57 protein-coding genes and 2 pseudogenes (1 of these 59 running past the window's edge) are annotated in these 54,795 nt (G+C 63.8%); 27 read left to right on the forward strand and 32 right to left on the reverse strand.

Annotation, left to right across the window (positions count from 1 at the left end):
- Nucleotides 1–135: 135 nt before the first annotated feature.
- The 7 genes from CIT26_RS27995 to CIT26_RS28025 all read left to right on the forward strand — a co-directional run bounded on the left by CIT26_RS27995 (nucleotide 136) and on the right by CIT26_RS28025 (nucleotide 6,615).
- Nucleotides 136–978, forward strand: coding sequence for an ABC transporter permease (locus tag CIT26_RS27995; protein WP_095495545.1), 843 nt, complete (start codon nucleotides 136–138; stop codon nucleotides 976–978).
- A complete protein-coding gene (locus tag CIT26_RS28000; RefSeq protein ID WP_095495546.1) occupies nucleotides 971–1,765 on the forward strand; it encodes an ABC transporter permease in 795 nt (264 codons plus the stop codon). Before CIT26_RS27995 ends, CIT26_RS28000 begins: the two co-directional genes overlap by 8 nt.
- A complete protein-coding gene (locus CIT26_RS28005; RefSeq protein WP_095495547.1) occupies nucleotides 1,762–2,835 on the forward strand; it encodes an ABC transporter ATP-binding protein in 1,074 nt (357 codons plus the stop codon). Before CIT26_RS28000 ends, CIT26_RS28005 begins: the two co-directional genes overlap by 4 nt.
- A 17-nt stretch (nucleotides 2,836–2,852) precedes the next feature.
- Complete coding sequence (locus CIT26_RS28010) at nucleotides 2,853–4,127, forward strand: glycosyltransferase (protein ID WP_095495548.1); 1,275 nt, start codon at nucleotides 2,853–2,855, stop codon at nucleotides 4,125–4,127.
- 97 nt (nucleotides 4,128–4,224) lie between these two features.
- Complete coding sequence (locus CIT26_RS28015) at nucleotides 4,225–4,575, forward strand: cupin domain-containing protein (protein ID WP_095495549.1); 351 nt, start codon at nucleotides 4,225–4,227, stop codon at nucleotides 4,573–4,575.
- A 24-nt stretch (nucleotides 4,576–4,599) separates the two neighbouring features.
- Nucleotides 4,600–4,944, forward strand: a complete 345-nt coding sequence (locus tag CIT26_RS28020; protein WP_095495550.1) for a cupin domain-containing protein — start codon at nucleotides 4,600–4,602, stop codon at nucleotides 4,942–4,944.
- 162 nt (nucleotides 4,945–5,106) lie between these two features.
- Nucleotides 5,107–6,615: an aldehyde dehydrogenase family protein gene (locus tag CIT26_RS28025; protein WP_095495551.1), complete on the forward strand. Its 1,509-nt coding sequence runs from the start codon at nucleotides 5,107–5,109 to the stop codon at nucleotides 6,613–6,615.
- Nucleotides 6,616–6,651: 36 nt separating this feature from the next.
- Here the strand turns inward: CIT26_RS28025 and CIT26_RS28030 are convergent, their stop codons facing one another.
- From CIT26_RS28030 to CIT26_RS28045, 4 genes are read right to left on the reverse strand one after another with little or no spacing between them, the layout of a single operon-like run.
- On the reverse strand, nucleotides 6,652–7,599 hold the full coding sequence (locus CIT26_RS28030; protein WP_095495552.1) for an ABC transporter permease: 948 nt from the start codon (nucleotides 7,597–7,599) through the stop codon (nucleotides 6,652–6,654).
- 3 nt (nucleotides 7,600–7,602) lie between these two features.
- On the reverse strand, nucleotides 7,603–8,583 hold the full coding sequence (locus CIT26_RS28035) for an ABC transporter permease (RefSeq protein ID WP_167391551.1): 981 nt from the start codon (nucleotides 8,581–8,583) through the stop codon (nucleotides 7,603–7,605).
- Nucleotide 8,584: 1 nt separating this feature from the next.
- A complete protein-coding gene (locus CIT26_RS28040; RefSeq protein WP_095495554.1) occupies nucleotides 8,585–10,054 on the reverse strand; it encodes an ATP-binding cassette domain-containing protein in 1,470 nt (489 codons plus the stop codon).
- Nucleotides 10,055–10,103: 49 nt separating this feature from the next.
- Entirely contained in the window at nucleotides 10,104–11,117 is a 1,014-nt protein-coding gene (locus CIT26_RS28045) for a substrate-binding domain-containing protein (protein ID WP_095495555.1), read from the reverse strand.
- A gap of 200 nt (nucleotides 11,118–11,317) precedes the next feature.
- Between CIT26_RS28045 and CIT26_RS28050 the strand changes: the two genes are divergently transcribed.
- The 6 genes from CIT26_RS28050 (at nucleotide 11,318) to CIT26_RS28075 (ending at nucleotide 19,092) form a co-directional block, all read left to right on the forward strand.
- On the forward strand, nucleotides 11,318–13,720 hold the full coding sequence (locus tag CIT26_RS28050) for a glucan 1,4-alpha-glucosidase (RefSeq protein ID WP_095495788.1): 2,403 nt from the start codon (nucleotides 11,318–11,320) through the stop codon (nucleotides 13,718–13,720).
- Between the two features lie 120 nt (nucleotides 13,721–13,840).
- On the forward strand, nucleotides 13,841–14,857 hold the full coding sequence (gene gnd / locus CIT26_RS28055; protein WP_095495556.1) for a phosphogluconate dehydrogenase (NAD(+)-dependent, decarboxylating): 1,017 nt from the start codon (nucleotides 13,841–13,843) through the stop codon (nucleotides 14,855–14,857).
- 16 nt (nucleotides 14,858–14,873) lie between these two features.
- A complete protein-coding gene (gene zwf / locus CIT26_RS28060) occupies nucleotides 14,874–16,250 on the forward strand; it encodes a glucose-6-phosphate dehydrogenase (RefSeq protein WP_095495557.1) in 1,377 nt (458 codons plus the stop codon).
- Between the two features lie 17 nt (nucleotides 16,251–16,267).
- Nucleotides 16,268–16,972, forward strand: a complete 705-nt coding sequence (locus CIT26_RS28065; RefSeq protein ID WP_095495789.1) for an ROK family protein — start codon at nucleotides 16,268–16,270, stop codon at nucleotides 16,970–16,972.
- A gap of 147 nt (nucleotides 16,973–17,119) precedes the next feature.
- The gene (locus tag CIT26_RS28070) at nucleotides 17,120–17,581 is read left to right on the forward strand and encodes a Ros/MucR family transcriptional regulator (protein WP_095495558.1); all 462 of its coding nucleotides are present in this window, start codon (nucleotides 17,120–17,122) and stop codon (nucleotides 17,579–17,581) included.
- A 272-nt stretch (nucleotides 17,582–17,853) separates the two neighbouring features.
- Nucleotides 17,854–19,092, forward strand: a complete 1,239-nt coding sequence (locus tag CIT26_RS28075; protein ID WP_095495559.1) for an MFS transporter — start codon at nucleotides 17,854–17,856, stop codon at nucleotides 19,090–19,092.
- Nucleotides 19,093–19,157: 65 nt separating this feature from the next.
- On the opposite strand, the gene CIT26_RS28080 is transcribed toward CIT26_RS28075, so the two are convergent.
- Nucleotides 19,158–19,589 carry a winged helix-turn-helix transcriptional regulator gene (locus CIT26_RS28080; protein ID WP_095495560.1) on the reverse strand — a complete coding sequence of 144 codons (432 nt, stop codon included), beginning with the start codon at nucleotides 19,587–19,589 and terminating at the stop codon, nucleotides 19,158–19,160.
- 206 nt (nucleotides 19,590–19,795) lie between these two features.
- Here CIT26_RS28080 and CIT26_RS28085 point away from each other — a divergent pair, with 206 nt between their 5' ends.
- Nucleotides 19,796–20,152, forward strand: a complete 357-nt coding sequence (locus tag CIT26_RS28085; protein WP_095495561.1) for a hypothetical protein — start codon at nucleotides 19,796–19,798, stop codon at nucleotides 20,150–20,152.
- Between the two features lie 95 nt (nucleotides 20,153–20,247).
- Entirely contained in the window at nucleotides 20,248–21,063 is an 816-nt protein-coding gene (locus tag CIT26_RS28090) for an oxidoreductase (RefSeq protein ID WP_095495790.1), read from the forward strand.
- Between the two features lie 227 nt (nucleotides 21,064–21,290).
- On the opposite strand, the gene CIT26_RS28095 is transcribed toward CIT26_RS28090, so the two are convergent.
- From CIT26_RS28095 to hemC, 6 genes are all read right to left on the reverse strand, one after another.
- Entirely contained in the window at nucleotides 21,291–22,007 is a 717-nt protein-coding gene (locus tag CIT26_RS28095) for a glutamine amidotransferase (RefSeq protein WP_095495562.1), read from the reverse strand.
- Nucleotides 22,008–22,018: 11 nt separating this feature from the next.
- Entirely contained in the window at nucleotides 22,019–22,498 is a 480-nt protein-coding gene (locus CIT26_RS28100; protein WP_095495563.1) for a tellurite resistance TerB family protein, read from the reverse strand.
- A 45-nt stretch (nucleotides 22,499–22,543) separates the two neighbouring features.
- Entirely contained in the window at nucleotides 22,544–24,124 is a 1,581-nt protein-coding gene (locus CIT26_RS28105; protein WP_095495564.1) for a heme biosynthesis protein HemY, read from the reverse strand.
- A gap of 10 nt (nucleotides 24,125–24,134) precedes the next feature.
- The gene (locus CIT26_RS28110) at nucleotides 24,135–25,649 is read right to left on the reverse strand and encodes a COG4223 family protein (protein WP_095495565.1); all 1,515 of its coding nucleotides are present in this window, start codon (nucleotides 25,647–25,649) and stop codon (nucleotides 24,135–24,137) included.
- 92 nt (nucleotides 25,650–25,741) lie between these two features.
- Nucleotides 25,742–26,458, reverse strand: coding sequence for a uroporphyrinogen-III synthase (locus CIT26_RS28115; RefSeq protein ID WP_095495566.1), 717 nt, complete (start codon nucleotides 26,456–26,458; stop codon nucleotides 25,742–25,744).
- 1 nt (nucleotide 26,459) lies between these two features.
- Nucleotides 26,460–27,386, reverse strand: coding sequence for a hydroxymethylbilane synthase (gene hemC, locus CIT26_RS28120; RefSeq protein WP_095495567.1), 927 nt, complete (start codon nucleotides 27,384–27,386; stop codon nucleotides 26,460–26,462).
- Nucleotides 27,387–27,491: 105 nt separating this feature from the next.
- On the opposite strand from hemC, the gene tsaD reads away from it, so the two are divergent.
- From tsaD to CIT26_RS28150, 6 genes are all read left to right on the forward strand, one after another.
- The gene (gene tsaD, locus CIT26_RS28125) at nucleotides 27,492–28,577 is read left to right on the forward strand and encodes a tRNA (adenosine(37)-N6)-threonylcarbamoyltransferase complex transferase subunit TsaD (RefSeq protein ID WP_206072826.1); all 1,086 of its coding nucleotides are present in this window, start codon (nucleotides 27,492–27,494) and stop codon (nucleotides 28,575–28,577) included.
- Nucleotides 28,574–29,584: an NAD(P)H-dependent glycerol-3-phosphate dehydrogenase gene (locus CIT26_RS28130; protein ID WP_095495569.1), complete on the forward strand. Its 1,011-nt coding sequence runs from the start codon at nucleotides 28,574–28,576 to the stop codon at nucleotides 29,582–29,584. The genes tsaD and CIT26_RS28130 overlap by 4 nt, the downstream gene beginning before the upstream one ends.
- 25 nt (nucleotides 29,585–29,609) lie before the next feature.
- Complete coding sequence (locus CIT26_RS28135; protein WP_095495570.1) at nucleotides 29,610–29,906, forward strand: YciI-like protein; 297 nt, start codon at nucleotides 29,610–29,612, stop codon at nucleotides 29,904–29,906.
- A gap of 28 nt (nucleotides 29,907–29,934) precedes the next feature.
- Nucleotides 29,935–30,360, forward strand: coding sequence for an EVE domain-containing protein (locus CIT26_RS28140; RefSeq protein ID WP_095495571.1), 426 nt, complete (start codon nucleotides 29,935–29,937; stop codon nucleotides 30,358–30,360).
- The gene (locus CIT26_RS28145) at nucleotides 30,315–31,013 is read left to right on the forward strand and encodes a class I SAM-dependent methyltransferase (RefSeq protein WP_206072822.1); all 699 of its coding nucleotides are present in this window, start codon (nucleotides 30,315–30,317) and stop codon (nucleotides 31,011–31,013) included. The genes CIT26_RS28140 and CIT26_RS28145 overlap by 46 nt, the downstream gene beginning before the upstream one ends.
- 133 nt (nucleotides 31,014–31,146) lie before the next feature.
- Complete coding sequence (locus tag CIT26_RS28150; protein ID WP_095495573.1) at nucleotides 31,147–31,569, forward strand: DUF1761 domain-containing protein; 423 nt, start codon at nucleotides 31,147–31,149, stop codon at nucleotides 31,567–31,569.
- A gap of 52 nt (nucleotides 31,570–31,621) precedes the next feature.
- Here CIT26_RS28150 and gcvA read toward each other — a convergent pair whose 3' ends face one another.
- Nucleotides 31,622–32,563, reverse strand: coding sequence for a transcriptional regulator GcvA (gene gcvA / locus CIT26_RS28155; RefSeq protein WP_095495574.1), 942 nt, complete (start codon nucleotides 32,561–32,563; stop codon nucleotides 31,622–31,624).
- A 163-nt stretch (nucleotides 32,564–32,726) separates the two neighbouring features.
- On the opposite strand from gcvA, the gene CIT26_RS28160 reads away from it, so the two are divergent.
- Nucleotides 32,727–32,975: a hypothetical protein gene (locus tag CIT26_RS28160; RefSeq protein WP_095495575.1), complete on the forward strand. Its 249-nt coding sequence runs from the start codon at nucleotides 32,727–32,729 to the stop codon at nucleotides 32,973–32,975.
- Nucleotides 32,976–33,099: 124 nt separating this feature from the next.
- On the opposite strand, the gene CIT26_RS28165 is transcribed toward CIT26_RS28160, so the two are convergent.
- Nucleotides 33,100–33,696: a L,D-transpeptidase family protein gene (locus CIT26_RS28165; RefSeq protein WP_095495576.1), complete on the reverse strand. Its 597-nt coding sequence runs from the start codon at nucleotides 33,694–33,696 to the stop codon at nucleotides 33,100–33,102.
- 84 nt (nucleotides 33,697–33,780) lie between these two features.
- Between CIT26_RS28165 and CIT26_RS28170 the strand changes: the two genes are divergently transcribed.
- On the forward strand, nucleotides 33,781–34,464 hold the full coding sequence (locus CIT26_RS28170; protein ID WP_029349304.1) for a response regulator transcription factor: 684 nt from the start codon (nucleotides 33,781–33,783) through the stop codon (nucleotides 34,462–34,464).
- A gap of 231 nt (nucleotides 34,465–34,695) precedes the next feature.
- A complete protein-coding gene (locus CIT26_RS28175) occupies nucleotides 34,696–35,151 on the forward strand; it encodes a cyclic nucleotide-binding domain-containing protein (RefSeq protein ID WP_095495577.1) in 456 nt (151 codons plus the stop codon).
- 210 nt (nucleotides 35,152–35,361) lie between these two features.
- Here the strand turns inward: CIT26_RS28175 and CIT26_RS28180 are convergent, their stop codons facing one another.
- The 6 genes from CIT26_RS28180 to tesB all read right to left on the reverse strand — a co-directional run bounded on the left by CIT26_RS28180 (nucleotide 35,362) and on the right by tesB (nucleotide 43,126).
- On the reverse strand, nucleotides 35,362–36,168 hold the full coding sequence (locus CIT26_RS28180; protein WP_095495578.1) for an exodeoxyribonuclease III: 807 nt from the start codon (nucleotides 36,166–36,168) through the stop codon (nucleotides 35,362–35,364).
- A 299-nt stretch (nucleotides 36,169–36,467) separates the two neighbouring features.
- Nucleotides 36,468–37,151: an outer membrane lipoprotein carrier protein LolA gene (locus CIT26_RS28185; RefSeq protein ID WP_095495579.1), complete on the reverse strand. Its 684-nt coding sequence runs from the start codon at nucleotides 37,149–37,151 to the stop codon at nucleotides 36,468–36,470.
- A gap of 167 nt (nucleotides 37,152–37,318) precedes the next feature.
- On the reverse strand, nucleotides 37,319–39,973 hold the full coding sequence (locus tag CIT26_RS28190) for an FtsK/SpoIIIE family DNA translocase (protein ID WP_095495580.1): 2,655 nt from the start codon (nucleotides 39,971–39,973) through the stop codon (nucleotides 37,319–37,321).
- A gap of 260 nt (nucleotides 39,974–40,233) precedes the next feature.
- On the reverse strand, nucleotides 40,234–41,661 hold the full coding sequence (locus CIT26_RS28195) for an ammonium transporter (RefSeq protein WP_095495581.1): 1,428 nt from the start codon (nucleotides 41,659–41,661) through the stop codon (nucleotides 40,234–40,236).
- Between the two features lie 31 nt (nucleotides 41,662–41,692).
- Nucleotides 41,693–42,031: a P-II family nitrogen regulator gene (locus tag CIT26_RS28200; RefSeq protein WP_023800571.1), complete on the reverse strand. Its 339-nt coding sequence runs from the start codon at nucleotides 42,029–42,031 to the stop codon at nucleotides 41,693–41,695.
- Nucleotides 42,032–42,250: 219 nt separating this feature from the next.
- Nucleotides 42,251–43,126, reverse strand: coding sequence for an acyl-CoA thioesterase II (tesB, locus tag CIT26_RS28205; RefSeq protein ID WP_095495582.1), 876 nt, complete (start codon nucleotides 43,124–43,126; stop codon nucleotides 42,251–42,253).
- 97 nt (nucleotides 43,127–43,223) lie between these two features.
- On the opposite strand from tesB, the gene CIT26_RS28210 reads away from it, so the two are divergent.
- On the forward strand, nucleotides 43,224–44,486 hold the full coding sequence (locus CIT26_RS28210) for a ubiquinone biosynthesis hydroxylase (protein ID WP_095495791.1): 1,263 nt from the start codon (nucleotides 43,224–43,226) through the stop codon (nucleotides 44,484–44,486).
- Between the two features lie 219 nt (nucleotides 44,487–44,705).
- Here the strand turns inward: CIT26_RS28210 and CIT26_RS28215 are convergent, their stop codons facing one another.
- The 3 genes from CIT26_RS28215 to CIT26_RS28225 form a co-directional block, all read right to left on the reverse strand.
- Nucleotides 44,706–45,233: a hypothetical protein gene (locus CIT26_RS28215; RefSeq protein WP_095495583.1), complete on the reverse strand. Its 528-nt coding sequence runs from the start codon at nucleotides 45,231–45,233 to the stop codon at nucleotides 44,706–44,708.
- 114 nt (nucleotides 45,234–45,347) lie between these two features.
- Complete coding sequence (locus tag CIT26_RS28220) at nucleotides 45,348–45,704, reverse strand: YciI family protein (RefSeq protein ID WP_095495584.1); 357 nt, start codon at nucleotides 45,702–45,704, stop codon at nucleotides 45,348–45,350.
- Between the two features lie 3 nt (nucleotides 45,705–45,707).
- Nucleotides 45,708–45,920: a hypothetical protein gene (locus CIT26_RS28225; RefSeq protein ID WP_095495585.1), complete on the reverse strand. Its 213-nt coding sequence runs from the start codon at nucleotides 45,918–45,920 to the stop codon at nucleotides 45,708–45,710.
- Between the two features lie 194 nt (nucleotides 45,921–46,114).
- Between CIT26_RS28225 and CIT26_RS28230 the strand changes: the two genes are divergently transcribed.
- Complete coding sequence (locus CIT26_RS28230; protein ID WP_095495586.1) at nucleotides 46,115–46,540, forward strand: OsmC family protein; 426 nt, start codon at nucleotides 46,115–46,117, stop codon at nucleotides 46,538–46,540.
- Nucleotides 46,541–46,668: 128 nt separating this feature from the next.
- On the opposite strand, the pseudogene CIT26_RS38560 reads toward CIT26_RS28230, so the two are convergent.
- From CIT26_RS38560 to CIT26_RS28270, 7 genes and pseudogenes are all read right to left on the reverse strand, one after another.
- Nucleotides 46,669–47,308, reverse strand: a pseudogene (locus tag CIT26_RS38560) (YceH family protein).
- A 310-nt stretch (nucleotides 47,309–47,618) separates the two neighbouring features.
- The gene (locus CIT26_RS28245; RefSeq protein ID WP_095495587.1) at nucleotides 47,619–48,398 is read right to left on the reverse strand and encodes a succinate dehydrogenase iron-sulfur subunit; all 780 of its coding nucleotides are present in this window, start codon (nucleotides 48,396–48,398) and stop codon (nucleotides 47,619–47,621) included.
- On the reverse strand, nucleotides 48,398–48,835 hold the full coding sequence (locus tag CIT26_RS28250; protein ID WP_095495588.1) for a DUF3052 family protein: 438 nt from the start codon (nucleotides 48,833–48,835) through the stop codon (nucleotides 48,398–48,400). Before CIT26_RS28250 ends, CIT26_RS28245 begins: the two co-directional genes overlap by 1 nt.
- A 2-nt stretch (nucleotides 48,836–48,837) precedes the next feature.
- Entirely contained in the window at nucleotides 48,838–50,676 is a 1,839-nt protein-coding gene (gene sdhA, locus CIT26_RS28255) for a succinate dehydrogenase flavoprotein subunit (protein WP_095495589.1), read from the reverse strand.
- Between the two features lie 3 nt (nucleotides 50,677–50,679).
- Complete coding sequence (gene sdhD / locus CIT26_RS28260) at nucleotides 50,680–51,054, reverse strand: succinate dehydrogenase, hydrophobic membrane anchor protein (RefSeq protein ID WP_210335001.1); 375 nt, start codon at nucleotides 51,052–51,054, stop codon at nucleotides 50,680–50,682.
- Between the two features lie 23 nt (nucleotides 51,055–51,077).
- On the reverse strand, nucleotides 51,078–51,497 hold the full coding sequence (gene sdhC, locus CIT26_RS28265) for a succinate dehydrogenase, cytochrome b556 subunit (RefSeq protein ID WP_095495591.1): 420 nt from the start codon (nucleotides 51,495–51,497) through the stop codon (nucleotides 51,078–51,080).
- 464 nt (nucleotides 51,498–51,961) lie between these two features.
- Nucleotides 51,962–52,324, reverse strand: a complete 363-nt coding sequence (locus tag CIT26_RS28270; RefSeq protein ID WP_095495592.1) for a hypothetical protein — start codon at nucleotides 52,322–52,324, stop codon at nucleotides 51,962–51,964.
- A gap of 239 nt (nucleotides 52,325–52,563) precedes the next feature.
- Here CIT26_RS28270 and CIT26_RS28275 point away from each other — a divergent pair, with 239 nt between their 5' ends.
- Nucleotides 52,564–52,914 (forward strand): hypothetical protein, encoded by a 351-nt coding sequence (locus tag CIT26_RS28275; RefSeq protein WP_095495792.1) that lies wholly within the window; start codon nucleotides 52,564–52,566, stop codon nucleotides 52,912–52,914.
- Here CIT26_RS28275 and CIT26_RS28280 read toward each other — a convergent pair.
- From CIT26_RS28280 to CIT26_RS28295, 3 genes and pseudogenes are all read right to left on the reverse strand, one after another.
- Entirely contained in the window at nucleotides 52,898–54,121 is a 1,224-nt protein-coding gene (locus CIT26_RS28280) for a GGDEF domain-containing protein (protein ID WP_095495593.1), read from the reverse strand. The two genes, CIT26_RS28275 and CIT26_RS28280, sit on opposite strands and share 17 nt — an antisense overlap.
- A 78-nt stretch (nucleotides 54,122–54,199) precedes the next feature.
- Nucleotides 54,200–54,427, reverse strand: a pseudogene (locus CIT26_RS28285) (diguanylate cyclase domain-containing protein); the annotation flags it as partial.
- 364 nt (nucleotides 54,428–54,791) lie between these two features.
- Nucleotides 54,792–54,795, reverse strand: partial view of a hypothetical protein gene (locus CIT26_RS28295; protein WP_095495595.1) — the 3' portion only. Its footprint extends 521 nt past the window's final position; 4 of the gene's 525 nt are visible here — the last part of the coding sequence; its start codon lies off the right edge, out of view; the stop codon is at nucleotides 54,792–54,794.

Raw genomic sequence — 54,795 nt, forward strand, 5'->3', positions numbered from 1 at the left:
GCCCTTCGCAATTCGGTTGGCAATCCGGGTGAGGGGGCGCCTGTCCAAACACAAATTCGATGCCTTTGAGATGGCCGGCAGGCCAGAGGGGGGTGCTACGTGAAATCTTACGCCCCCTCCCGCTCCTCCTTGCTGATGGCGCCGGCGCTGGCCTGGCTCACCGCCTTGATGGTGGTGCCATGCGCGTTGGTGCTGGCGCTCGCCTTCTTCCGGCGCGGCATCTATGGTGGCATCGAATACACCTTCACACTGGAGAATTTCGGGCTGGTCTTCGACCCGCTCTATGCCGGCATCTTCCTCAATTCGGCGCGCATTGCCGGCACGGCAACCCTGATCGCCGTGGTGATCGGCTATGCCGCCGCCTATGCGATCGCGGCAGCACCGCGCCGGCTGCAGCCGGTGTTCCTGTTCTTCGCCGTGCTGCCGTTCTGGTCCAACTACCTGATCCGCACCTATGCCTGGATCGTGCTGCTCAACCGTGAAGGCCTGATCACGCAGCTCTTGCGCTGGTTCGGCTACACCGGCGAGCCGCCATCGATGCTCTATACCGAAGGCGCCGTCATCGCCGGTCTGGTCTACAATTACCTGCCCTTCGTCATCCTGGCCTGCTACGCGCCGCTGTCGCGGCTCAATCCGGAGCTCGCCGAGGCATCGCGCGATCTTGGCGCTTCGGCCATGACCACATTTCGCCGGGTCATCCTGCCACTGACGGTGCCGGGTATCGCCGCCGGGGCGGTCTTCGTGTTCGTGCTGTCGATCGGCAATTTCGTAACGCCCGCACTGCTCGGCGGCGGTCGTTTCCAGATGATCGGCAATCTCGTCTACGACCAGTTCCTAACCGCCAATGACTGGCCGTTCGGCGCAGCACTCGCGATGGCGCTGATCGCCATCATGCTGCTGGTGCTGACTGCGCAGGCCTTGGCAGCCGATCGCGCCGCCGGCCGTATCGCCGAAGCGAAAGGAGGCGCCGATGGCTGAGCGCTCCCCCGCCACGCGCCGCACGCTCTGGCTCGTTCTCTCGCTGGTCTTCGCCTTCCTCTACATTCCGATCGCCGTGCTGGTGGCGCTGTCCTTCAACCAAGGCGGGCTGCCGACCGTGTGGTCGGGCTTTTCGCTGAAATGGTATGCCTCGCTTGCCGGAAACGCCGCGATCCTTTCCGCCGCCCTCAACACGCTGATCGTGGCGCTGGTCTCGACCGCCATCGCCACGCTGTTCGGCACGCTGCTGGCGATCGGCGTCGAAATACGCCGGCAATATGGGAGCGGCCTCGAGGCGCTGATCTTTGCGCCGATGATCATTCCCGACATCGTGCTGGCGATCGCGCTGCTCAGCTTCTTCTCCTTGCTCGACTTCACCCTGGGCCTGCACACCATCATCCTCGCCCATGTCGTCTTCAACCTCGCCTTCGTCTGTTCGGTGGTGCGCGCGCGGTTGAAGAGCTTCGACTGGTCGATTGTCGAAGCCTCCGCTGATCTCGGCGCTTCCGCAATCACCACCTTCAGGCGGGTGACATTGCCGGTCATCCTGCCGGCGGTGGTTGCCGGCGCGCTGCTCGCCTTCACCCTTTCGGTCGACGAGTTCATCATCGCCTTCTTCACATCAGGCGCCGGCCGCGCCTCGACCACGCTGCCGATGCAGATCTATTCGATGATCCGCTTCGGCATCACCCCGGAGATCAACGCATTGGCGACCATCGTCATGGCGGTCAGCATAACCGCGCTGACTCTATCGCAGCGGCTCAACCGCGGGGTGATCGGCCAATGAGCGCACCCCGCACACTGCTGGCGATCGACAAGGTGTCGAAGAATTTCGGCCGGGTGACGGCCGTCGACGGAATCTCGCTTGATATCCGCGAGAACGAGTTCTTCGCCCTGCTCGGACCTTCGGGCTGCGGCAAGACCACGCTGCTGCGCATGCTGGCCGGCTTCGAGACGCCCAATGACGGGCGCATCCTGCTCGACGGGCGCGACATCGCCAGGACCCCGCCCAACAAGCGGCCGGTCAATCTGATGTTCCAGTCCTATGCGCTGTTTCCGCATATGAGCGTCAGGGCCAATGTTTCCTACGGCCTCGAAATGGAACGCTTGCCGGCAAAGGAAATCCGCTCCCGTGTCGACGCCATCCTGGCGACGACCGAGCTCGTCGCCCTCGCCGACCGAAAGCCGGAACAATTGTCGGGCGGTCAGAAACAACGGGTCGCGCTTGCCCGGGCGCTGGTCAAGCGGCCGCGGCTGCTGCTGCTCGACGAGCCTCTCGGCGCGCTCGACAAGAAATTGCGCGGCGCCATGCAGCTGGAGCTGAAGCGCCTGCAGCACGAGGTCGGCATCACCTTCGTCATCGTCACCCATGACCAGGAGGAATCGCTTGTCATGGCCGACCGCATGGCGGTGCTCAGGGACGGCAAGCTGCTGCAATGCGACACGCCGCACGCGGTCTATGAGCATCCGGTCGACCGCTTCGTCGCCGACTTCATCGGCGTGATGAATTTCGTGCCGGGCAGGGCGACCGACGACGGCGTGCTGGCAGCGGACGGCGCACGGATCGTCGGCACGGTTCCCTCGACTCTGGCTCCCGGCGCTGCGGCCGTCGCTTCGGTGCGGCCCGAACGCATCCGGCTGTTTCCGTCGGCGCAGACGGCCAATCGTGTCGCTGGCACAGTCGAGGCGCTGGCCTATCAGGGGCTCGACCTGCAGCTGCATGTCCGCACCGCTCTGTCGCAAAAGCCGTTCCTGGTGCGCGTCACAGCCGACGCCGCCGACCGACGTCCGGTCGCGTCAGGCGATGCGGTCGAGCTCGGCTGGGATGCCGTCGACGTCAGAATTTTCGCAGACTGATCGGAGGAGAATCTTTCATGGCGCAGAAGACGATCGCGTTTTTTCCGGAAGCGGCCTACGGCCCGGCGCTCAATTCCGTCGGCATCGCCCAGGCGGTCGAGGCGCGCGGCCACAGAGCGGTGTTCCTGTCGGACCCCGGCTTCGTCGACGTCTACAAGGGCTACGGCTTCGAGGCACATCCGGTGAACCTGTCCAAGCCGATGCCGCCGGAGCAGATGGCCAAGTTCTGGGAAGACTTCATCAACGGCCACATCCCGAATTTCCGCAAATCGCCCTACGACCAGGTCGACAACTACGTGAGGGATTGCTGGACGGCGATCGTCGACAGCGCCAAATGGGCTGAGAAGGATCTGCCCGGAGTGCTTGCGGCGATCAAGCCCGATGTCATCTGCGTCGACAATGTCATCCTGTTTCCGGCGATCAAGCAGTATGGCAAGCCGTGGGTGCGCGTCATCTCCTGCTCGGAAAACGAGATCGAGGACGAGGATATCCCGCCGCATCTGTCCGGCTGCGGCGAGAACGACCACGCCTGTCATGAGCGCTACCGCAACCATTTCAACGCCGTCATCAAGCCGATCCATGACGACTTCAACGCATTTTTGAAAGCGAACAACGAAGCGCCTTATCCGATCGGCCAGTTCTTCGAGGCCTCGCCCTACCTCAACCTGCTACTCTATCCCGAGGCGGCAAAGTTCAAGCGCCGCCATCCGCTCGACCCGGCAAAGTTCCAGTATCTGGAAGGCTGCGTACGGCAGGAGAAGCCCTACACCGTGCCGACCTTCGCAAAAAACAATGACGGGCCGCTGCTCTATGTTTCCTTCGGCAGCCTTGGCGCCGGCGATGTCGACCTGCTGAAGCGCATCATCGCGACGCTGGGCAAGACGCGCTACCGGGCGCTGGTCAATGTCGGCGGCTACAAGGACCAGTACGCGCAAGTGCCCGGCAACGTCATCGTCGAGAGCTGGTTCCCGCAGCCTTCGGTCATCCCGCAGGTCGATGCGGTGATCCACCATGGCGGCAACAACTCGTTCACCGAGTGTCTCTACTTCGGCAAGCCGGCGATCATCATGCCCTACGTCTGGGACGGCCACGACAACGCGACCCGGGTCGAGGAGACCGGCCACGGCTTCGGCATGCCGCGCTACGACTGGAGCGACGCCGAGTTGATCGCCAGGATTGAAACCTGCCTGACGGACCTGGCAATCAAGGCCAAGCTGGCGAAGACGTCGGCGCAGATGCAATCGCAGAACGGCCCGGAGAAAGCGGCGGGGCTGCTGGAGAAGCTGCTGTGACCGGGCTGATGGGTATGGCGTTCCTTCGCGCCCCCCTCTGTCCTGCCGTAGAGCGTAGCCACCTCGAAAATGAGCATCGCGCCGGCGGAGCACCCGCATGACCTCCTCCGCGCCGCATCTCCACCAAGCCTCGACCCGCACCGACCTCGTCGACTGGGGCGCACAGCCGGATGCGCTGGAAGGCGCTTCGTACTCCACCGGCAGGCTGGTGCACAAGGGGCCGAACAACCAGCCGGAATCCGGCATCTGGGTCTGCACGCCCGGCCGCTGGCGGCTGGCGATCCCGCGCGACGAATTGTGCCATTTCGTTGCCGGCCGCGCGACCTACCGATCGGACGACGGCGAGGTGATAGACGTCTCCGCCGCCACGGTGGTCATGTTCCCGGCCGGCTGGGCGGGCGAATGCACCGTCCACGAGACCATCCGCAACATTTACATGCTGGCCTGAAGCCAGCCACTGGAGCTTTACGACATGCCGGCACCGATCATGAAATCGCCGCTCGCCCTCACCGACCTCGTCGACTGGGGCGTCATCCCCACCATGATCGAGGGAGGATCCCGCACCTCCGGCAAGCTGCTGCACAAGGGACCTGAGGGCCGCTCCGAATGCGGGCTGTGGGTCTGCACGCCGGGCAAATGGCACTGCCACGTCACCCGCGACGAGTTCTGCCATTTCCTCGAAGGCAGCTGCACCTATGTCCACGAATCCGGCGAGGTGATCGAGATCGAACCGGACACCGCAGCGTTCTTTCCGCAGGACTGGAAAGGCGTCTGCACCGTCCACGAGACCGTCAAGAAGGTCTACATGATCCGCTGAGCCTTCTCGATAATTCTACCCCTGCCGGACACCTGACGCGGTTTTCTCCGCTTCCGATGCTCACGGACTCCGACGTCCGCTCCGCTTCGGTTCTCGAAAACCACGTCATCTGTCTCGGCAGGGCGAATTCTCAAAAAGGCTCTGCACACACGAGAGGACAGAATGGACTTTTCACCTGACCGGCCGACCTTCTTCGTCAATCCGGACTATCGGCCGATGACCGGTGCGGCAAAACCGGTGATCGATCCGGCGACGCTGGAAACCGTCGGCGCGATTACCGCAGCCAGCGATGGCGAGGTCGACGCCATGCTGACCGCGGCGACCAAGGCGCAGGCGGCGTGGAAAAAACTCGACGCCAAGAGCCGTGCCAGGCATCTGCACGCAGTCGCCAACGCCATCGAGGCGGCCGACTTCACGCGCTGCGCCGAGCTGATGGTGCGCGAGATGGGCAAGCCCTATCCGGAAGCCATCGGCGAGATCGCCAACTGTGCACCGATCTTCCGCTACTACGCCGAAATGGCGCGTGACGACGCCGGCAAGATTGCCGGCACGACGCAGACCGGCTCGTTCCAATATGCGCGCTACGAGCCTTACGGCACGTCCGTGCACATCATGCCCTACAATTTCCCGATCCTGTTGATGTGCTGGACCGTCGCCGCCTCGCTCGCCGCCGGCAATGCCTGCGTGATCAAGCCGGCCGAGGCGACGACACTGTCGACGCTGGATTACATGACCGTGTTTCGTCCTCTGCCTGAAGGCCTGGTCTCCTGCCTGCCCGGCGGGGCGGCCACCGCCCAGGCGCTGATCGCTTCCGACCGCACCCATGCGGTCGCCTTCACCGGCTCGGTCGCCGCCGGCAAGGCTGTAGCCGTCGCTTGCGCCGAACGCATGAAGCCTTGCGTTATCGAGGCCGGCGGCAGCGATCCGCTGATCATCAGCCAACACGCCCCGCTGGAGGTGGCGGCGGCCGGCAGCGTCACCGCCGCGTTCCACCTCACCGGCCAGGTCTGCACCTCGGCCGAACGGTTCTTTGTCGTCGATGCCGTTCACGACCGTTTTGTCGAGCTGTTTGCCGAGAAGACACGTGCGCTGCGCATTGGCAACGGGCTGGACAAGACCGAGATCGGACCGCTGGTCAGCGAGGCGGCGCGGGCGAAAGTCATGCGGCTGGTCGATGATGCGATCCGCAGCGGCGCCAAGGCGGTCACCGGCGGGCGCATTCCACCGGCGCATAATGTCGGCTGGTTCTACGAGCCGACGATCTTGGCCGGCGTCACGCCTGATATGGCGATCGTGCGCGAAGAGTGTTTCGGGCCGGTCGCCGCGATCTGCCGGGTCAAGGATTTCGATGAGGCGATAGCGCTTGCCAATGATAGCCCGTTCGGGCTCGGCGCCTCGGTCTTCACCACCGATCTCGCCGAAGCGCATGAGGCTGCGGAGCGGCTCGAGGCCGGCATGGTCTGGATCAACAATCCGCTGATCGACAATGACGCGCTGCCGTTCGGTGGCTGGAAGGCGTCGGGCCTCGGCCGCGAGCTTGGGCGCCAGGGGCTGGATGCCTTCCGCCGCTCGAAGATGGTGATCATCGACCACAAGCCAGCGATCCAGGGCTGGTGGTACCCCTACCCCGACAGCTGGTTCCGCGAATCTGGCGGACGCAAGCACGTATGAGATGACACAGGGTCAGCGCCGCCAAGGGCCGCCACTTCAGCGCAACGCCTTCTGGCCGCCCGCGGCGGTGATGACGCCGACGATGATCAATCCGGTCAGCAGCAGCCGGACGCCGGCGCTGACGCCGAACGTGTTGAGCATGGTCAGCAGCAGCACCAGGAACAGGGCCGCGCCCCAGACACCCGGCACGTTGGCCTTGCCACCCGCCACCGACGTGCCGCCGATGACGACGACGGCGATCGAGGCCAGCAGGTACTCATTGCCGATATCGACATTGGCGCCGCGGAAATAGCCGGCGAGCAGCGCTCCGTCGAGGCCGCCGAGCGCGCCCGACAGCGTGTAGGTAAGAAAGCGGATGCGGCCGACATTGACGCCGGCCAGCCACGCCGCGCGGATGTTCTGGCCGATCGCCAGCACCGAACGGCCATAGATCATGCGCTGCAGCGCGATCGCAGCGCCGATGGTGAACAGCACGGTGAGGATCGCCAGCACCGGAATACCAAGAATCTGCCGGTTGGTGAAATCGGCGAAGCCTGGCGGCGGCTTGATCTGCAAGCCGCGTCCGTAGCTGATGTCGATCGACTGGATGATGAAGCTGGCCGACAGAGTGGCGATGATCGGCGGAATGCGCAGCGCCCAGATCAAGAGATAATTGGCGGCGCCGATCGCCATGCCGCAGGCCAGCGCCGCCAGCAGCCCGACGGCGATCATCGAATCGTTGCCGTCCATCACCTTCATGGCGACGGCGCTGGCGAGGCCGATATTGGCCGGCAGCGACAGGTCGACGTTGCCCGGCCCGAGCGTGATGACGAACATCTGGCCGACACCGACGATGACGGTGAAGACGGCGAGCGAAAGTGCCGCCGTGATCATGCCGCCGCCGCCATAGCCGCCGGTGAAGGCGACCGTCGCCAGCCACACCAGCAGCGCGCCGATGAAGGACCAGATCCAGGGTTTGGCGAGCAGCAACCGCAACGAGGCCATCGCTCACCTCTCCCTGCGGCTGATCAGCACCCGGGCCGCCAGCACGATGATCAGGATCGCGCCATTGGCGGCCACCTGCCAGTCGGGCGGAATGTGCATGAAGGTCAGCAGCGGCGACGCCGACAGCGCCAACGTCAGCGCGCCGATCACCGCGCCGATCGGCGACACCCGGCCGCCGACGAATTCGCCGCCGCCGAGGATGACTCCGGCGATCGAAAGCAGCGTATAGCCATTGCCGATATTGGCATCGCCCGAGGTGGTGATGCCGATCAGGGCCATGCCGGACAAAACGCCGAACAGGCCGGTCAATGCGAACAGCACGACCTTGGTCTTGAGCAGCGACCAGCCGGCACGGCTGAGGGCCGCGGCATTGCCGCCCGATCCGCGCAGGATGACGCCATAGGAGGTTCGCATCAGCCCGAAATGAACGACCGCCGCGATCAGCAGCGCCGCGATGATCGGAAAGGGAACAAAAGGCGGCTTGAAGGCCATCAGCGACAGCAGCCAGTCCGGCGCCTTGCCGCCGGGCTTCGGCAGGATGAGGATGGCGAGGCCCTGCCAGACAAAACTCATGCCGAGCGTCACCACGATCGAAGGCAGATTGCGCAAGTGGATCAGCGCGCCGAGCAGCGCATAGACGCCGATCGATCCGAGCAGGATCGCGACGCCGACCAGCGGCGCGTCCTTCAGCCACGTCGCCGTGACGCAGCCGACGAAACCGACGAACGTGCCGATCGACAGGTCCAGCTCGTTGCCGGCGATGACGAACATCTGCGCGATCGTCGCCAACGCGATCGGGATCGCCAGGTTAAGCATCAGGCTGAAGCCGAAATAGCTGATGGCGCGCGGGTTGAGCCAGGCGATCGCCAGCAGCACCAGCACCAGCGACAATGCCGGCAGCAGCCCGCGCAGCAGGCGCGCCCGCGCCAGCGCGCTGCGCTCGGAAGAACTCTTGGGGCCGGTCTCGACGGGTGCTGCCGTCATCTCAGGCCGCATCGCCGAACGAGGACTGGATGATCTTTTCCTCCGTCAGCTCGTCGCGACCAAGGTTGGCGACGATCCGGCCGTTCTTGAAGACATAGACTTGGTGGCAATTGTCGAGCTCTTCGGTTTCCGTGGTGTACCAGAGGAAGGTACGGCCGCGGCCAGCCTCTTCGCGCACAAGGTCGTAGACCTCGAGCTTGGTGCCGATATCGACGCCGCGCATCGGGTCGTCCATCAGCACGATCTTCGCGTCGGAACCGAGCGCCCGGGCAAACAGGGCCTTCTGCTGGCTGCCGCCGGACAGCGAATAGATGTTGTTGTTCATGTCGGGCGTGCGGATGCCGATCTTTTTTTGCCAAAAAGTTGCGAGCTCGGCTTCGCGCTGCGGCGAGATCAGCAGGCCGTTGCGCAATCGTGCCAGCGAACGGATGCCGATGTTTTGCGCAATCGACCATTGCGGGAAAATCCCGTCCGACTGGCGGTCGCCAGCCACCAGCGCCACCGGCGCGGTGACCTCGATGCCGGTTTTAGAGCGCGCCGCGGCGGCGAAGATCGCCAGCAGCAGGTCGGTCTGTCCATGGCCGGCCAGCCCGGCAAGGCCGATGATCTCGCCGGCATGCGCCACAAGTTCGTTGCCGTCCTCTTGCCGCGCCGGCCGGGCCCGGACCCGTAACGGGCCGGTCTCCGGCTTTTGGGTCGCGATTTCGGCCGCGATCTTCTCACGCGCTTCCGCTCCACCCATGGTCGTCACCAGCCTGTCGCGGTCGAAAGCCTTCGCCGCGTCTGACGCAACGACCTTGCCGTCGCGCATCACCACGATGCGGTCGGCATTTCCGAGCACCTCGCCCAGAACATGCGAGATCAGGATGCAGCTCTTGCCCCCGGCGACAAAGCGCCTGACGAAGGCCAGCAACTGGCCGGCCGTATGCGCGTCGAGCGAGGATGTCGGCTCGTCGAGGATGACCAGTTCGAGCGGATCCTGCGTCACCGTGAAGGCACGCGCCACCTCGACCATCTGCCGCCTGCCGATGGAAAGGTCGCTGGCGACATCGGAGGCGGAGATGCTGTGGCCAGGGAATATCTCGTCGAGCTTGGCCGCGATGAGATCGGCCGCCTTGCGCCGCCAGCCGAGGCCGCGCAGCGCCGGGTGGTTGATGCGCGCGTTCTCGGCGATGCTGAGATTCGGGCACAGCGAGAGTTCCTGGAACACGCAGCGTATGCCGAGCTGTTGGGCGCGCGGCACCGAATAATTGCCCTCGATGCCGCCACGCACCGTGATCCGACCGCTGTCGGGGACAAGTGTGCCCGACAGCATGTGCATCAGTGTCGACTTGCCAGCGCCATTGTGGCCGACGAGACCGACGCATTCACCGGCTCGGACGTGGAAATCGACGCCGGCGAGCGCCCGGACCGCGCCGAAATGTTTTTCGGCGCCGTCCAGCCTGATGATGTCTGCGCCGGCCTCGGGCATCCCTAGCGATATCCGGTCGGCGACGCGTGCGGCATTGGATGTGCCATGCTCACTTGATGTTGGCTTTGATGGCCGCGATGGCGTCTTCCTGCGTGTATTCGTGGCTGGCGACGCCGCCCTTGGGGATGTTCGGCAACTCGGCCTCGAAGGTATCCTGGGTGAAGGCGAGGTATGGCACCAACAGGTCATGTGGCACATCCGTGCGGCCGTCGAGCACCTGCTGCGCCACCCAGAAGGCCAGCGAAGACACGCCCGGCGCGATGGATGCCGACCAGGTCTGGTAGCCGTCCTTGTCCTTCTGTTCCTTCCACCACTGCAACTCATCCTGACGGTTGCCCATGATGATGGTCGGGCGCGGTTTGCCGGCGGCGGCGAACGCTTGTGCCGCGCCATAGCCGTCGCCGCCCTGATCGACGACGCCGACGATTTCCGGCAGCGACGGCAGGATCGTCGCGACCGCCTTCTGTGCCGTGGTCTGATCCCAGTCGCCGGTCACCGAACCGACGATCTTGAACTCGGGATGGGCGGCGACGCCCTCCAGGATTCCGGCATGGATGGCGTCGTCGATCGACGTGCCGGCAAGGCCGCGGATTTCCAGCAGATTGCCGCCCTCGGGATGGAACTTGGCCATCTGCTCGACCTCCTGCCTGCCCATGTCCTTGAAGTCGACGACCACGCGATAAGCGCAGGGCTCGGTGACGATGCCGTCGAAGGAGACAACGACGATGCCGGCATCGCAGGCCTGCTTGACAGCGCCGTTGAGCGCGTCCGGCGAGGCGGCGTTGATGACGATGGCGTCATAGCCTTGCAGGATCAGGTTCTGGACCTGGGCTGCCTGGGTCGGCACCTCCTTGTCGGCCGTCGTGAAAATGTCTGCGGCGGCGACCACCCCGTCGGCGACCGCTTTTTTGGTGACGATGGCATAGCTGTTGAGCATCGCCTGCCGCCATGAATTGCCGGCATAGTTGTTGGAAAATGCGATCTTCTTGTCGCTGGTGTCGGCAAGCGCGGCGCCTGACGCGAGCATCGCCGCCAGGGCACTCAAGACGAGTATCTTCTTCATGTGTTATCCTCCCATGATTGCTGGTCGTTGTTGGCTGCTGGTGGCTGTTATGACGACCCTCGTTTCAATATTGTCAGACAAATTTAGATGGGCGCACTTGTCAACAGCGATCGGTGACGGTTTGACGATCAACTTGCGGTGCGATGATTGAAAAGCGTTCGGCTCCTGGTCTAGGGGTGGGGCAGGAGACCGAAATCGAGATGGCACCGACGCCGACTGATGCGCTGGGCGCACCCGGAATTCCGGCGCGCTGGACGTCAAGCGCCAAGAGCGGGGTCGGAACCGCGCTGTCTCCGGCCTGCCCTATCTGGTTCACGATCAGCCACGGCATTCTCAACGAGGTCTATTATCCCGGCCTCGACAGCGCCTGCACCCGCGACATGGGGCTGGTCGTCACCGGCCCCGGCGGCTATTTCTCGGAAGAAAAGCGCGATGCCGTGCACAGCGTCGAGCCGTTCGAGGATGGGGTGCCCGCCTACAGGCTGGTCAACACCGCCGCCGATGGCACCTACCGGATCGAAAAGCGTATCGTTACGGATCCGGAACGTCCCGCTTTGCTGCAGGAAATCAGCTTCACGCTGCTGACAGGCGCGGTTGCCGACCACCGCGTCTACGCACTGCTGGCGCCGCATCTGGTCAACGCCGGCATGGCCAACACCGCCTGGGTCGCCGACTACGAGGGAAAGACTGTCCTGTTTGCATCGGGACGTGGCGTCTGCCTGGCGCTCGCCTCGTCGCTGCCCTGGGGAGCATGCTCCGCCGGCTATGTCGGTGTCTCCGACGGCTGGCAGCAGCTCCGTCGCGGCGGCCGGCTCGACCCGGCCTGCCGCAGGGCCGAAGACGGCAATGTCGCGCTGACCGGCGAGATCGGCTTTTCGCCCTCAACCACCAAGGCGCTGCTGGCGCTGGGTTTCGGAACGACGCCGCAAGAGGCGGCGGAAAATGCTTCCGCCAGCCTGAAGCGAGGCTTTGCGCCAGCAGCCAAATCTTATGCCGAGAAATGGCGGGATTGGCAGGCTAGCTTGCTGCCGTTGGACCGGCATATAGCAGGGATCAACACCTATCGCGTCAGCACTGCGGTTCTGGCGACACACCGCTCATCCGACGGAGCGGCCGTCGCCAGCCTGTCGATCCCATGGGGCTTCAGCATGGGCGACGACGATCTCGGCGGCTATCATCTGGTCTGGCCGCGCGATCTGGTCGAAACCGCGGGCGGCTTCCTGGCCGCCGGCGATCCGGCGCAAGCGCTTGAGATCCTCGCTTATCTCCGCTCCATCCAGCAGCCTGACGGCCATTGGCCGCAGAACGCTTGGCTCGACGGGTCTGCCTATTGGCGCGGCATCCAGATGGACGAATGCGCCTTCCCACTGCTGCTCGCAGACGCGCTGCGCCGGGCTGGGCACCTGCCTTGCGCCAGGTTGCTCGCCTTCATGCCGATGGTCGAACGCGCCGCTTCTTACGTCGTGCGCAATGGCCCGGTTACCGGCGAGGACCGCTGGGAGGAGGATGCCGGCTACAGCCCGTTCACGCTTGCCGTCGAAATCGCTGCCCTGCTCGCCGCGGCGGACATGTTCGAAATTTGTGACAAACGAGAGCCGGCAAACTATCTGCGTGAAACCGCCGATGTCTGGAACGACCAGATCGAGCGCTGGACCTATGTCGCCGGCACTTCCCTCTGCGAAGAGGTCGGCATCGAAGGCTACTACGTCCGCATCGCACCGCCCGACACCGCCGGTGCGGCCTCGCCGAAGGACGGCTATGTGCCGATCAAAAACCGGCCGCCCGGCGACGCGGACCGGCCGGCCGAGGCGATCGTCAGCCCGGATGCGCTGGCGCTCGTCCGCTTCGGCCTCAGGGCCGCCGACGATCCGCGTATCGTCGACACAGTCAAGGTCATCGACGCGCGGCTGCGCTGCGACCTGCCGCAGGGGCCCGTCTGGTATCGCTATACCGGCGACGGCTATGGCGAACATGCCGACGGCGCGCCCTTCGACGGGACCGGCCAGGGCCGGCCCTGGCCGCTGTTGGTCGGCGAGCGCGCCCATTACGAACTGGCGGCGGGGCGCAAGGACAAAGCAGCGAGCCTGCTCAAGACGTTCGAAGGCTCGGCCGGGCCTAGCGGCCTGATGCCCGAGCAGGTCTGGGATGGTCTCGACATGCCGGAACGCGAACTGCGGCACGGTGGACCGTCGGGCAGCGCCATGCCGCTGGTCTGGGCACATTCGGAGCACATCAAGCTGCTGCGTTCGCTCAGTGACGGCGCCGTCTTCGACATGCCGCCGCAAAGCGTGAAGCGCTACATCGAGGACGGGACCGTGGCGCCGCGCCGGACATGGCGCTTCAACCACAAGGTCCGCACCATGCCCGCCGGCAAGATGCTGCGCATCGAACTGCTGGCCCGGGCGGTGGTCCATTGGAGCAGCGACGCTTGGGCGACCATCCATGACGCCGCGACGATCGAGAACGCCTTCGGCATCCATCTCACGGATCTGCCCGTTGCCGATGTTCCGCCGGGCAATATGATCGTCTTTACTTTTTTCTGGCCCGATGCCGGCCGTTGGGAGAATGTCGACTTTTCCGTCGGTATCGACAAGCTGGACTAGAGCATGATCCCGAACCGAAGGTCCGCGTTAGCGAAAAGTGGCAACCGGTTTTCGGAAAAGGTCATGCTCCAACGATAGAGCCAGTAGATCTTCTATCCCTCAAGAACCAGGACGAGAAACATGCAGATCGGAATGATGGGACTGGGCAGGATGGGCGCCAACATGGTGCGGCGCCTGCTGCGCGATGGTCACGAATGTGTGGTCTACGACATCAACCCGGCCAGCGTTGCAGCCCTTGTGACGGCTGGCGCGATCGGAGCGGCTTCGATGGAGGAGTTCGTCGGCAAGCTGACCAAGCCGCGCAGCGCCTGGCTGATGCTGCCGGCGGCGATCACCAGCCGGATCGTCGACCAGGTGGCCGACCTGATGGAGCAGGGCGATATCATCATCGACGGCGGCAATTCCTATTATCACGAGGCTGTCGACCATGCAGCGCGCCTGGCATTGAAAGGCTTGAACTACGTCGATGTCGGCACCAGCGGCGGCGTCTGGGGCCTCGAACGCGGCTATTGCCTGATGATCGGCGGCCCCGACAGCGCGGTCCAGCATCTCGATCCGGTCTTCGCCACCCTGGCGCCGGGCGCCGACGCCGGTGGGTCCGCCCCCGGCAAGGATGCAGGAACGGCCCCCTTCGGCTATCTCCACTGCGGACCGAGCGGCGCCGGCCATTTCGTCAAGATGGTCCACAACGGCATCGAGTACGGCGTCATGGCCGCCTATGCCGAGGGCATGAACATCCTGAGGTCGGCGAATGCGGGCAAGAGACAGCGGACGGCCGACGCCGAAACCAGTCCATTGGAAAACCCGCAATACTACCAGTTCGACATCGATATCGCCCAGGTTGCCGAGGTCTGGCGGCATGGCAGCGTCATCGGCTCCTGGCTGCTCGATCTGACGGCCGGCGTATTGAAGGCCGATTCGGGGCTGACGCAATTCGGCGGACGGGTTTCGGATTCCGGCGAAGGCCGCTGGACGCTGAAGGCGGCGATCGACACCGGCGTGCCGGCGCCGGTTCTGTCCTCGGCCCTGTTCGACCGGTTCTCCTCGCAAGGCGAATCCGAATTCGCCGACAAGCTCCTGTCCGCCATGCGCTATGCCTTTGGCGGCCATGTCGAAAAGCCGAAGACCGACTCGTGACCGGGAAGACACGCTCATGAACCAGGAACGGTCCGACACGCTGGTGCTTTTCGGGGCGACCGGCGATCTCGCCCACAAGAAGATCTTCCCGGCACTTTATGCCATGGTCGCCAAGGGAACGCTGACCGAGCCGGTGATCGGCGTCGCTTTCGACGCCTGGGACCTGAAGCAGTTGCAGGCGCGCGCCCGCGACGGCATCGTCAAGGCCATCGGCAAGGTCGACGAAAAGATCTTCGCGAAACTTGCGTCGCTGCTTCGTTATGTCAGCGGCGACTACCGTAGCGCCGCGACTTTCGAGAAGCTGAAAAGCGCGCTCGGAACCGCGCAGCACCCGCTGCACTATCTGGCGGTGCCGCCGACCATGTTCGAGACGGTCATCCAGGGGCTGGAGCAGTCGGGCGCAGCCCAGGGCGCGCGCCTGATGGTGGAAAAGCCTTTCGGTCACGATCTGCAATCGGCGCGCTGGCTGAACCGGGTCCTGCACCTGGTATTCGACGAGCAGTCGATCTTTCGCATCGACCACTATCTCGGCAAGGAGGCGATCCAGAACCTGCTCTATTTCCGCTTCGCCAATTCCTTCCTCGAGCCGATCTGGAACCGCAATTTCGTCGAGAGCGTGCAGATCACCATGGCCGAGGATTTCGGCGTCGAGGGCCGCGGCCGCTTCTACGACGAGGTCGGCTGCATCCGCGACGTCATCGAGAATCATCTGCTCAACATCCTGCTGCTGCTTGCCATGGAGCCGCCCGTTGGTCGCTCGGCCGACGATCTGATCGACGAGAAGGTACAGGTGCTGCGGGCGATCCGGACACTGACCAAAGACGATGTCGTGCGCGGCCAATTCAAAGGCTATCTCAGCGAGCCGGGCGTCGCGCCATACTCGCCGGTCGAGACCTTCGCGGCGGTGCGGTTTTTCGTCGACACCTGGCGCTGGCAGGACGTCCCCTTCTTCATCCGCGCCGGCAAATCAATGCCGGTGCACGCCACCGAGGTCATTGTCCGGCTGAAGCGGCCGCCGCTCGACGTCTTCGACCCGATCAAACCGGGCGACGCCAACTACGTGCGCTTCCGCATCGACCCGCAGGTGGCGATCTCGATCGGCGCCCAGCGCAAGGCTGCCGGTGACGACATGATCGGCGAGCAGGTCGAACTCACCGCGCTCGACGACAGCAAGGGCGACATGCCGGCCTATGAGCGGCTGATCGGCGACGCCATGAACGGCAACGGCCAGTTGTTCACCCGCCAGGATGCCAGCGAGCTCGCCTGGCGGATCGTCGGCCCGGTGCTCGGCGACACCACGCCGCCTCAGCGCTATGAGCCGGGGACATGGGGGCCCACCGATGCGATGGCCGGGTTCGGACCGCCGAACGGCTGGATCAATCCGGCAAAATGAACTCGAAAGGCGACGCAATGGCTAAAGCGGCGAAAAAGCCGGCACAGGACAGCGAAAAGATCGTGCTTGCGATCGATATTGGCGGCTCCCATGTCAAGATCCTCACCAGTGCCGGCGGCGAGGAGCGCAGAACCGATTCCGGACCCGGCCTGACGCCGCAGCAGATGATCGATTCTGTGCAGACGCTCGCCGATGACTTGCGCTATGACGTCATCTCGATAGGATATCCCGGCCCGGTGCACCACAACAGGCCGCTGACCGAACCCGCCAACCTCGGCAAGGGCTGGGTGGGATGCGACTTCGCAACGCAGTTCGGCAAGCCGGTGAAAATCGTCAACGACGCGCTGATGCAGGCCGTCGGCAGCTACGAGGGCGGGCGCATGCTGTTCCTGGGTCTGGGAACGGGCCTGGGTGCGGCGATGATCGTCGACAACGTCGCCCAGCCGATGGAACTCGCCCATCTTCCCTACAAGAAGGGCGGCAGCTTCGAGGACTATGTAGGCGAACGCGGTTTTGAAAAGCGCGGCAAGAAGAAATGGCGCAAACACGTCTTCGACGTCATCGAGCGGCTGCGCGCCGCCATGCAGCCTGACTATGTGGTCATCGGCGGCGGCAATGTCGACAAACTAGACGAATTGCCTGCCGGTTGCAGGCGCGGCGACAACACACGCGCCTTCGAAGGTGGATTTCGACTGTGGCGCGACAAATCCCTGATTGTGTGATATTATAGCAGCTTGGGGTCAGACCTGTTGATCTGGTCCGGCCGTTAGTATTGTTATTCAAAATAATGTGTGGCGTGGTGCGGCGTCATTGCGTTACGCAGATTTGCCGACTAGGAATTCTGCGACCCCACTAACGGAGAAAATAGATTGACCGACGACAGCAACAAGGCCCGCAAGGACATCGACCTTCTCGAGCTGACCGCTCATATCGTGTCCGCTTACGTCGAGAAGAACCGCTTGCCCGCTTCCGGCCTCGGCGATCTCATCGCCAGCGTCAGCGCGTCGATAAGTGGACTCGGACAACCCGCCGCTCCGGTGGCAGCGCCGCTGATCCCCGCGGTCAATCCTAAGAAATCGGTGACGCCGGACTACATCATCTGCCTCGAAGACGGCAAGAAGTTCAAATCCCTGAAACGCCATATCGGCGTCCATTTCGGGCTGACGCCGGATGCCTACCGCGCCAAATGGGGCTTGCCGGCCGACTATCCGATGGTTGCCCCCACCTATGCGGCCTCGCGCTCGCAACTGGCGAAGGCGATCGGCCTTGGCCGCAAGGCCGCCCCGCCGGCGCCGGTCAAGAAGACCAGGAAGCCCAAGGCCACGGTCTGACACGTCGTTCGAAGCCCAGCGAACGCAAGCTTCGAAGATTGCGGGACAGAGAGGGGGCGCGAAGGAACTCGATCTGCGCGCGCAATAGCCTCTCCACCTCCGCCGAGCGCGTTTGCCCCATGCAATTAGCATGGTAGCCTGGAAATCCTTGATCCAGAGCCGATTTTTTGCGCGCCCCGCAGCGAACTGCGCTAAAAGCGCTGGGGTCGGACCAGCGCCCTTCGTGGAAGAGCCCCGCCGGCCATACACAATCTCGTCGGGGCCATTCACAAATGACAGCCGAACAGACATCGCCCGACCGGCGCTATGCCGCCTTCCGGCACAAACCCTTCCTGAGTTATTGGGCGGCACGCTTCCTCTCCACATTCGCCACCCAGATCGTATCCGTCGCCGTCGGCTGGCAGGTGTACGACCTGACCCGCGATCCATTCGATCTCGGCCTTGTCGGCATTGTCCAGTTCCTGCCTTCGCTGCTGCTGGTGTTGGTCACCGGGGTGGTCGCCGACCGTTTCGGCCGCCGCCTGATCATGGCGCTGACCGCACTGCTGGAGGCGATCTGCGCGTTGGCGCTGCTGCTGCTAACGCTGCGCGGCCTTAGCGGGCCGGGGTTGATCTTCGGAGTGCTCGCCATGTTCGGCATCGCGCGCGCCTTCTTCGGACCAGCGGCAGCGTCGCTGTTCGCCAACCTCGTGCCACCTGAGGATTTCGGCAACGCGATCGCCTGGAATTCGTCAGCCTGGCAGACGGCGACCATCGTCGGACCGGTCGCCGGCGGCCTGCTCTACGGGCTTTCGGCGGAAGCGGCATACGGCACCGCAGCCGTTCTGATGTTTGTCGCCGCGGTGCTGGTCTTCAGCATCCCGAAGCCTGCCCAGCGCAGCGAGACCGACAGGCCGACGATGCAGACCCTGTTTGCCGGCTTCGGCTATATCTGGAGCGAAAAGATCGTGCTCGGCGCCATTTCGCTCGATTTGTTCGCCGTGCTTTTGTCCGGCGCCACGGCACTGCTGCCGGTCTACGCGCGCGACATCCTAGAACTCGGCCCTTGGGGCCTGGGATTGTTGCGTTCGGCACCGGGCATCGGCGCCATCTGCGTTGCCATCTGGCTGGCCGGACATCCGATCCGCAACCACGCCGGCGTGGTCATGCTCGGCTTCGTCGCGCTGTTCGGCGCCTTTACCGTGCTGTTCGGCCTTTCCACTATCACCTGGCTGTCGATCGCAGCGCTCGCCTTGCTCGGCGCCACCGATATGTTCAGCGTCTACATCCGCGAGACCCTGATCCAGCTGTGGACGCCGGATCAGGTGCGCGGCCGCGTCAACGCCGTCAATCAGGTTTTCGTCGGCGCCTCCAACGAGCTCGGCGAATTCCGCGCCGGCACCATGGCGGCATTGATCGGCACCGTGCCCGCGGTGGTGATCGGCGGCGCCGGGGCAGTCGTTGTCGCCGGGCTGTGGGCGATGCTGTTCCCGCAACTGCGCAAGGTGCGCCACCTCAACGGGCGAAACTGATCCAGGGCATACTGATCCAGGCGCAGGCCCTGCGACGTCTCAGCTCTCATCGACGCGGACGGATGCTATTCGGGTGTAGCAACGCGAATCGGGCGGGTGCCGATCTTTGCCCCTGTGACGGCATCCACGGCCACCGGCTCGATTTCTGCGCCTGTCTCAGCGTCGATGTATCGCGCCAACCTGCCTTCGCCACGGTACCGGCGTCCCCACGCCCCCAGTAAGATCAGCACCGGCAAGAAATCGCGGCCGGCGGCGGTCAGCACGTACTCATCGCGCGGAGGCCGCTCCGAGTAGCGTCGCTTTTCCAGAAGTCCCTCCTCCGTCAGCGTCGCCAGCCGCCGGGTCAGGATGGTTGGGGCGATACCCAGACTTTTCCGAAACTCGTCGAAGCGGGTGAGGCCCAGGCTCGCGTCGCGAAGGATCAACATGCTCCACGCATCGCCGACGCAGGTCAGGCCGCGGGCGATCGGGCAAGAGGCATCGGAAAGATTTTTCATGTTAATATCATTTTGATAGTGACTTCATATCGAAATGATAGTAGCGTCCTTTTGAAATGCAATCCAGCACAAAGAAAGGAGTGACTTCCATGAACAGGACCAACCTTGGCGTCCCCCATCCGGAACGCAACCGTCAGCGCGTGCAATCTGCACATCATGTCGCCGCGGGCCAGCCGAGATCGGCATCATCCAAACGGAGCGTCGCAATGATCAACCTCATCGGTGGCGTGGCGGCATTCTTCCTGGCCGCGTCTCCGTTGCATGCCGGCGAGCTGTCGGTCATGGCCGGGGAGAGTATCGATCTCGGCGGTTTTCGCGGCGTCTTACACTACACCGACGAAAATGACGGCTATCGGGTGATCGCAACGATAGCCGATGGTGAGGCCGGGGTCCCGGTGCGCTTCTCGGCCACGCTCGCCGAAGGGCAATCGGCTACGATATCCGTGCCGCGGAAATTGGGCGAACCTGAGCAAAGCCTCGAGATTTCGCGCTCCGGCGACAAGCTTACCGTCACCGAGCTGGGGTCGGTGTCCAACCAGCGAACTGGGGCCATTGCCGAGTAATGCCTCTCATCGGATCGCTGGGGCGTGCGCCACATCTCCATTTGGCGCGCATGCCTGCAGCCGCCAATCCAACCACAAAGAAAGAAGTGACTTCCATGAACAAGACCAATCCTGGCGTCGCCCTGGTGACAGGGGCATCCACCGGCATCGGGCGCGCAACGGCCATTGCTTTGCAAACCGCCGGCTTTCGCGTGTTCGGAACCAGCCGTCGCGCGGTCGCCGAACGATCCGACGGCGTTACCATGCTGACCTGCGACGTCACCGACGACGCGTCGGTGGCGAAACTGGTCGATGACGTGTTGGCCGAAGCCGGGCGTATCGACCTGCTCGTCAACAATGCCGGCATCGGCTTGCTCGGCGGCGCCGAGGAGTCCTCGACAGTCCAGGCTCAGGCGCTGTTCGACGTGAACGTCTTCGGCGTGCTCCGCATGACCAACGCGGTTCTGCCGACAATGCGCCGTCAAGGAACGGGCAGGATCGTCAATTTGAGTTCGGTATTGGGGTTAATCCCAGCCCCCTATTCCGCGCTCTATGCGTCGACCAAACATGCCATCGAAGGTTATTCCGAATCGCTCGACCACGAACTGCGCCCTTTCGGAATTCGCGTCGTGTTGGTCGAGCCCGCCTATACCCGGACGTCGTTTGAGGAAAATCTCGCCAGGCCGGACCAGTTGCTTGAAGTCTATGATGCTGCGCGCGCTGGCATGGATGTGATCCTGCGCAAAGCGATAGAAGCAGGCGATGCTCCCGAAATTGTAGCCAGTACGGTGTTGAAAGCAGCGACCGAATCCGTTCCGAAAAGGCGCTACCCGGCGGGAAAAATGGCGCGCCAGGTCAGTTTCCTGCGCCGTTTCGTCCCGGCATCCGCCTTCGACAAGAGCCTGCGAAAGCAGAACGGGCTGCCGGTCTGACGTCGACAATGGCGTCCTGCTTCGGTCGAGCCGGCAGGCCACAGCAGGCTGCTGTCGCTTCGGCAGGCGGCCTTGACGCAACTCGTCGCCCATTGTCGGCTCCGGCGGTGGCAGGACTTGGAATCGGTGGCACGAATCCGGATACCTGAAGCCGCATGGCCTCGTCCGCCAAAAACGGCGATTTACAAAATTAGATCAATAGTTTGCGTTTATAAACGGAAACTAGATCAGGACAGCGCGCGCCTGCCGAAAATCGTCTGCAGGAATTCACCGAGCCAGCGTTTGAGATGCATGTCCCAGATCAGCCGGCCACCGAGATGGTCGCGGCCGGGCTGCGCGCCGGGCAACTCGAAGCGATGTGCGCCGCGAACGACCCAGCGCTGCATCATCGCCCTGGTCAGTTCGCCATGGAACTGGATGCCCCAGGCATTGTCGCCATAACGAAAGGCCTGGTTGGGATAGGTTTCGGCCGTCGCCAGCAGTGTCGCGTCCTTCGGCAGCGAGAAGCCCTCGCGGTGAAACTGGTAGACCATCTCAGGCCAGTGCATCAGCTTCTTGCCGTCCTCCGTCGCCTTCAGCGGATACCAGCCGATCTCAACCAGCCCCTCGCCATGACCCTCGACCTTGCCGCCAAGGTGGTTGACCAGCATCTGCGCGCCGAGGCAGATGCCGAGCAACGGCCGGTTCTCCCTGAGCGGAACTTTCAGCCAGTCGGTCTCGCGGCGGACAAAATCGTCCTCGTCATTGGCGCTCATCGGTCCGCCGAACACCACGGTTCCGGCGTGACCGTCCAGTGTTTCCGGCAAGGTGTCGCCGAGCGGCGGGCAGCGGAGATCGAGGTCGAAGCCTTCTTCGATAAGCATGTGGCCGACGCGCCCGGGGCTCGAACTCTCCTGATGCAGCACGATCAGGATTTTTGGTCTCGGCCTCGGCATGGATGGCATCGGGATCCCGTCTATTCGTCGCTCGACGTTCCAGTGGCGCCCGGCGCTTCGGCGGCCGCCTTGCGGCGTGCCTCGACGCGGTCGTGGCGTTCGACGCCGATCAGCTCGGCGACCCGCCAGACGATATTGTCCTCGAGTTCGTGCAATTCACCATCGGCGTAGACGATTTCCCACATCAGGCCGATGAAGGCTTTTCGCGCGTCTGGATCGAGCTGGCGCTTCAACACGCTGGTGAAGGCGTAGAGGTCGATCGCCTCATTGTCGGCCCGCTCGCCGGCAGCGGCAAGCGCGTCGAGCTCGTCGCCGCTGATCGAATAGCTTTCCGCCAGCACCGCCTTGAACCGCTCCCATTCGGCATCCTGACGCACGCCGTCGGCACTCATCACATGGTAGAGAAGGGCGGATGCGGCAACGCGCGGATCATCGGCGTTGTTGCGGGCGCTGCCAGCTGCCGGCAGGTCCTTCAGAAACGACAGAACGCGTTCGAACATGTGATTCTTACTTCCCATCGGCCAAAACTATCAAGCTCAGCCAAATCAGAACAATCGAAATTTGCGTGGTGATTTTTGGTCTTCGTCATCCGGATCGACGCCGGGGTCGTCGGGCAGCCGGGCCAGTTCCTCCGCCGGTTCGACAGCTTCGGCATCCGGCGCGGTGACCGGCGTAACATCGTCTTCGCCGCTTTCCGATGCCGTCGCGGTGGTCGGTTTTTCGGACGAACCAGCGGGGTTCAGCTCGATCACATTTTCCTTTGCCGGCTTTATGGGCGCCGCAATGGTCGGCACCGCGACGTCCGGCGCGTCCTCGTCACTGTCGATGAGCGGGCCGAGCCGCTCCATCGGCGCCCGCCACTCGAAGGCGTCGAGCCTGCCGGTGATCGGCGACACCGGCGCCCAGCGTTCGGAGACGACGCCATCGGCAACCCAGGCCGGATCGCGCGGTGCACGCACTGCCTTGGACAAAAGCTGCCGCACCTTGCCCTGATCGCCGGTCTCGGCCTCCTCGATGTCGGCCAGAAGCAGATAGGCGCCTTCGCGGCGATCCATGCGAATGGCTGCCTCGGCCTCCTGGCGGGCGGTTGAAAAGTCCTGCGCGTCGAGCGCGGCGCGCGCCACCGCCAGCGAGGATTCGGCGTGGTTCTTCTTCATCTCCTGCAGCTTCTTCGCCCGGTTCAGGCGGTCGAGCACGGCATCGCCCGGCCGGGCGTGTGTGTAAAGCTCGGCGATCTCCGGATGCGGCTCGGCTTTCCACGCCGCTTCGAGTATCTTCGCGCCCTTGCGCACGTCGTTCTGCCTGAACAGCAGTTTAGCTGCGACGACCGCCGCCGGGGCAAAATCCGGCCGCAGCCGGTTGGCCTCGAGAGCAGCGGTTTTGGCGGCATTGGGATCGCTGTCGATCAGCGACTGCGCCTTTGCGGTGAGCAGCACGGCGCGACGCCGGTTGGCGGCGTCGCGCTCGATCTGGCGCGTCGATTTCTGCGCGTCGACCAGTTTCAGCGCGCCGTCCCAGTCGCCGCGCCCGGTCAGGTCTTCCAGCGTCGATTCGGCGGCCCAGGCCAGTTGCGGCGCCATCACCGCGGCACGGCCGGCATAGTGCCGCGCCGCGTTGCGATCACCGAGGCGCTCAGCCTCGAGATAAAGCCCGCGCAGGCCGAGCAGCCGCATTTCCGGATCATCGAGCATGGTCTCGAACTTTTCGCGCGCACCCTCGTGGTCGCCTTCCAGCAACGAAGCTTGCGCCCCCAGCAGATGGATCAGCGGCTCCTGGTCGGAGCGGATCAGCTTTGCCGCTTCCTTGGTCTTCTTGCGGGCGAGCGCTCCGTCACCGGCGCCGGCGGCGATCATGCCGGTCGACAGTGCCTGATAGCCACGATCGCGACGGCGCACGCGGAAATAACGCGAGATGGTGTAGGGACTGTTCCACAGCGCCTTGAGCAGCCACCAGACGATCATCACCGCGGCAACCGCGGCGACAACCGCCACCGCCGCCACCATCAGGCTGACCTGGTACTGATAGCCGCTGAAGGTGACGACCATCTCGCCCGGCCGGTCGGCCAACCAGCCGAAACCCAGGGCGAGCGCGAAAACGACGGCGAGGAAAAGCAGAATGCGAATCATCGGGTTTCCCTCACGCCTTCATCGCACCTGATATCAGCGCGTCGACCTGCTTCTCAACCTCGATTCGCGCCTTCAATCTGCCGGCGAAATCGGCGCCGGCAGCCTTCACCGCCTCGGGCAGCCTATCGTATTCGTTGAGCGCCTTGGCGTAGTCGCCCTGGTTGACCGCCACCTCCATGCGGGCGACGGTTTCCGGTGCCCCGGCGCCTTCGACGGCACCGATCGGCCTGACCTTGACCAGCGATTCGGCGCTCGACAGCAGGCTTTGCAGGAAGCCGGCATTCTGGTCGACGGGCTCGGACGCAGCGACCATGGCATTGGCGGCGGCAGGCATTTCGGCGGCGATCTCCGCACGGGTCGGAACGCCCTTTTCGGCGTAGGCACGTAAGCCTGCGATCTCAGGTGCATCCGGTGAAATCGCCGCAAAGGTTTCGAGTTCAGCAGCGAATGGCGCACCGCGGTCGAGGGCAGCCTTCAGCGCCGAAGCGGCGATGGCGAGCGCAACCTTCGGCTGCCCTGCCTGTGCCTCGACCTTGCCGGAAAGCTGCGCCACCGACTGTTCCAGCGCCGCAAGCCGGCGGTCCTGCGCCGTCGCCGTCTCACCCGCGGATTTCACCGCCGCGTCGAGCCCGGCCAGCTTTTCGTTGAGCGGCCCGAGATCGACCGGCGCCGTATTGCCGGCTTGGCCAAGGGCAGCGACCGCCGTCTCGATCTGCCTGACCTTGTCGCCAAGCGCTGCAAGCCCGGCAGTGTCGCCTGCGCCGCCCTGCTCGACCGCCGATTTCAGCGCCGCGACATCCGTCTTGACCTGATCCAGCGCCGACGACAGCCCGTCCACCTTGGCCGACGCATCATTGTTGCCGGCTGTGTCCTTGAGCCCGGCGATCTCGCTCTTCAGCGAAGCGATTTCGCCATTGATGCTATCGAGCGACACGCCGCCCGAGGAGACATCGCCAGCCCCTGGCGCGCCGAGCAGGCCCGCAAACTGCAGCCCTCCGGCGGCAGCGAGCGCGATGACGCCGCCGATAATGCCGGCAGCGATGCCGTTGATGCCGCCACGCTTCGGCTGCGCTGCCATGCCTTCATACCCTGTCTGGGTTTCTTTCGGCGCTTCATCGGTCCCGCCGCTGGTCCCCGTCCCGCTGGCCCCTCTCCCACTGGCTTTGGCGGATGCGTCGTCGAAGTCGTAGTCGAAGGCCCGGTTCGCTGATGCCTCCGAGCCGGCCGGATAGGTCGGTTTGGGTCCTTCGGCACCTTTGGCGCCGCCCTCTGCCGGCTCTTCCGAGCCGGCCGGCGGGGCCGCGTCGGCATGTTCCCACGGCTCGATGTCGGTCTGATCGGCATGCACGGGTTCTTCAGGCGCTTCCGGCTGCGACGCGTTTGCCGCTTCCTCCGCCTTCGCCTCGTCGGTCCGCCCGTTGGCGGCATCCTCGTCGGCAACGCGCGAGACAGCGCCGGGTTCGAGCTCGATGGTCACCGGCTCGCGACGGCTTTTCGAATGCCGCATCTTCGGCGTCTTGACCATGCTTAGGCTCCGCAAAATTCGCTTCTGGATGGTTCAGAAAGGGTCTAGCACATCACCAAGCGGTGAAAAGGGGGCGGCGTGATGACACGGGGTCAACGCCACGTCCGCAAAAGCTCCAGCAGTGCCTCCTCGCTGGGCTCCGGCGCAACGCGGAGCTTTTCTGAGGCGACAGTTTCCAAGGCTGCGGCAATACGTCCGGACAGCGCGAAAAACCATGTCCCTTCAAAAAGATCGCGCAGCGCCGGCCGTTCGGTCAGGGCCTGCATCGCTGCCGCCGGCTTGGCCGAAAAGAGCAGCACCGCTTCAACCGGCTGGCCGGACAGGCGCGCAAGGATTGCAGCGTCCGAATAGCTTGGCGCAACGGTGTCGTAGGTCTCGATGGCGCGGACGTGGACACAAGCGGCCTTCAGCCGCGCCTCGAACGCCGGAAACCGCACGCGTCCGCACAGATAGATGATCGTCTTTGCCATGAAGCCGCCGGCAAGCGCATCGGCCAGCGCCTCGGCATCGCCGGGGCCTTCGCTGACGGACAGGAATCCCGCCGTGCGGGCCGATTCCGCTGTCCGTCTGCCGACTGCATGGCACGGCAAAGCGGCGAGCGCCGCGATGATTTCCTTCGGCGCATGGCGCACAGCATTGGCGCTGGTGACCGCAACGGCGGCGGCATTGTATGCGACCCCGTCCGCATCGACCGGCAGAGCCACCGTTTCGGTCAATGGCAGCAGGATCGGCTGAAAGCCCTGATCTCGCAGCCGCTGTGCCGTGCGCGAGGCGCCCGGTTCCGGCCTCGTCACCAGGACGCGAACCATGTCAGGCCCAGCCGTCGAAGAATTTTTCGCCGGCCCTGGCCCGCACGGTCCTGGCGGCGTCCTCGCCGATGCGGGCGGCATCCTGCGCAGGGCCTTCCGCTTTGACCTCATGGGATTGCGTGCCGTCCGGCGAGATGATCAGCCCGGCGAAGAAAACCGTTCCGCCCGATATCGTCGCATGGCCGGCGATTGGGGTGCGGCACGACCCGTCGAGCGCCGCAAGGAAGGCGCGCTCGCAGGCCAGCGCCTGTCCGGTCGGCACGTCGTGGATTGCCGTCAGCATCCTTTCCACATCGAGGTCACCGACGCGGCTTTCGATGCAGATCGCGCCTTGCCCCGGCGCCGGCGGAAAGCTGTCGAGCGGCATCAGGTCGGTGATGACATTCTCGAGCCCGAGCCGCTTCAGCCCGGCATAGGCGAGGATGGTGCCGTCGGCGACGCCCTCGTCGAGCTTGCGCAGCCGCGTCTGCACATTGCCGCGAAACATCACCACCTCGAGGTCCGGCCGCATCCGCCGGATCAGAGCCTGGCGCCTGAGCGACGACGAGCCGACCTTCGCGCCGTGCGGCAATCCGGCGATCGTTTTCGCCGCCTTGCCGACGAAAGCGTCGCGCGCATCCTCGCGCGGCAGGAAGGCGGCTAGTTCCAGCCCGTCCGGCAACACCGTCGGCATGTCCTTCGACGAATGCACGGCGATGTCGATGCGGCGCGCCAGCAGCGCTTCCTCGATCTCTTTGGTGAACAGGCCCTTGCCGCCGGCTTCCGCCAGCGGCCGGTCCTGGATGCGGTCGCCGCTGGTCGAGATGACGACCACTTCGAACGCCTCAACCGGCATGCCGTGCGCCGCCATCAGCCGCGCCTGCGTTTCATGCGCCTGCGCCAGCGCCAGCGGGCTGCCGCGTGTTCCGATTTTCAAGGTTGTTTGCATGGCGCGCCGTCCGTGATAACCCCCGGCAGATTGAGGCCGTTTAACCAGCCTTTCTCCTAACGGGGAAAGGCTGGTTGCACAATCTCTAGGGATGGCGACGAATTGATCCGCGTTCTGGGCATTGAGACGAGTTGCGACGAGACCGCCGCCAGCGTGGTAGCGCTGGACGCCGGCGGCGCACCCAAAATCCTGTCAGATATCGTGCTCAGCCAGATCGAGGAGCATGCCGCCTTTGGCGGCGTCGTGCCGGAAATCGCCGCACGCGCCCATGTCGAGGCGCTGGACGGCATCATCGAGGCAGCGCTCGCCGATTCAGGCGTCGATCTCGCCGACATCGACGCGATTGCTGCGACCGCCGGCCCCGGCCTGGTCGGCGGGCTGATCGTCGGGCTGATGACGGCGAAAGCCATTGCCGCGGCCGCAAACAAGCCGCTGATCGCCATCAACCACCTCGAGGGCCATGCGCTGACCGCGCGGCTGACCGACGGGCTCGACTTTCCCTACCTGTTGCTGCTGGTTTCCGGCGGCCACACGCAGATCGTCGCGGTGCGCGACGTCGGCGACTACCAGCGCTGGGCGACAACCATCGACGATGCGCTCGGCGAAGCCTTCGACAAGACGGCCAAGATGCTCGGCCTGCCCTATCCCGGTGGACCGAATGTCGAGAAGGCGGCGGCGACCGGCGACGCCACGCGCTTCGCCTTCCCGCGGCCAATGAAAGGCTCGGCGCAGCCCGATTTCTCCTTTTCCGGACTGAAGACCGCCGTGCGCCAGGAGGCGACGGCCATTGCTCCATTGAGCGACCAGGACGTCGCCGACATCTGCGCCTCGTTTCAGGCGGCGGTGGCGGATGCGCTGGACGATCGTGTTTCGAGGGCTCTGAACCGATTCCGTCAGGAGTTTCCAGGCGAATTGCAGCCAGCGCTCGTTGTCGCCGGCGGCGTCGCCGCCAACCGGACGATCAAGACGACGCTGGAAGGCCGGTGCGAGAAAGCCGGCTTTGCTTTCGTCGCGCCGCCGCTCAAACTCTGCACCGACAATGCCGCGATGATCGCCTGGGCCGGCATCGAACGGCTGCGCGCCGGCATATCAGGTGAGAACGCCGCCGATTTCGTGCCGCGCTCGCGCTGGCCGCTGGACAGCATCTCTGCCCCGATGGTCGGCTCGGGCCGGCGCGGGGCCAAGGCATGACCGGTAGCGGGCAGAAGGCGCCAAGCGGCTGGCGCATTGCTGTGCTCGGCGGCGGTGCCTGGGGCACGGCACTGGCGCTGGCCATGTTGCGAGCCGATCATTTCGTCCGCCTCTATGCGCGCGACCCGGAGACCGTCGCCGCTATCGACCGTGGCGAAAATCCGCGCTATCTGCCTGGCATCGCGCTGCAGGCCGGCATCGTGGCAACGAGCGACATCGAGGCTGCGCTCGACGGCGCCGACTGCGTTCTGGCGGTGGCGCCGGCGCAGTCGCTGCGCGCCATGCTGACCACCGCGAAAGGCGCTATGCCGAACGGCGTCCCGCTGGTCCTCTGCGCCAAGGGCATCGAGCGTGACACCGGCGCATTGCTATCGGCGATCGTCGACGAGATCCTGCCTGAAAATCCGGTTGCCGCCCTGTCGGGCCCGAGCTTCGCCACCGACGTCGCCAGGGGTCTGCCGACGGCCGTGGTGGTCGCCGCCCGCAACGAGGGTCTGGCAGCCGATCTTGCCGCCCGCTTCTCGGCGCAGAACCTGCGCTGCTATTCGAGCGACGATCTCATCGGCGTCGAGATCGGCGGCGCGCTGAAGAACGTTTTCGCCATTGCCGCCGGCGCGGTCACCGGCGCTGGGCTCGGCGCCAGCGCCCAGGCCGCCATGGTGACGCGCGGCTTTGTCGAATTGCGCCGCATCGGCGCTGCCTTCGGCGCCAGGCCGGAAACGCTGATGGGACTTTCCGGCCTCGGTGACCTGTTGCTGACCTGCTCGTCCGCCCAGTCGCGCAATTTCGCCTACGGGCTGGCGCTGGGGCAAGGCAAGCCGCTTGCCGGGCTGCGCTTGGCCGAAGGCGTGCCGACGGCGGCGATCGCCGCCCGCATCGCCACCGAACGCAAGATCGACGCGCCGATCATCACCGCCGTCGCCGCCATACTGGACGGCACGATCACCATCCGCCAGGCTGTGTCGGCGCTGATGACAAGGCCGCTGAAGACCGAAAGCGACGTGTAACCTCGAACGAACCGGAGATGGAAAGATGCTGTTTGCTTTGATTTGCAAGGACAGGGCCGGACGCCTGCAGGTGCGGCTGGATACGCGGCCCGAGCATGTTGCCTTCCTGGAAGGATTGAACGGCGAGAAGAAGCTGGCCTTCGCCGGTCCGTTCCTCGACACCGACGGCAAGCCGAACGGCAGCCTGGTCGTGGTCGAGGCGCCCGATCTGGCCGCGGCAGAGGCGCTATCGGCAGCAGACCCCTACGCCAAGGCCGGGCTGTTCGAAAGCGTCGAAATCCGGCAATGGAATTGGACCTTCAACAAGCCGGCGGCTGCCTGATCTCCAGCCGCCAGGAGGAGCAAAAACGATGAACTACTGGCTGTTCAAATCCGAACCCTCGGTCTTCTCCTTCGAGGACCTCAAGGCGAAGGGCAAGGCCGGCACGCAGTGGGACGGCGTGCGCAACTATGCGGCGCGCAACAACATGAAGGCGATGCAGATCGGCGATCTCGGCTTCTTCTACCACTCCAACGACGGGCTCGATGTGGTCGGCATCGTCGAGGTCTGCGCGCTGGCCCATCAGGACACCACTACTGATGATCCGCGCTGGGAATGCGTCGATATCCGCGCCGTCAAGGATGTGCCGAAGCCGGTGACGCTGGAACAGGTCAAGGCCAACCCCAAGCTTGCCGAGATGGCACTGGTCCGGCTCGGACGGCTTTCCGTGCAGCCGGTGACGCCGGCCGAATGGAAAGAGGTCTGCCGCATGGGCGGCCTGACGCCGGCTCCGTGACGGCGCTGACGCCAAACAGCGCGAAAAGCTTCATCCTCGACAACACGGCGCTGATGGCGCCGCCGCATGTGCCGGAGATCCTGCTGCATCTCGCCGACGAGGCGCATGATCTGTGGCAGCGGACCGAGGACGAACTGGCCGAAATCGGCCTGCCGCCGCCTTTCTGGGCCTTCGCCTGGGCCGGCGGCCAGGGCCTTGCCCGCTACATCCTCGACAATCCGGCTGATGTGCACGGCAAGCGCGTGCTCGACTTTGCCTCCGGTTCCGGCCTTGTCGCCATTGCGGCGGCGAAGGCCGGCGCCGCAGAGGTGATCGCCGCCGACATCGACCCGTTCTGCGCGACCGCGATCCGCCTCAACGCCGAGGCCAATGAGGTCGGGATAAAGTTCCTCGGCTCGGACTGCATCGGAACCGATGCGGGTTGGGATGTGGTTCTGGCCGGCGACGTCTTCTACGACAAATCCTTCGCCGACAGGCTGATGCCATGGTTCGCTACGCTGAAGGCGCGCGGCGCCGACATCCTGGTTGGCGATCCCGGCCGCTCCTATCTGCCGAAGATCGGGCTGGAACCGCTTGCCGTCTACGAAGTGGCGGTAACCCGGGCGCTGGAAGACGCCCTGGTCAAGCGCACGACCGTCTGGCGGTTTGCTTGACGGCACCGCCGAACAGGCGTTCCATCACGCATCGATTTTGAGAATACGCATGTCGTTGTCCCCAAAACCGCTGGGCACCCCGGTTCGGGCCCGGGAGCACGCTTTTGGGCGACATGCTTCCGGGGAGGGAATCATGGATTTTTCAGCGGTGAACTGGCTGGCGGTGATCGTCGCCGCCGTGGTGGCGTGGTTGTTCGGCGCTGCCTGGTACATGGGCTTGAGCAAGCCATGGCTCAAGGCCGCCAAGCTTGATCCGGCGACCATGAGTAAATCGCCGTTGCCCTTCGTCATCAGCTTCATCGCGGAACTTGTCATGGCGCTCGTCATGTCTCTGGTCATTGGAGCGATGACCGGTGGCGAACTGAGCCTCGTTGCCGGGCTCGTCTTCGGCTTCGTTCTCTGGCTCGGATTCGTCGCCACGACGCTTTCCGTCAATCATCGCTACCAAGGTTTCGGCTGGGATCTGACCATCATAGACTGCGGCCACTGGCTTGGCGTGCTGCTTATCATCGGCGCGGTGATCGGCTGGTTCGGCGCGGCGGAAGTCGCCGGCTGACCCTGCCGCCACGAAATAGGTCGACGACCGCCGGCTGGCCACTCAGAGCGACCTAAAGCTCATCCAAGCGTCGGTCCGGCTGCGGGTTGTGAACTTCATTCAGGAGCCAATCCCTGAACGCCACGATCCTGGGGTCGTTGGCCGAGGCGATGGGATAGACCAGATGATAGGCGAAGTCGGGCGGAACCTTGATGCCAAGTTCGAAGGGCCGGATCAGCCGGCCCTCGGAAAGGTCGTTTGCCACCATGGCAAAATCGGCGAGTGCGACGGCATTGCCGTCGAGCGCGGCCTGTACGGCGTCGGTCGAGGTGCTGAACACGATTGTCCGGCTGTCGTCGAAATCGTCGACGCCGGCCGCCGCCATCCACATCCGCCAATTCGGCCAGGTCACGCCTTGTCGCGCCCACTCGATATGGGCGAGCGTGTGATGGAAGAGATCGCGTGGCTCGCGCAGCGGTGGGCCGGACGCCAGCAGGCTGGGGCTGCACACAGGGATGATGACATTTTCGAACAGTCGGTGGGTGTAAAGGCCCGGATATTTTCCCGCGCCGAAACGGATGCCGACATCGACGTCGTCCAGCTCGAAATCGCGCAATTCGGAGGCAATGTCGAAGCGGAGCTCGATGCCCGGCCGCTGCTTGCGGAAATCATCGACGCGCCGCATCAGCCATTTTGTGGCGAACTGGGCGTCGAGGGTCACTTTCAGCAGCGCCGTTCCGCGCGCCATCTTGTGCGCCCGTGAGACGGCCCGGCCAAGCAGGTCGAGCGCGTCGGTCGAGGCCTCGAACAGCACCGCGCCCGCCTCCGTCAGCCGAATTGTGCGGCTGGTGCGCGTGAACAGCACGATGCCGAGCTGATCCTCGATTTCCTTGATCTGGTGGCTGACCGCGGCCGGCGTCAGGCCGAGCTCGTCTGCGGCGCGGGTGAAATTGAGGTGCCGGGCCGCCGCCTCCAGCGTCCTCAGTGCACGGGTTCCGGGCAGCAGGCGAGCCATCAGAGTAGGACGAGAAGAGGCCGGTCGAGCATTTCCAATCCTCAAACAAAACTTGAAGATGGAGAGAAAACTACTCGTTTCTCGTTTTAATTTCAATCCGTCATGATGTGACCATCGAACAAACATCAAGCCGGATTTGATATCCGGAGAAGCGGATTGCACCATGTCTCACATTGCCTTGAGCTCTGAAACCATCCGCCCGGCCTGGCTGCGCGCGGTGTCTGATTGGTTCCGCCATGCAAAAATCGCGATCAACCTCCCGCATGAGAACGTCGAGGATCTTCCGGACCGCCAATTGCGCGACATCGGCGCCGAACGCAAGGATGTCGCGCACGTGATGGACCGGGAACTTGGCCGGTTGGGTCTGCTCGACATCGGCTGGCAGAGGCCGCGGAAGCGGAGTAGTGAGTAGTGAGGTAGTGAATGGTGAATGGTGAAGGTGAGTAAGCGGCGCGTCGACGGATGTCCGTAACGGCCAACTTCCATACTCACTACTACTCACCATTCACCATTCACCATTCACCATTCACCATTCACTACCTCACTACCCTCATCACAGTGCGGTCCGACAGCAGCGGCAGCAGCCGGGCCATCGTGCGTGCTGTCACCGCGACGCAGCCTTGCGTCGGCGTGAAGCCGGGGCGCGCCAGATGAAAGAAGATGGCGCTGCCGCGCCCGCGGCGGCGCGGCGAAATGTTCCAGTCGAGCACCAGGCAGGCATCATAGAGCCGGTCGGCGCGCAGCATCCGCTCGTGGCTGGCGCCATAGGGAATCTTGACCGGACGGTTGTAGTTGCGGTCCTCAGGCACTTCGCACCAGCCGAGATCGGGACGGATCGGCGTCATCGCCAGCCGGGTTTTGCGGCCGCCGGAGAAATGATCGTTACGGAAATATCCCGACAGGATCCGCATCGAACCAAGCGGCGTGGCGCCATCGCCTTCGCGTTTGCCGGCCGATATGCCGCCGCGTCCCAGCGCACAGGAAAACACCAGTTTGCCGGCCTGCAGGAGCCCCTGGCTGGCGTGGCCGGGCCTAGCACGCACCGTGAGAACACAAAGCCCTTTTCGCAAAAATGCGCTCGCCTCATTGCACACGCGTTTTTTCTTGTATGATCGTGCCACGGAACAAATCATTGTGATCGGCTGTTGTGCCGGTCAGCTTCCGCATAAACAGGCAGCGGTCAACTGAATTTTCTTTTCAAAACAACGGATTGATCCATGACTTCACGCACCATTCTGATCGTCGATGACGATGACGACCTGCGCGGCACGCTCGTCGAGCAATTGTCTCTCTATGAGGAATTCGACGTCCTGCAGGAATCAACCGCCGCCAAAGGCGTCGCCACGGCCCGCGGCGGCCTCATCGATCTGCTCATCATGGATGTCGGCCTGCCCGACATGGATGGCCGGGAGGCGGTGAAGATACTGCGCAAGGGCGGCTATAAGTCGCCCATCATCATGCTGACGGGGCACGACACCGATTCCGACACGATCCTCGGCCTCGAAGCCGGCGCCAACGACTATGTCACCAAGCCGTTCCGCTTTGCGGTTCTTTTGGCCCGCATCCGCGCGCAGCTTCGCCAGCATGAGCAGAGCGAAGACGCCACATTTTCGGTCGGCCCCTACACCTTCAAGCCCAGCCAGAAGCTTCTGATCGACCAGCGCGGCGCCAAGGTGCGGCTGACCGAAAAGGAAGCCTCGATCATCAAGTATCTCTATCGCGCCGACCAGAAGGTGGTGACGCGCGACGTGCTGCTCGAGGAAGTCTGGGGCTACAATTCCGGCGTCACCACGCACACGCTGGAAACCCACGTCTATCGGCTGCGCCAGAAGATCGAGCGCGATCCTTCCAATGCAGAAATTCTTGTGACAGAAAGCGGCGGCTACAAGCTGGTTCCTTAAACATTTAACCATTCAATCAGCGGTCGGGGCAGGGGCCGCTTTCGGGTACGATCCTGAGACTGGAGGTGGTTCTGGATCGAACTCGCTGACGCATCGACCAAAAATCGGAATCTATTTTTTTGGAAAGCACGGTGCGTCGATTTCAAAGCGTTTAGAGCGTCCTTTGCGCGTCCAAAGGGAGGCTCGGCGCTCTAAGGAGGGATTGGACTGGCCGTTCGGGGACATAGCTAGATGGCGTTGGATGACGACATCCGCATCCTGTCCGCCGTGAGGCTCTTCGAGGGCTTCACGGAGGAACAGTTGCGTCTGCTCGCCTTTGGCGCGGAAGCTACCAGGCTGCAGGCCGACCACAAGCTTTACCGCGAGGACGACGAGGCCGATTGTGCCTATATCGTGGTCAGTGGGCGCATAGTCCTCTATCGCGAGCAGGATGGCGCCCGCGTCCCGATAGGAACGGCCGGCCCCGGTACCATGTTGAGCGAACTGGCGCTGATTGCCGACACCAACCGGCTGACCAGCGCATCCGCCGAGATCGATTCGGAAGTGCTGCGGCTCAGCCGCAAGATGTTCCGCCGCATCCTGGAGGAGTATCCCGATGTCGCGGTCCATCTGCACCAGCGCATCTCCGAGGATTTTCAGGCATTGATCCGCCGCATCGAGAAACTGGCGCCGCGATTCGACAACTGAACCCGGATGCTTTCAACTCGCTCTCACAACAGACCGTGAAAGCCAATCGGATCAGGGCGGCAAGGGCTGAGGTGTGTCGAGATTCAGATCAGGCCGAGCCGAGAATGGTGGGGTCCGAGAACCGGAGCGGAGCGTACTTTTGGGTACGTGAGCACCGGAAGCGCAGGAGACCACCATTCGCAGGCCGGCCTCATCTGAATATCGATATACCTAATCCAGGTCGAACCGCGCTATGACCGGCACATGGTCTGAAGGCCGTTCCCAGCCGCGCGCCGGCCGCAGGATCTCGTAGCCGGCAAAGCTCGTGACCAGGTTTGGCGAGGACCAGACATGGTCGAGCCGCCGGCCGCGATCCGACGCCTCCCAATCCTGCGCGCGATAGCTCCACCAGGTGTAGAGCTTCTGCTCATAAGGCACGTTGAGCCGCATCAGGTCGACCCAGTTGCCGGCGAGCCGCATCGCCTCGAAACTTTCCGTCTCGACCGGCGTATGGCTGACCACTTTCAGGAGCTGCTTGTGCGACCAGACATCGTGCTCGAGCGGCGCGATGTTGAGGTCGCCGACCAGGATCGAGCCGGACACTTCGTCGTGCTCGGCACGGATGGCGTTCATTTCGGCGACGAAATCCAGCTTGTGCCTGAACTTGCGGTTGATCTCCGGATCGGGCTCGTCGCCGCCGGCCGGCACATAGAAATTGTGCAGCAGGATCGCCTTCCCGCCGGCCCGCACGGTGACCGACAGATGCCGGCAGTCTTCGATCTCGCAGAAGCGGCGCTTTTCGACCACTTCGAGCGGCCGGCGCGCCACCGTCGCCACGCCGTGATAGCCCTTCTGGCCGTGGAACACGATGTGCTCGTAGCCGAGCTTGCGAAACGCCTTTTCGGGAAACAGTTCGTCGGGAACTTTGGTCTCCTGCAGGCAGAGCACGTCCGGTGCCTGTCCGACAAGCAGGCGTTCGACGAGCGGCATGCGCAGACGGACGGAATTGATGTTCCAGGTAGCGATGGAAAAGGGCATGTTTGGGATTCCGGGACGGCGCAAGGTCCGCCAGATGGCTCCGACGGAAAGTCAATCCCGGAAACTACTGCCAGCCGCGCACCGCAAAAACAAGCCGGCCGCGCCTGGTAAGGCACGGCCCATGACTTCGCACAGCTATCGAAACAAGGCCGATTCCAAGGTGTGTTGAGATTCAGGTCAGGCCGAGCCGAAAATGGTGGGTTCCGAGAACCGGAGCGGAGCGTACTTTTGGTACGTGAGCACCGGAAGCGCAGGAAACCGCCATTCGCAGGCCGGCCTCACCTGAAAAACAGCGGACCCTACCGCGACTTGGTGTTCAGTTCGCGGTTCGCCGTATAATCGATGGCAAAAGTGTCGGGGGCGAAGCTCACGCCTTCCCTGACGTTGAAGATCATCACCGTCGTGTCCTTGCCTTGCGCATCGGTGATCGTCCACTGACGCAATTCGTAGGTTTTCGGATCGAACATCATGGTGATCTTCGAACTGCCGAAAACCGATTTGTCGGCGAGTTGAATGGTGGTGACGTCGTTCTCTTCCTTGACGCTTTTGACGCGGCCGCCGGAGAGATCGATCTTGTTGTCGAGCAGCAGCTTGAGCGGCGTTTTCGACAGTGGGTAGAGATCGGACGTTTTCAGCCGCTTGTTGAGGATGACCACCGACTTGCCGTCGGAAATCACCCTGAAATTCGACGTCCCGTCATAGTTGAAGCGGATCTTGCCCGGCCGTTCCAGAAAGAACTTGCCACCGGTCTGCTCGCCCTTGGGTCCGAACTGCACGAATTCGCCGGTCATCGATTTGACCGAGGAAAAATGGTCGGCGATCTTCTGCGCGGTGGGTGGGACCGCCGCTTGCGCCGACGCCAGCAACTGGATCCCGGGTACGACGTTGATGGCCGCAGCACCTGCCAGGACCAGGCCGAGGCCAAGCAGCTGGCGGCGGGTCGGGGCAAAGTCGCTGATCGTGGCAAAAGAAGAGTTTTTCATGCCGGTCACTCTCGTCTGGTTTATCTGTTGTCGCAGTGTTTGGCCCCCCAGTTGGGCTTAAGTTTGGCGGCCGAACAGCGCTTGGTCGTTGCAAACGCGCCAGAAGCTTCAAAGTTGCCGCCGTCGACGTTGCAGCCGGGCAAATCCCCTGGTTCTTGCCGGTCGGATCAGAACTTGTCGTCCTCCGTCGGCACCAGAATCTCGCGTTTTCCGGCATGGTTGGCCGGGCCGACAATGCCTTCCTTCTCCATCTTCTCGATGATCGAGGCGGCGCGGTTGTAGCCGATGCCGAGCCGGCGCTGGATGTAGCTGGTCGAGGCCTTGCCGTCGCGCAGCACCACGGCAACGGCCTGGTCGTAGGGATCGTCGGAATCCTCGAAATTACCGCCGCCACCGCCCGAACCACCCTTGCCCGACGGCTCGTCGTCGTCCTCATCGTCATCCTCGGTGATGGCGTCGAGATATTCCGGCACGCCCTGCAGCTTCAGATGCGCGACGATCTTCTCGACCTCGTCATCGGAAACAAAGGGGCCGTGTACGCGCTGGATGCGGCCGCCGCCGGCCATGTAGAGCATGTCGCCCATGCCAAGCAGCTGTTCGGCGCCCTGCTCGCCCAGGATGGTGCGGCTGTCGATCTTCGACGTCACCTGGAAGGAGATGCGAGTCGGGAAGTTGGCCTTGATCGTGCCGGTGATGACGTCGACCGACGGCCGCTGCGTCGCCATGATGACGTGGATGCCGGCGGCGCGCGCCATCTGCGCCAGGCGCTGCACCGCGCCTTCGATGTCCTTGCCGGCGACCATCATCAAATCGGCCATCTCGTCGATGATGACGACGATGTAGGGCATCGGCTCGAGATCGAGGTTTTCGGTCTCGTAGATCGCTTCACCGGTCTGGCGGTCGAAGCCGGTCTGCACGGTGCGCGAGATTTTCTCGCCTTTCTTCTCCGCCTGCTGCACCCGCGCGTTGAAACCGTCGATGTTGCGGACGCCGACCTTGGACATCTTGCGGTAGCGGTCCTCCATCTCGCGCACGGTCCATTTCAGCGCCACCACCGCCTTCTTCGGGTCGGTGACGACAGGCGTCAAGAGATGCGGGATGCCGTCATAGACCGAGAGCTCCAGCATTTTCGGGTCGATCATGATCAGCCGGCAGTCCTGCGGCGTCAGCCGGTAGAGCAGCGACAGGATCATGGTGTTGATGGCGACCGACTTGCCCGAACCGGTTGTGCCGGCGACCAGCACGTGCGGCATCTTGGCGATGTCGACGATGACCGCCTCGCCATTGATGGTCTTGCCCAGCGCCAGCGCCAGCTTGGCCTTGGTGGTCTCGAAATCGCGGCTGGCCATGATCTCCCTGAGATAGACGGTCTCGCGCTTGGCGTTCGGCAGCTCGATGCCGATGGCGTTGCGGCCGGGCACCACGGCGACGCGGCAGGCGATCGCGCTCATCGAGCGGGCGATGTCATCGGACAGGCCGATGACCCGCGACGATTTGATGCCGGGCGCCGGCTCCAGCTCGTAAAGCGTGACGACCGGGCCGGGGCGGACATGGATGATCTCGCCCTTGACGCCGAAATCCTCCAGCACGCCCTCGAGCAGACGGGCATTCTGCTCGAGCGCGTCCTTGGACAGGCTGGCGTCGCGCACGACGTTCTTCGGTTCGGACAGGAAATGCAGCGACGGCATTTCGAATTGTTCGGAACCGATCAGCGAGGTCTGGGCTTCGCGCTGGACACGAGCGCCCGGAACGGGCCGGGGCGCAGGCGCCGCGACGCGTGTGGCCGCATCGGAGCGGAACGGCTGCACCTTCGCATTGGGCGCAGTGCTGCGCTGGCCCACGGGCTCCGGCGCAAAATCCATGTCGTCGTCATCGTCAAAAACATCGGCGTCGTCGGGACCGAGCGAGGCACTGCGGTCGTTGACCATGGCGGCGAAGAATTCCGGCTCGACGCGGGCGCGGCCATCGGCACTCATCCGCGATTCGGCGAATTCGGCCGATTCGACCCGCTCGGCAGCACGGCGCCAGGCGCTGGCGCGCGGTTCCATCTCCGGTTCGAAATCGTCGCGCTCCCGGCGGCGCGCGGCGCGGCGGCGGAGATAGGCGCGCAACGACAGCCACCAATGGGTGATCGCGCCAAGTGCCAGAATGCCCTCGTCGCCCTCGTCCTCGTCACTGTCGAAAAGCAGGTCGTCCTGGTCCCGGGGATCGGGCGCGGCCGGTTGCTCCAGGACGGCGAAACCGTTCTGGCGTGCAATCAACGCCGAGCCATAGGCAAACAGCCACAGTGCCGGCGCGGCGAGAAGCACGGCGAGCACGCTGGCGATGAGGCCCGTCGGGTAGCCGCCGACGACGAGGCCGGGAATCTTGAGCACCATGTCGCCGAACACGCCGCCGAGACCGGTCGGCAGCGGCCAGGTCTTGGGCGGCACCACGCAGCCGGCGATGGCCGCGGCAAGTACCGCGAAGCCGAACCAGGCGAGCCCGCGCCTCGGCAGCCTGTCGACGCCGCGCGCCGAAAACAGCAGAAATCCCCAGACCACCGCCGGCACCAACGCCGCGACGGCAGCAAGGCCGAAGAACTGCATGGCAAGGTCGGAGAAGACAGCGCCCACATAGCCCATGGCGTTGGTGACGATGTTATCGGTGGCGTGGGAGAAGCTTGGGTCGGCGACGTTCCAGGTGGCGAGGCTGGCGATACCGAAGGCGACCAGCGCAAACAGGCCGGCGCCGACCAGCCGGCCGACCTGACGCCGCGCGAACGCCCGGATGCCCTGCCCCGTATCGGCCAGCGCGAGCGGTGCTGAAGCCCCTGAACGCATGCTCTTCCCCGTCTATCATTGCCCGGCCGATAGCGTGCGCGCAGCTCGGCAGATTCGGGCTCCAGACTATCGGCGGGAAGGTTAAGGCAGCATTAACTATAAGGGGTTGGGGGAAGTATCTTGCGGCGAGTATCTGGCTCGGCCATCTGCGCGCAAAAAAAGAGGCCCGGAACGTGTCCGGGCCTCAATGCGTGAGCCCTTTCGGGAGCATCACGACGGGAGGGAGGATGCGGGACGGCCGAGGCCGCCCCGGACAGGGCTTACGGGTGGTAGGCCGCTTCGCCATGTGCGGTGAGGTCGAGCCCTTCACGCTCTGCATCGGCTGTCGGACGCAGGCCTACGATCATATCGACGATCTTGTAGAGGATGGCGCTGCCGATGCCCGACCACAGGACGGTTACCAGGACACCCTTGAATTGCGACCACAGCTGGGTCGCCGTGCCGGCATAGCCGGCGGCGAAGTCGGCTGTCGAATAGTCGACGATGCCAGCGCCGCCGAGGGCGGGATTGACCAGGATGCCGGTGCCGAGTGCACCGATGATGCCGCCGATGCAGTGGATGCCGAAGACATCGAGGCTGTCGTCGTAGCCGAACTTGTTCTTCACGACGGAGACGAAGAAGTAGCAGACGCAGCTGGCGACGATGCCGAGCACGATGACGCCCATCGGCCCGCCAAAGCCGGCAGCGGGCGTGACGGCGACAAGGCCGGTAACCGCGCCCGAAACCGCGCCAAGCATCGACGCTTTGCCGCGCAGCAGCGTTTCAAGCACGATCCAGGTCACTGCCGCCGCCGCTGTGGCGACGAAGGTGTTGACCATGGCCAGCACCGCATAGGCATTGGCTTCGAGGTTCGAACCGGCGTTGAAGCCGAACCAGCCGACCCACAGCAGCGAAGCGCCGACCATGGTCAGCGTCATCGAGTGCGGCGCCATGACGTCCTTGTTGTAGCCGATGCGCTTACCGATCATCAGCGCGCCGACAAGGCCGGCGATGCCCGCATTGATGTGAACGACGGTGCCGCCGGCGAAGTCGATGGCGCCGAAGCCGAAGATGAGCCCCGACGGGTCGCTATAAGCGCTCGGGCCGCCCCAGAACCAGACCATATGCGCGATCGGGAAATAGACGAATGTGACCCACAGGATGGTGAAAAGGATCACGGCCGAAAACTTGACGCGTTCGGCGAAGGCGCCGACGATCAGGGCGGGCGTGATGCAGGCGAAGCTCATCTGAAAGATGACGAACACCAGTTCAGGAATGGCGACGCCCTTGGTGAAGGTTTCCGATACCGTCGTCACGTCGACACCGGCAAGAAACATCTTGGAAAGGCCGCCGACGAAGGCATTGCCGGGGGTGAAGGCAAGGCTGTAGCCGTAGAAAACCCAGACGATCATGACCACGCTGGTGATGGTGAAGACCTGCATCAGCACCGACAGCATATTTTTGGCGCGAACCAGGCCGCCGTAGAAAAGCGCAAGGCCGGGAATGGTCATCAACAGCACCAGGATGGTGGAAATCATCATCCACGTCGTGTCGCCCTTGTCGACGGTAAAGGCCGGCGCCGCTGGCGCTGCCGGTGCGGCCGGCGCCGCTTCCTGCCCGAATGCGGCGACCGTGCCCAGTGCTGCGATAGCGAGCGAGCCCAGCAGCGCGGTGCGCGCCGCCGACTTCAAAGTAGAAGGAATATTCATTGAACTCTCCATTGGAATACGTGTCCGCAGCTCAAAGCGCGTCGGTGTCTGTTTCGCCGGTGCGAATGCGCACCGCCTGGTCGATGCCGAAAACGAAGATCTTGCCGTCGCCGATCTGACCGGTCTTGGCCGCCGCGGTGATGGCTTCGACGGCCTTGTCGACCATGTCCAGGCCGACCGCGACTTCGATCTTGATCTTCGGCAGGAAGCTGACCGCGTACTCCGCCCCACGATAGATTTCCGTGTGTCCCTTCTGCCGCCCGTAGCCTTTGACTTCGGTGACGGTCAGGCCCTGGATGCCGACTGCGGTGAGCGCTTCGCGCACCTCGTCGAGCTTGAACGGCTTGATGATTGCCATCACGATTTTCATAAGGTTTCACCCTTTGCTGTTGCGGTCCCCCGCGTTTGTACGACGTCGCCGATCCTCATGAGAGCCGGAGAGTGCCCGCTAGGATTCAAGCTCCGTGCCAATTGCCGAAGCAGGGTGTTAACCTGTTGTTAAATAAGGAATTCGGGAAGGTTTGTCGGCTGACTGTGCATAGTCGCGGCAACGCAGCTGATTAAAAAATAGGCAATTTTGCAAAAATGCCTATTCGGCGGGCGGCCGCTTCAGCCTAATGAGGCCTTCCTGGGCAACCGAGGCGATCAGCGTGCCGTCGCGGGCAAACAGCGACCCGCGAGTGAACCCCCGCGACCCTTGCGTCGACGGGCTGTCCTGCGTGTAGAGCATCCAGTCGTCAAGCGAATGGCTGCGGTGGAACCACATGGCGTGATCGAGGCTCGCCGCCTGGATGTCGCTATCGAAAATGGCGCGGCCATGCGCAAAGGTCGAGGTATCGAGCAGCGTCATGTCGGAAAGATAGGCAAGCACTGCCGCCTGCGTGGCGGGATCGGCCGGAACCGGGCCGGTCGTGCGGATCCAGATGTTCTGCTTCGGCTCCAGCTTTTCCCGGCTGGTGTAATGCTCCAGCATCACCGGCTTCATCTCGATCGGCCGGTCACGCTCCCAGTAGCGCCTGATGCCGTCGGGCACGGCCTCGCCGAACTTGCCAATCAGTTCGCGCTGCGACAGCAATGTGTCGGGCGCCGGCACCTCCTGCGGCATCGGCACTTGATGCTCGAGCCCGACCTCGTCCTGCTGGAACGAGGCTTCCAGCGAAAAGATCGCCTGGCCGTGCTGGACAGCCACGACACGGCGCGTGGTGAAGGAGCCGCCGTCGCGGATGCGGTCGACCTGGTAGATGATCGGCACCTTGGTGTCGCCGGGCCGCATGAAATAGCCGTGCAGCGAATGCACGTGGCGTTCGGGCTCCACCGTTCGCTGGGCGGCGACCAGCGCCTGGGCGATGGTCTGGCCACCGAAGACACGCTGCCAGTCGAGTTTGGGGCTGCGACCTCGGTACAGGTTGTGTTCCAACTGCTCGAGGTTGAGAATGCCGAGAAGCTCGTCCATGGCCGCCGTCATGTTTCGCGCCCTCTCGCCGCAGAAGTGTTATGGCGGTTTCCGACAGGAAGGACGGGCAGTCAAGGCCGGAAGGGAATTTGGCCGGAAAGGAATTGCCATGGTGGACCGCAAGGCGGATGCCAAAAACCGAACCTCGCTCGATATCTTGGTCGCCGGCGCCGGCTATGTCGGCCTTGCCGCCGCGGTATCGCTGAAACAGGCACGACCAAGCCTGGCGGTCGCTGTCGTCGACGCCGCGCCCGCTGGTGTCTGGCAAAAGGACGGCCGCGCCTCGGCCATCGCCGCTGCCGCTTGCCGCATGCTCGACCAGCTCGGCGTCTGGGCCGAAATCGCGCCCGAGGCGCAGGCGATCACCGAGATGATCGTCACCGATTCGCGCACTTCCGATCCGGTGCGCCCGGTGTTTCTCACTTTCGATGGAGAGGTCGCGCCCGGCGAAGCCTTTGCGCATATGGTCGCCAACAGGGATTTGAACGGCGCCTTGCGCAGGCGCGCTGAAAAACTCGGCATCGACATCATCGAAGGCGTCGCCGTCAGTGCCTTCGACGTGAACGGCGCCGGCATCACCGTGCATCTTGCCGACGGCGCGACACTGAAGGCGCGGCTGCTGATCGCCGCCGACGGCGTCAACTCGAAGCTGCGCGACATGGCCGGCATCAAGACGGTGAAATGGGAGTACGGCCAGTCCGGCATCGTCTGCACCGTTGCGCATGAACGGCCGCACAATGGCCGCGCCGAAGAGCATTTTCTGCCAGCCGGCCCGTTTGCCACGCTGCCGCTCAAGCCGGACAAGGACGGGACCAACCGCTCGTCGATCGTCTGGGTCGAGCGGTCGGAAGATGCCGAAAAACTGGTCGACAGCGACGACCTCGTCTTCGAGCACGAGCTGGAACAGCGGTTTGGCCTGAAGCTCGGCGAAATCCGCGTCGCCGACAGGCCACGCGCCTGGCCGCTCGGCCTAACGCTTGCCCGCGCCTTCGTCGCACCGCGCATTGCGCTCGCCGGCGACGCCGCCCACGGCATCCACCCGATCGCCGGCCAGGGCCTCAATCTCGGCTTCAAGGATGTGGCGGCGTTGGCCGAAGTGGTGGTCGAGGCCGACCGGCTCGGACAGGATATCGGCGCGCTTGACGTGCTCCAACGCTACCAGCAGTGGCGGCGCTTCGACACGCTGCAGATGGGCATCACCACCGATGTCCTGAACCGGCTGTTTTCCAACGACATCGGCCCGCTGCGCGCCGTCCGCGACGTCGGCCTCGGTCTTGTCGAGCGCCTGCCGCGGCTGAAGGATTTCTTCATCCGCCAAGCGTCCGGACTGTCGGGCGACACGCCGAAACTGCTCAAGGGCGAGGCGATCTGATCCGTCTCACGGACATGCCAGGGTGTGTTGAGATTTCAGGTCAGGCCGAGCCGAGAACGCTGAGTTCCGAGAACCGGAGCGGAGCTTACTTTTGGGTACGTGAGCCCGCAAGATCAGAGTTCTACAGCGTCCTTTGCGCGCCCCAGAAGGCGCGCGGCGCTGTAGTAAGCGCAGGAAGTCGCCGTTCGCAGGCCGGCATCACCTGAATATCAGCACACCCTAGTTGACCTCGAAGCCCAGCTTCTGCCGCAGCCGCAGTATCCGCTGGTCGGATATCTTCAGGGGTTGCTCACCAGCCTGCGCCGCGCGGTTCACCATCTGCAGCAAATCGTTTCGCTCAGTCACATCCAGACGTTCGCGCAGGAACGGCGCCAGCTTGTCGATGACGATCGTGGCATCGTCGATCTGTGACGCCGCCCATTTGGCGTAGACCACGGCCTCATCGGTCTTCTTGTCGTCCGCAATCTCGGAAATCATCAACCGAATCGCGGCTTCGCGCTGCGGCAGGACAGGGCCGTTCTCGGAAATGATGGCGGTGATCAGCGTCGCGGCCGCCACGACCGGATCGTCGATCGCCGTCAGCGGTGAGAGCGCCGCCTGCTTGCGCAGTCTCTTGCGGCGAATGTTCCCTTGTACACGCCCGACGACGTCCGCGACCTCGCGCGCCGCATCGTTCATGGCCTTCATCCGATACCACCAGAACGCCGCCGCTCCCAACAGCCCAATTGCAGCAATCAGTATATGCATGCCCGTGATCCCCAAACCGCAGCGACGATAGGAGAAGTGCTGCCTCGCTTCAACGCGCAAAAGTTGCGCCCGCCGAAGAAATTTGATTCAGCCGGACGCAAAACAGAATAATCGCTAGGACCCCGGCACGTTGTAGATCGCCCTGACCTCGATCGTGCCGATTTCGGCCAGCGGGATGCCGCCGGCAATCTCCAGCGCCTCGTCGATATCCCCGGCCTCGATCATGACGAAGCCGAGCAATTGCTCCTTGGTCTCGGCGAAGGGGCCGTCTGTGATCAGCCGTTTGCCCTTGCGCCGGCGCACGGTTTTCGCGGTCTTCACCGACTGCAGCGCCTGCGCGATGATCAGCCGACCGCTTTGCTCCACCGATTTGTCATAGGCCAGCGAGTCGGCGTCGAGCTTGGCCAGCCTCTCCGGGCTCATTGCATAAAGGTCTTTTTCCTCACCATAGACCAGGCAAACGTATTTCATCTCTCATCTTCCTTGTTGTGACGAACCGTTGGCAACCAAGGTCTCAGCCGGGCTTTTGAACGCCGCATGATCGACAAGGGACACCGTAACCCCGATGATGGCGACTGCCACAAGCAGTCGACCGAAACCGGAAGGTGACCGATGCAACCAGTCGGCTTCTTGTTCAGCAGCCTTTCGGCCGGTGTGCCTCCAGTGAGCAGAAAACAGACTATTCATGTGATCCTCCATCCGGCCACGAAATCAGAGGCCGCCCGCAGGACGGCCGAGGCGGATGGAAGTCGACATTTTTGCACGTGGTTTTTTTTAACGCGGCGCCATTGGCGCGAAAGCACGGGTGGCCTTCGTGCCGACGCGCGCTATAGTCGATCAGACGCCGATCACGGCTCAGCCACCACATCAAGGAGGAATTCATGGACCGCACCGCAAACGCCGTCTGGAAAGGCAATCTGAAAGAGGGCAAGGGCACGCTCGACACGCAGAGCGGGGCTCTGAAAGGCACGCCCTACTCGTTCAAGATGCGCTTCGAGGATGAAAGCGGCAAGTCCGGCACCAATCCGGAGGAACTGATCGCGGCGGCGCATGCCGGCTGCTTTGCCATGCAGCTTTCGCATGTCCTGGCCGAGAACGGCACCCCCGCCACCGAACTCGACGCCAAGGCCGTGGTGACGCTGGTTCCAGGCACCGGCATCACCGGAAGCGCGCTCACGCTGGTCGGCAAGGTGCCGGGCATCGATGCCGCGAAATTCCAGGAGCTGGCCGAACAGGCCAAGGTCGGGTGTCCGGTTTCGAAGGCGCTTGGCGCCATCAAGGTGTCACTCGACGCCAAGCTCGGCTGAGCAGATGGCATGAAGTGATAAACGCCGGCTCCAGGGCTGGCGTTTTCATTTGTGGGCGTCGGCGATCCTTCACACCCCTCTGTCCGCAGGACAGAGGGGTGCTGTCCCTCCGACGCCTCAAAAGGTCGTTAGCTTCCTTCGCCGGTCAGCGCGTCGATTCGTGCGCGCAGCTGTGCGACCTCTTCCTCGAGAGCCTGCACGCGTGCTTCGAAATCCGAGGCCGGCGATGGCGCTTGCAAGGGCGCTGCGGCAGCCGACAGCTGCACAGGCCCGCTCAAGAGATGCACATAGCGGTCCTCGCGCTGGCCGGGTCCACGATCGATCTGCTGAACGAGCGGCGGCTTGCGGCCAATCAACAGGTCGAGATTGCTGCGAAGCTCGTCGATGGAGGGTAGGCGCGCCATGCGCTCGCTGCGCGCCAGCAATTCATATGCGGTCTGCGGACCGCGCAGCAACAGCAGCCCAAGCAGCGCAATCTGCGCCGAGGTCAGCGAAAAGCGCTGTGCGACGGACATGCTCGTAACGCTCGACGCGCGAGGCAAAGACCTGCCTGACCAAGCCCTTGTGCTCGAGCTGGCCAAGCGCTCGTCTTACCTCGGCAAGCTCGACCGACATCACCGGCTCGCGCGCCGTCTTCTGGTTGGCGGCGGCAAGTGCCGCATTGAGCGTCAGCGGGTAGATATCGGGCGTCAGTTCCTTCTTTTCGATCAGGCAACCGAGCACGCGCGCTTCTACGGGAGAGAGGATGGGCAGTTCGGTATCGGTCATTGGATAGCTATTGCTGCTGGTTTTTTTGGCACTGTGATGTTCTTTGGCACTGTGAATTTGACAGACATCCGAGCGTTACGACAGAGCCTCTCAATGTCGGCGGGACAGCGCCCCCCTCTGTCCTGCCCGACATCTCCCCCACTTGGGGGGAGATCGGCAGCGTCGCCGATGGCGCCTTTCTTGCAGCATTGGCGATTGGCGAAAGCCGTTGCAGCAGCCAATCTCCCCACTTGTGGGGGAGATGTCCGGCAGGACAGAGGGGGGCGCGAAGGATCGCTGCCTATGAGAGACGAGGCAGAAACTGCCGGGGTCAGACCCTTCTCTCCACCATCATCTTCTTGATCTCGGCGATCGCCTTGGCCGGGTTGAGGCCCTTGGGACAGGTCTGGGCGCAGTTCATGATGGTATGGCAGCGATAGAGCCGGAACGGGTCTTCGAGATTGTCGAGCCGTTCGCCCGTGGCCTCGTCCCGGGAATCGATCAGCCAGCGATAGGCCTGCAACAGCGTCGCCGGGCCGAGATAGCGATCGCCGTTCCACCAGTAGCTCGGGCATGAGGTCGAGCAGCAGGCGCACAAGATGCATTCATACAGCCCGTCGAGCTTTTCGCGGTCCTCATGGCTCTGCAGCCATTCCTTGGCCGGCTCGGGCGACACCGTCTTCAACCATGGCTCGATCGAAGCGTGCTGGGCGTAGAAATTGGTGAGATCCGGCACCAGGTCCTTGACCACCGTCATATGCGGCAGGGGGTAGACCTTGATCGCGCCGGAAATGTCGTCGCAGCCCTTGGTGCAGGCGAGCGTGTTGGAACCGTCGATATTCATGGCGCAGGAGCCGCAAATGCCCTCGCGGCAGGAGCGGCGCAGCGTCAGCGTCGGGTCGATCTTGTTCTTGATGTAGAGCAGCGCGTCGAGCACCATCGGTCCGCAATCGTCCATGTCGACGAAATAGGTGTCCATGCGCGGGTTCTCGTCATCGTCCGGCGACCAGCGGTAGATTCGATATTCGCGCAGATTGGTAGCATTCTCCGGCTTCGGCCAGGTTTTCCCGGCCTTGATCTTCGAGTTTTTCGGAAGGGTGAGTTCGACCATTACCTCAGGTCCTTTCGGATGACGAGCTTCAGCCCGGACCAGATCCCGTTCACGGCGGCGACCTTCACGTCGACAAGGTCGAGCTTCAGCGCTTGCGCGCGGATGATATCCTCGGTGACGTCGGTCGGCACCTTCGATGCCTTTTTGGGCCAGGAGACCCAGACCATGCCGTCACGCTTGATTGCAGCCTCGACGCCGGCGAGGCTGTCCTCGATCTCGGCGCGCTGCCGGGTGAAGGCGTGGACGGCATCGTATTTCCGCGCAGCACCTGAAATCTTCGACCAGTCCGGCAGCCGATCGACGTGGGCGAAGTCGACAGCACTGGCCAGATCGTCGAGCTCCGCCGGCAGCGCGATAAAGGCGGCAATCATTCCGTCCTTCAGGCCGAGCTTGGCCGGAAGAGGCGTGCCCGAATATCCTGAGACCGCCAGCGCCATCGTCAATACACCCTCGCCTTGGGAGCGATCTTGGCCGGGTTGATGCCGCCGTCTGCTTCCCTAAGCAGCGGCTCGGTGTGCACCGGCCGATAGCTGAGCGACACCTCGCCGGCCTCGCTGAGCCGGGCCAGCGTGTGCTTGCGCCAGTTCGCATCGTCGCGCGCCGAAAAATCTTCCCGCGCATGCGCGCCGCGGCTCTCCTCGCGCGCCTCGGCGCCATAGACCGTGGTGATGGCGTTGGCCATCAGATTTTCCAGTTCCAGCGTCTCGACCAGGTCGGAGTTCCAGATCATCGAGCGGTCGAACACTTTTACGTCCTTGAGCTCGCCCCAGATCTGCGAAATGCGCTTGCAGCCGCTTTCCAGCGATTCCTGCGTGCGGAACACCGCCGCATCGTCCTGCATCGCCTTCTGCATCTTTTCGCGCAGAACCGCGGTCGGCGTCGAGCCGTTGGCATGGCGCAGCCGGTCGAAGCGGTCCATGATCTTCTCGACCGAGGCTTCGTTGGGCGAGGGGATCGCGGCGTTGCGGTCGATCACCTGGCCTGCCCGGATCGCCGCCGCGCGGCCGAACACCACCAGATCGATCAGCGAGTTCGAGCCCAGCCGGTTGGCGCCGTGGACGGAGGCGCAGCCGGCTTCGCCGACCGCCATCAGCCCTGGCGACACCTGGTCCGGGTTCAAGGCGGTGGGGTTGAGCACCTCGCCCCAGTAATTGGTCGGCACGCCGCCCATATTGTAGTGGACCGTCGGCAGTACCGGGATCGGCTCCTTGGTCAGATCGACGCCGGCAAAGATTTTTGCTGATTCCGAAATCCCCGGAAGTCTCTCGTGCAAAACAGCCGGATCGAGGTGGTCGAGGTGGAGAAAAATATGGTCCTTGTTCTTGCCGACGCCGCGTCCCTCGCGGATCTCCAGCGTCATGCAGCGCGAGACCACATCGCGCGAGGCAAGGTCCTTGGCTGATGGCGCATAGCGCTCCATGAAGCGCTCGCCTTCGGAGTTGACGAGATAGCCGCCCTCGCCGCGCGCGCCCTCGGTGATCAGGCAGCCGGCGCCGTAGATGCCGGTCGGGTGGAACTGCACGAACTCCATATCCTGCAGCGGCAGCCCGGCCCGCGCCGCCATGCCGCCGCCGTCGCCGGTGCAAGTGTGCGCCGAGGTCGCCGAAAAATAGGCGCGGCCATAGCCGCCGGTCGCCAGCACCACCATTTTTGCCGAAAAGCGGTGGATGGTGCCGTCGTCCAAGTTCCAGGCGACGACACCAGTGCAGGTGCCGTCCGGCTCCATGATCAGGTCGAGCGCGAAATACTCGATGAAGAACTGCGCGTTGTTCTTCAGCGACTGGCCGTAGAGCGTATGCAGGATGGCGTGGCCGGTGCGGTCTGCGGCCGCACAGGTGCGCTGCACCGGCGGGCCGTCGCCGAAATTCATCATGTGGCCGCCGAACGGCCGCTGGTAGATCTTGCCCTCTTCGGTGCGCGAGAACGGCACGCCGTAATGCTCGAGCTCGTAGACGGCGGCAGGTGCTTCGCGCACCAGATATTCCATGGCGTCGACGTCGCCGAGCCAGTCCGATCCTTTAACGGTGTCGTACATGTGCCACTGCCAGGAATCGGGGCCCATATTGGACAGCGAGGCGGCGATGCCGCCCTGAGCGGCGACAGTGTGCGACCGCGTCGGGAAAACCTTGGTGATGCAGGCGGTGCGCAGGCCCTGTTCGGCCATGCCGAGCGTGGCGCGCAGGCCGGCGCCGCCGGCGCCGACGACCACGACGTCGAATTTGTGGTCGACATAGGTATAGGCGGACGCCGTGTTGGCGTTTGTCGCGTCCTTGGCCAAAACTCAGCCTCCAAATGCCAGTTTGAGCAGGGCGAAGATCGAGGCGACGCCGACCACTACGGGAAAGAACGTGTTGAGGGCGAGCAGCGCCAGCCTCATGCCCTCGCCATGCACATAGTCCTCGATGATCGCCTGCATGCCGAGCCGCATATGGTAGAGCCCGGACAAGAGCACCAGGGCCAGGACCAGCGCCACGAACGGGTTGGCAAGTGCGGCGCGCACTTCCGCATAGCCGGCGCCATTCAGCGCGATCAGGAAGCCGACGAAAAACAGGATCAGCGGGATGTTGGCGATCGCCGTCAGGCGCTGGCGCCAGAAATGCTCCGTGCCCTCGCGGGCGGAGCCGAGGCCGCGAACCTTCGCCAGCGGCGTGCGCATGTCGGTGTTGTGGTGGCTCACGATCAGGCCCCCCGCGCCATATAGCCGGCGATCCAGATCAGCAGCGTCAGTACAATCGAGCCGGCCAGCGTCGCCCAGGCGATCCTCGAGGCCGTATCCTTTTCAAGACCTGCCCCGGTGTCCCAGATCAGGTGGCGCACGCCGCCCAGCATGTGGTGCATCAGCGCCCAGGTATAGAAGAACAGCACCAGCCGCCCCAGCCACGAGCCGAAGGCCCAGTTGACGGCATCGAAGGTAGCTTGCGAGCTCGCCGCCGCCATCAGCCACAGGGCGACCAGCAGCGTGCCGAAATAGAGCGCGCCACCGGTGATGCGATGGATGATCGACATCGTCATCGTGATCGGCGGTCGATAGACGGTCAGATGCGGCGAAAGCGGCCGTTCACGTCTGGCAAATTCGCGGGTGGCTGGTGATTTGCTCATGGCTCCCCCAGTTCGGCGTCTCTGGAGCCCCAGGTGGAAATGCGGCATTACCGCTTCCGGTTGCGACTTCGGACAGCCGGTTTCTAATGCGCTTTTTGCACCGCGTCAAAGCCGGAAAATCGTTTCGAAAACGTAATTTAGTCTGACAAAAGAGCGGTGTTTCGCTTCAATCGATTAGGGCGAGACCCAAAGCCGGCGCAATGTTCGCTGCGATGCAACATATCTGCCCGACTTGGGCGTCCAGGGTGTGTTGAGATTCAGGTCAGGCCGAGTCGAAAAGGTAGCTTACGAGAACCGGAGCGGAGCGTACATTTCCGTACGTGAGCCCGCGCATGATCCCGTGGTCATGCGCAAAATCAAAGTTCTAAAGCGTCCTTTGCGCCCAAAAGGGCGCACGGCGCGGTAGGTAAGCGCAGGAAGCTGCCCTTTGCAGGCCGGCCTCACCTGAATATCAGCACACCCGGTCAGCGGGTGCAGGTCAGCGGGGTGGCGCCGCCCTTCATCACCAGCGCGTCGCGTCCGTCGATCACGATTGCGTCATGCGCCTCGCCGAAGCGGCTGCTTTGATTGGCGGGCGAGGCCGGCAGGTCCTCTCTGGCGCCGTCCGGGCCAAGCACGCGCACCGAGGTGCCGAGGTTTTCGATGGTGATCCTGGCGCCATCGGCGCAATTGTAAGTCGCGACGCGCGGCTGCCGTGCCGTCGAATCGGTCGTGGTGGCCGCGAGCGGATTTCCGGCCTTCGGCGCATTGGTCTGCGACACGCAGGCAGCAGTGATCAGCAATGGGAAAAGCGCAGGCGTTATCCGAAACGTCCGGCGGAACGCCATATGCTGCCTCCCTGCGCGTCAATCCAGCCGCGATGCTTTGCCAAGATCACCCGCGCCACGCTCGACCCTGGGCGAGGGTGCGGGCAAGCATGGCCGAAAGATGGCCGCAGCCTTCCAAGGCGTCGGATATTAACCATGTTTGCTGAGACCTGGCTGCCAGCAGGGCCGGCCTCTTAACAAAGGTTAAGAAAAGGTTAATTTGCGATTCAAGGAAGACTCTCTGACAAATGGGAGACGCCATGCGTTCGAATTCAGGCAGATCGCGCCTTCCGGCGCTCATCCTGGTGGCGGTGGCCATCGGCTTCGCAGCACCGGCACTCGCCGGGACGCGCGACCGCGTCTACGCCGATTCCTTCGGCAATCTCGTCATCGAGAGCGCCGCCGGCTACAAGCGCATCCTCGTTGGCGACGGCAACCTGGCCAAGGAACTGTCTGACTACACCGGCGCCGGCCAGCCCAAAATCTATGAAAACGACGCGGATGACGTCAGCAGCCGCGACTGCTACCGGCCGCCGGTTTTCGTGAAGGGCCGCAGTTATATGTACGGCCTTTCCGACGGCGAGATGCCCGAACTCAGCCCCTGCCGCTGATCTTCGGCCCGGCGTTGGCGACAGCCGTCTGCCGGGTGGCGATTGACCCTATCGAGATGCGCACGCAATCGCGTCCGCTGCCCTTCGCTTGATAGAGCGCTTCGTCGGCGCGCTGCAGCAGGTCGGAAAAAGCTTCGGCCGGGTGAAGCTCGGCAACGCCGAAGCTGGCGGTGCAACGATGGTGCGCCGGCAGACAGTCTATCGGCAAGGCTCCGAAAGCGCTGCGCGTGCCTTCGGCGAAGAGCCGCGCGGCGGCGAGGTTGGTTCCGGGCAGGATGATGGCGAATTCCTCACCACCGATGCGGCCGGCGACGTGGTGATCGGCGGCCGCATCACGCAGGAAGCCGGCAAAGGCCTCGATGACCCGGTCGCCGGATGCGTGGCCGAAACTGTCGTTAATGCTCTTGAAATGATCGAGGTCGGCGATGACCAATGCGACCGGAATACCCCTGCGCACGGCGTCACGCATCGCGAGCTCGGCATGACGTTCGAAGCCGCCCCGGTTGAGCAGCCTCGATAGCGTGTCCGTCTCCGACTTCGACGTCGCCTCGGCGAGCACGTCACGGACCAGAATGACCAGAATGAGAAGCGCGATTGTCATGCCGAATACCGTGCCTAGTGATTGCGACACCAGAGCGTAGTTGCTCTGCAGGTAGGCCTGCGGATTGACGCCCCAGCCGCCCAATGCATGGGCGATGAACGGCTTGCTCACGAATTGCAGGGCGCTGGCCGCCAGAACGGCCATCAGCGCACGGTCGAGCCAATCGCGTCTTTGTCTGGACGACCAGACGATGGCGACGCCGACGAACTGCATGGCCGCATAGGGAAGCTGGTAGGCCATCATGCGGGCAGGCGACTGGCGCGGCAGATCCTGCACGAAATACACGGCCACGGTGGCCGCAAACAGGAAGACGAGCATCGGCCCCCAGGGCGGCGCCACGCCGTATTTATGGGCAAGCCCGCCATTGAAGGCGATGGTGGCGCCCAGGAAAACGGCGAAGCCCGCGACGACCGCGGGTCGCGCATTGTCGAAGACCGGAATGCTGAACTCGATGGCGAAATAGGCCATCCCGAGCAGATAACCGAAGACCAGCCAGCGCGCCGGCGCGCGCGCCACATCGTTGAACGAGATGGTCATGAAGGCAGCCGCCAGCAGGCCGGCGACGAGCAGGTTAATTGCAAGGATGAACTCTGCGCCGCCGCCCATGTGGTTTTCGCACTCCCTGCGCCAGCAAATCACGAACGGGCGAAAAAGACGTTAACGCGAGCCCGGGCGCGGATGCGATCAGCCAGCTTTGAGCGGTTCCACAACGAGCACCGTTTCCGACCGTTCATAGGCCGACCGTTCATAGGATAGCCGCACGCTGTCGCGGCCGTTCCGTTTGGCTTTGTAAAGCGCCTTGTCGGCGCGGCGCATCAGCGGCTCCAGCCCTTCCTCGCCGGTGCGGGGCGTCACGCCGAAGCTCGCGGTCACTCTTGTGCCGGACGGGAGCCCGTCGACGCTGCCAATGCTTCCGAAGCAGCCAAACACGTCGGGGCTCTCGCGGTCCAATCACCGTCCCGTTTTTTTGCTTTTTCGGTCAATCAATTGCCGTGCGGCGGTTCTTTTGCGACTGCCAAACCCATAGCCGATCATCAAGAGCAAAACCGTCGCCGCGGTGAAAATGCCAACCCTGGTCCTTGCCGTTGAAAATCCCGCAAGTCTGCCGCGTGCCTCGGCCGTGAGGGACCCATGGGTCTTGTGGAGCCCTTTGACCGAGTGGAAAAGATTGTCATCGCGTGCAGATGATGCCTTGGTACGCCGGACCTGGCCCTTGTAAGCCGCACTAGCCAGATAGCGGTCCAGCAAGCCTGGGGCAAGGTCGGTGCTGGCAAGGCTAA

Origin of the sequence: Mesorhizobium temperatum (assembly GCF_002284575.1) — a bacterium.
Taxonomy (GTDB): Bacteria; Pseudomonadota; Alphaproteobacteria; order Rhizobiales; family Rhizobiaceae; genus Mesorhizobium; species Mesorhizobium temperatum.

Coding starts and splice junctions, on each gene's coding strand:
- CIT26_RS28160 (WP_095495575.1), top strand. CDS start 32,727: ATGTCTCACATTGCCTTGAGCTCTGAAACCATCCGCCCGGCCTGGCTG.
- CIT26_RS28130 (WP_095495569.1), top strand. CDS start 28,574: ATGACCGGTAGCGGGCAGAAGGCGCCAAGCGGCTGGCGCATTGCTGTG.
- CIT26_RS28090 (WP_095495790.1), top strand. CDS start 20,248: ATGAACAAGACCAATCCTGGCGTCGCCCTGGTGACAGGGGCATCCACC.
- CIT26_RS28275 (WP_095495792.1), top strand. CDS start 52,564: ATGCGTTCGAATTCAGGCAGATCGCGCCTTCCGGCGCTCATCCTGGTG.
- CIT26_RS28010 (WP_095495548.1), top strand. CDS start 2,853: ATGGCGCAGAAGACGATCGCGTTTTTTCCGGAAGCGGCCTACGGCCCG.
- CIT26_RS28075 (WP_095495559.1), top strand. CDS start 17,854: ATGACAGCCGAACAGACATCGCCCGACCGGCGCTATGCCGCCTTCCGG.
- CIT26_RS27995 (WP_095495545.1), top strand. CDS start 136: ATGGCGCCGGCGCTGGCCTGGCTCACCGCCTTGATGGTGGTGCCATGC.
- CIT26_RS28175 (WP_095495577.1), top strand. CDS start 34,696: ATGGCGTTGGATGACGACATCCGCATCCTGTCCGCCGTGAGGCTCTTC.
- CIT26_RS28115 (WP_095495566.1), bottom strand. CDS start 26,458: ATGGTTCGCGTCCTGGTGACGAGGCCGGAACCGGGCGCCTCGCGCACG.
- zwf (WP_095495557.1), top strand. CDS start 14,874: ATGAACCAGGAACGGTCCGACACGCTGGTGCTTTTCGGGGCGACCGGC.
- sdhC (WP_095495591.1), bottom strand. CDS start 51,497: ATGAGCAAATCACCAGCCACCCGCGAATTTGCCAGACGTGAACGGCCG.
- sdhD (WP_210335001.1), bottom strand. CDS start 51,054: ATGCGCACGCCGCTGGCGAAGGTTCGCGGCCTCGGCTCCGCCCGCGAG.
- CIT26_RS28200 (WP_023800571.1), bottom strand. CDS start 42,031: ATGAAAATCGTGATGGCAATCATCAAGCCGTTCAAGCTCGACGAGGTG.
- tesB (WP_095495582.1), bottom strand. CDS start 43,126: ATGACGGCGGCCATGGACGAGCTTCTCGGCATTCTCAACCTCGAGCAG.
- CIT26_RS28140 (WP_095495571.1), top strand. CDS start 29,935: ATGAACTACTGGCTGTTCAAATCCGAACCCTCGGTCTTCTCCTTCGAG.
- CIT26_RS28105 (WP_095495564.1), bottom strand. CDS start 24,124: ATGATTCGCATTCTGCTTTTCCTCGCCGTCGTTTTCGCGCTCGCCCTG.
- CIT26_RS28230 (WP_095495586.1), top strand. CDS start 46,115: ATGGACCGCACCGCAAACGCCGTCTGGAAAGGCAATCTGAAAGAGGGC.
- CIT26_RS28190 (WP_095495580.1), bottom strand. CDS start 39,973: ATGCGTTCAGGGGCTTCAGCACCGCTCGCGCTGGCCGATACGGGGCAG.
- CIT26_RS28080 (WP_095495560.1), bottom strand. CDS start 19,589: ATGAAAAATCTTTCCGATGCCTCTTGCCCGATCGCCCGCGGCCTGACC.
- CIT26_RS28185 (WP_095495579.1), bottom strand. CDS start 37,151: ATGAAAAACTCTTCTTTTGCCACGATCAGCGACTTTGCCCCGACCCGC.
- CIT26_RS28145 (WP_206072822.1), top strand. CDS start 30,315: ATGGAAAGAGGTCTGCCGCATGGGCGGCCTGACGCCGGCTCCGTGACG.
- CIT26_RS28250 (WP_095495588.1), bottom strand. CDS start 48,835: ATGGCGCTGGCGGTCTCAGGATATTCGGGCACGCCTCTTCCGGCCAAG.
- CIT26_RS28040 (WP_095495554.1), bottom strand. CDS start 10,054: ATGCCCGAGGCCGGCGCAGACATCATCAGGCTGGACGGCGCCGAAAAA.
- CIT26_RS28095 (WP_095495562.1), bottom strand. CDS start 22,007: ATGCCATCCATGCCGAGGCCGAGACCAAAAATCCTGATCGTGCTGCAT.
- CIT26_RS28180 (WP_095495578.1), bottom strand. CDS start 36,168: ATGCCCTTTTCCATCGCTACCTGGAACATCAATTCCGTCCGTCTGCGC.
- CIT26_RS28165 (WP_095495576.1), bottom strand. CDS start 33,696: ATGATTTGTTCCGTGGCACGATCATACAAGAAAAAACGCGTGTGCAAT.
- hemC (WP_095495567.1), bottom strand. CDS start 27,386: ATGCAAACAACCTTGAAAATCGGAACACGCGGCAGCCCGCTGGCGCTG.
- CIT26_RS28195 (WP_095495581.1), bottom strand. CDS start 41,661: ATGAATATTCCTTCTACTTTGAAGTCGGCGGCGCGCACCGCGCTGCTG.
- CIT26_RS28150 (WP_095495573.1), top strand. CDS start 31,147: ATGGATTTTTCAGCGGTGAACTGGCTGGCGGTGATCGTCGCCGCCGTG.
- gnd (WP_095495556.1), top strand. CDS start 13,841: ATGCAGATCGGAATGATGGGACTGGGCAGGATGGGCGCCAACATGGTG.
- CIT26_RS28015 (WP_095495549.1), top strand. CDS start 4,225: ATGACCTCCTCCGCGCCGCATCTCCACCAAGCCTCGACCCGCACCGAC.
- CIT26_RS28280 (WP_095495593.1), bottom strand. CDS start 54,121: ATGGGCGGCGGCGCAGAGTTCATCCTTGCAATTAACCTGCTCGTCGCC.
- CIT26_RS28020 (WP_095495550.1), top strand. CDS start 4,600: ATGCCGGCACCGATCATGAAATCGCCGCTCGCCCTCACCGACCTCGTC.
- CIT26_RS28045 (WP_095495555.1), bottom strand. CDS start 11,117: ATGAAGAAGATACTCGTCTTGAGTGCCCTGGCGGCGATGCTCGCGTCA.
- CIT26_RS28220 (WP_095495584.1), bottom strand. CDS start 45,704: ATGAAATACGTTTGCCTGGTCTATGGTGAGGAAAAAGACCTTTATGCA.
- CIT26_RS28225 (WP_095495585.1), bottom strand. CDS start 45,920: ATGAATAGTCTGTTTTCTGCTCACTGGAGGCACACCGGCCGAAAGGCT.
- CIT26_RS28110 (WP_095495565.1), bottom strand. CDS start 25,649: ATGGTCAAGACGCCGAAGATGCGGCATTCGAAAAGCCGTCGCGAGCCG.
- CIT26_RS28210 (WP_095495791.1), top strand. CDS start 43,224: ATGGTGGACCGCAAGGCGGATGCCAAAAACCGAACCTCGCTCGATATC.
- CIT26_RS28005 (WP_095495547.1), top strand. CDS start 1,762: ATGAGCGCACCCCGCACACTGCTGGCGATCGACAAGGTGTCGAAGAAT.
- CIT26_RS28030 (WP_095495552.1), bottom strand. CDS start 7,599: ATGGCCTCGTTGCGGTTGCTGCTCGCCAAACCCTGGATCTGGTCCTTC.
- CIT26_RS28050 (WP_095495788.1), top strand. CDS start 11,318: ATGGCACCGACGCCGACTGATGCGCTGGGCGCACCCGGAATTCCGGCG.
- CIT26_RS28035 (WP_167391551.1), bottom strand. CDS start 8,583: ATGACGGCAGCACCCGTCGAGACCGGCCCCAAGAGTTCTTCCGAGCGC.
- CIT26_RS28170 (WP_029349304.1), top strand. CDS start 33,781: ATGACTTCACGCACCATTCTGATCGTCGATGACGATGACGACCTGCGC.
- CIT26_RS28100 (WP_095495563.1), bottom strand. CDS start 22,498: ATGTTCGAACGCGTTCTGTCGTTTCTGAAGGACCTGCCGGCAGCTGGC.
- CIT26_RS28270 (WP_095495592.1), bottom strand. CDS start 52,324: ATGGCGTTCCGCCGGACGTTTCGGATAACGCCTGCGCTTTTCCCATTG.
- gcvA (WP_095495574.1), bottom strand. CDS start 32,563: ATGGCTCGCCTGCTGCCCGGAACCCGTGCACTGAGGACGCTGGAGGCG.
- CIT26_RS28000 (WP_095495546.1), top strand. CDS start 971: ATGGCTGAGCGCTCCCCCGCCACGCGCCGCACGCTCTGGCTCGTTCTC.
- CIT26_RS28085 (WP_095495561.1), top strand. CDS start 19,796: ATGATCAACCTCATCGGTGGCGTGGCGGCATTCTTCCTGGCCGCGTCT.
- CIT26_RS28215 (WP_095495583.1), bottom strand. CDS start 45,233: ATGCATATACTGATTGCTGCAATTGGGCTGTTGGGAGCGGCGGCGTTC.
- CIT26_RS28135 (WP_095495570.1), top strand. CDS start 29,610: ATGCTGTTTGCTTTGATTTGCAAGGACAGGGCCGGACGCCTGCAGGTG.
- CIT26_RS28245 (WP_095495587.1), bottom strand. CDS start 48,398: ATGGTCGAACTCACCCTTCCGAAAAACTCGAAGATCAAGGCCGGGAAA.
- CIT26_RS28065 (WP_095495789.1), top strand. CDS start 16,268: ATGGCTAAAGCGGCGAAAAAGCCGGCACAGGACAGCGAAAAGATCGTG.
- CIT26_RS28025 (WP_095495551.1), top strand. CDS start 5,107: ATGGACTTTTCACCTGACCGGCCGACCTTCTTCGTCAATCCGGACTAT.